The following is a 53,996-nucleotide window of genomic DNA, read 5'->3' on the forward strand; positions in this document are numbered from 1 at the left end:
CGTTGACGCATTTCAGCGGCCACTGTTCCAGAAAGGCACGGCCAAACTGGACTTCATCAATCTTCTTACCGTTGTACCAGTCCGGCCATAAAGGGTTGCGGGAAATGTTTTTCTTCATGTGGTGGTTCTCCTTTAGGAAAGTGAAGTGGTAGGTCTCACGGTGAGACCTACCACTTCAGGTGAATAAATTATTAGGCGCACTTTGCCAGAGCAAGGCGGTCGGTGCGCTCCTCCAGCATCAGCAGGTACGACCCGGACAGCAGCTGTGCGGCGGCAGCGGCCTTCTGCTGGGGCGTCCCAAATGCAACGCAGTCCGTCAGGTGCTCGATGGTCTCGGTCATGTGGAGGGCTTCTTCAAACCGTGGGTCATGCGGTTCCTCCGGGGTGGCAGGCTTGTAGCGCTCTCGCCAGTCGTGCAGCAGGTCGAGATAATCGGTCAGCACCCGCAGACAGTAGGCGATGTCTGCCCACTGCTCGTCCGTCAGGCCGCGCTTGGGCGGCGGCAGGGCGATGGCATTGGCGGGCGGCTTGTCCGGGTCAAGCCCGAAGTCATTTATCAGCTTCTCGGCGGCTTGCCGGGGGGTCAGGTCAAACAGCTTGGCGGTGAGGTCGATGGCATCGCCGTTGGCTCCGCAAGCGAAACAGTAATAGTAGGATTCGTTCAGCATCATACTGGGGTGGTTGTTGGAGTGGAACGGACAGCATACCATGCCATGGCGGTCGGGCTCCATGCCGTACATCTCTCCCACCTGCCGAACGGTGATGGCGGACTTGACAGTTTGATACAGGCTCAAGGGCATTTCTCCTTTGTTTCGTGCGTTGCACCAGAGTCCCTAGCGTGGGAACTCTGGTGTTTTTTGCTTCCTGCCTGAATATACGGAAAATTTTGCAGGAAAGGCGAAAAAGCGGCAGAACTGCAACGGAAAAAGAAAAAAGCCCTTACTGGTTGCAGATTTGCAACAGCAAGGGCAGAGGGGAAACCGTATATTGAACAAAACGGCAGAGCGTATTATAATGAGGAAAAAGCTCAAAAAGGAGGGCCGACCACATGGCACAGGAATATCTGCCCGCACCGTCCAACGTCCGTCTTGCGGACTTGATGAAAGAGCACAATATCAGCCAACCGGAGCTTGCCAAGGAAATCGGCTGCTCCAAGAGTACCATCAGCCGCTTTATCAGTGGCGCAAAAGGAACCCTGACCCATGAGCAGGTGCTGAGGATTGCAAGGCTGTTCAACGTGTCCACGGATTTTCTGCTGGGAGAAACCAACATTCCCGACCGCAAGAACTACGACATTGCCGAGTTAGGCTTGTCCGTAGAAGCTGCAAAGAACCTCTACACAGGACGTGTCAATACAGAGGTGGTCAACCTGCTGCTGGAAAACGCTCGCTTCGCAGAGCTTACTTACCGCATATCGCAGTATTTTGATGATACCTTTGCTTCCGGCATCGCAGCACAGAATGCCATGCTCACGACATTGAGCACCCTGCTGCGCACAAAGGTCAAGACCCCGGAAGCAGCCAAAGCCGCAAAGGACATCAGCCTTCGGAGAAAGCCGGTGTATCAAGGCGACCTTGATGACATTGAGATGTATTTCATGGCAGCGGTCAAAGAAATTAAAAAGGGCATCGGGAGCCATTACGCCGAACAGGAAGCCATGAGCAAGAAAGTGGCAGAGAAGATGTTCACTGAATTGACCAAAGGGCAGGATGTGCAGCACCCAACGATTACGGCAGAGCAGTTGACGGATGCAATGTTGGACAGCGTTTCGGGTATGGAAGGAGCCACGCCGGAAGCACTGGAACAGCTGCGAAGCGGTCTGTTGGGAATCTTGCAGTCTGCCGCAGAGCAGGAAAACGCCCATGAAGCAGACGAATGAACGGCTTTGTGCGCTGGCACATAAAGGGGACGCCACCGCACTGGACAGCCTGATCGAAAACAACAAGTCCTTTATTGGCAAGGTGGCAAATGACCTTTTTCGCAGCATGAATTTGGCACAGGCTGGCCTGAACCTTGATACGGACGATTTGAAACAGGCGGGCAATCTGGGCTTATGGAAAGCTGTGCCGAAGTTCGATGCAGCGCGCGGCATGAAGTTCCTGACCTATGCGGCTCCTGCCATCCGCAACGCCATGATGGACATGGTACGGGATGCCTTTGCCGCTTTTGAGCAGCGGATGGTAACGGAGGACAAGGACGGCGTCTGCTACCAGCGCGTTTCGCTGGACGATGTTCTGCCGGGAGAGGAACAACTGCGGCGCATTGAAGCCATAGCCGACCCCTACGCCATGCAGCCGCAGAGTATTATGGAAGAGCAGGAATCGCGCCGGGAACTGTACGATGGCCTGAAACGGCTGACCCAACGGGAGCAGACTTACCTGCTGTACCGCTATGGCTTCACCGATGGTGAGGAACATCCTTTGATTGGTACGGCGATATATTTCCACCTGACAAAAGGCCGCGCCCAAAAGACCGAGGAACAGGCTATGGATAACCTGTGGCTGGAATTGCCGTGGTGGTTTATCTGAGTGAAAAGAAAAATCGTGATTGTGCTACAAGTTTTCTGGAAATTTATGTGCAGCTATACGATTTTGAGGAATTTTGTAGACGGATGAAACAAAATAGGATTAAATCTAAGTATCTAAGGAACGTTGATTTCACGAAGCTGCTGATTACCGACTGTAGGATTTGAGGAGGATGCCGTTTTATGAAAATTACACGAGATAAAATGTTTTTTTCAAAAGATCTTATTCATACACTGGCATATGTCGGAATGTTCGTGGCGGCAATTATATCGGTTGGAGCGTGTAAGTCTGGTATTTGGGTGGCTGCGATATTAGCATGGATTGTAGCAGGTATAATTATCGGATTGGCGATTATTTCCGACTATAAAAAGGCAGAACTTTTGAAAAATGGAACAAGAATCATCGGAAAGGTTACAGCAACAAAACGGGTACATATAAAATTTCATATGAGTACCTACCACCTTGCCGATGAAGATGTAATCTATCCATATGTGGTACATTATCAGTATAAAGTTAAAGGTGAAACCTATAATGGAAAGTCGCAGTGGTTTTGGTTCAATCCATGTATTCCGAAAGGGGCACCAATAAAAATTTTAGTAGACCCAAAGAATCCGGCCCGAAGTACAGTTCTCAAACCAGAAAGCTAAAGATGGCTTTCAATCGAGGTAAAACAAAAAGTTTATCCTTATAGCGTGTTTATTTAAAAGAAGATTGCGATTGTGCTACAAATTTTCAGGAAGTTTATGTGCATCTATACGATTTTGGAAAATTTTGTAAACAAACGAAATAAATCAGGCTTAAATTTCGTTATATAAACAAAAAGCAAGGAGGGAGTTTTGATGACTTGTAAAAATTGCGGCTATGAAAACAAGCTGGGTGTTCGATATTGCCAGCGGTGTGGTCAGTATATTGAACCAAAACGGACGCTGGCACAAGAAGTTAAGTCGTGGGATTTTAGAAGCCTTGCTGGCGTTGGACGCAGAGATGTGAATATTGCGCCGTTGTTTACTGCACCATCCAATCAAACTCCGGCAAAGGCGCACCAAACGCCTTCGCCTGTTGAACCGATGCCAGATGGTAGGTGGTACTGCCCGGACTGTGGAACATTAAATGATTCTTCCGAACGATTTTGCAAAAACTGTGGAAAAGTCCGATAAAGGCGAAGAAAAACATGGAAGGAGGAAACAGTATGAAAAAGATGGCTACAATAGTTCTTGGCCTTATGCTAGTACTTACATTGGTTGGCTGTGGAAATAATGCTCAAAGTTCAGATGCGCACAATGCGGAATACGAAGAAGGCTATGCCACTGGCTACGAGGCAGGGTATAATGACGGGAAACAGCAAATAGCCGAAAGCAAAAAGCATTTTGCACAGTTTTCGGGTTCTTTTATGGCCACAGTTGAGCAACTCTTGCCCGATTACTATGCGCTTCCGGGAAAAACAATCGCCGTTGTTCACTTCTTTCAAGACAGGCCTTTTTTGCTTCATTTCCAGAAGGACTTGACAGGCGAACTTATTGAAGGAACGTCTTATGTGTTTGAGTTTGAGACTTTTGAAGTTGAACTTCCCGACGATGAAGAAAATCCAGATATTTCAGATTATATGTATTCAATAAATGTTACCAGTTATAGAGTTGCAGAAGATGATGAACTTGGATTGGAAGGCAAGATGCCAACTGTCGAAATAGTATCGAAGTAAACAGTCAAGCTATTTTATAATGAAACACAAAGATGGCGGTACACATTGGAATAGGATTCAAAAGCCGTATGAAGAACACAGCATCAAAAAAGGAAACTTGTCTCGGATTTTTGCTGATCGTATTTTTAGCATATGTGGTGTGCTATCTTCTCTCTCAAACAGTGTTTCATGAAATCTACTTGTTTGAATGGACAGCAGCCCATTATTATTTGTGTGTATGGGTTGCATCCGTTACTTTCTGTTTTCTGGAAATGTATAAAGCGGCTCTTATCACAACGGCTGGAAACTGGGCAGGAATTTTGATTGGACAAGTGTTGGGCGATTTCATTATTAAAATAAACGCCACAAAAATCACGCCGGATATGTATATAGGAAAAGTATGGCAACTCAAGGCACACTACGGAGTTTTGATTTGGCTACTCGTTTTCCTACTTTCGTTTATTATCGGAATGCTTGTTGAAAAGAAAAATCATTGTTAAAATGCGTAGTTAATAATAGACAGCCATCTATTTGCAAGTCGCAAGTAGATGGCTGTCGGTTTTATCTGTATATTCTAATTAAAGGTCAATCTTCTAAATCTGCTATGGTCACAGCTGAGTGAGAGATAATGCTCAATCTCACCACCCAGCACAAACTGGGCGTACTCCAAAGATTTATTCTAACGAATGAATATTCTGCGCTTTAAACAATTTAATGACGAATGTATTGTGCAATACAGAGAATTTCAATAGCGACTTCGCACTCGATTGACTTGCAACGCAAAATACGTTACAATAAACTTGAGGTGATAACCATGGAAAAAACGATGACACTCAATCTTCGTGTGAACCCTACCGTCAAGCAGCAAGCCGAAGATGTGCTGAAGCAGCTCGGTATCCCGATGGCGACCGCCATTGATATGTACCTGCGCCAGATCACCCTGACTGGCGGCATTCCGTTCTCGCTGTCCCTGCCGAAGGCTCCGGCTGCGCTGAACGCTGACACTATGACCGATGACCAGCTTCATGCAGCCTTGCAGGTAGGCATCAAGGAGATTCAGAACGGTGATACCGTGGATGCTGCAAGCGCATTCGCACAGTTCAGGGAACAGCACAGATGAAGCAGTATGACGTGAAAATTTCCCATGCAGCCCTCAGCGACATGGAGCAGATCTACGGCTACATTGCGGACCGTCTGCTGGAGCCTGACACGGCTATGGGGCAATACAACCGCATTGCAGAAGCCATCCAGTCGCTGAACATCCTGCCGGAACGCTGTGCGCTGGTAGAGAGCGAGCCGGAGCGCACCCAAGGGCTGCGGCAGATGCTGGTGGACAACTACTCGGTATTCTACATCGTGGGCGAGGATGCGGTGTCAGTGGCTCGTGTGCTGTACAGTGCATCCGACCTTGTGCGCCGCCTGCGGAGAATGAAGTGAAAGGGGTGTTTGCATGACCGCCGTAATTTACGCCCGCTATTCCAGCGACAACCAGCGCGAAGAATCCATCGAAGGCCAGATTCGTGAATGTACGGCTACGCCGAAAAGAACGGCATCACTGTGGTCAAACACTACATTGACCGTGCCCTTTCCGCCAAAACCGATAACCGCCCGGACTTCCAGCAGATGATCAAGGACAGCGAGAAACGGTTATTTGACATTGTGCTGGTCTGGAAACTTGACCGCTTTGCCCGAAACCGCTACGATTCTGCACATTATGAGTACCAGTTGGAGCGCAATCATGTCAAGCTGGTATCTGCCACGGAGCCCATTTCGGACAGCCCTGCGGGTATCATGGTCAAGAGTATGCTCACCGGCATGGCTGAATACTACTCGGCAGAACTTTCTGAAAAAGTTGTGCGCGGCATGACCGAGAATGTTCTGAAGGGAAAGTACAACGGCGGCACGATTCCCATTGGTTTTAAGGTGGATGAGGAGAAGTTCTTTCAAGTCGATCCGCTGAAAGCTCCCTTTGTGGTAGAAGCCTTTCAGCGGTACAACGATGGCGCAACTATGAAAGAACTGATGAACTGGCTGAACGACAGTGGCGTGACCACCAACCGTAATCAGAAGTTTACCTACAACAGTGTTCAGACGCTGCTGACGAATAAGCGGTACATCGGAGAAAACCACTTCAAGGACATTGTGATGCCCGACAGCATCCCGGCCATCGTGGACAAGGATTTGTTTGAGGAAGTGCAGCTGAAAATCAAAAAGAACAGCCGTGCTCCTGCCCGCCACAAGGCCGAGGATGATTATCTGCTCACCACCAAGCTGTTCTGTGGAATGTGCGGCGCGATGATGTTCGGCGAGTGCGGTACGGGTAGAAACAAGGTCGTTCATCATTATTATAAGTGCGCCACCGCGAAGCGTTTCAAGACCTGCAAGAAAAAGACCGTCCGTAAAGAGTGGCTGGAAGATTTGGTCGTGGCTGAAACCATGAAGCTGATTCAGGACGATGCCGTGATTGATGCCATCGTTGCAGAAGTCATGGAGTTGCAGGATCAGGAAAACACCACGCTCCCCTTACTGGAAAAGCAGATGCGCGAGGTGGAGAACGGCATTGAGAATATGCTTAACGCTATCCAGGCGGGTGTGCTGACCAACTCCACCAAATTGCGGCTGGAAAAGCTGGAAGCCCAGCAGAAAGAGCTTGAAGTTCGGATTGCCGAAGAAAAAATCGCTCGGCCACGGTTGAGCGAAAATCAAGTTCGGTTCTGGCTGACCCGGTTCCGCAAACTCGACCCGAACGTGAAAAGCCACCGGGAAACGCTCATCAACACCTTCGTGAACGCCGTTTATCTCTATGATGAAAAAGTTTTGATTACATTCAACTACAAAGACGGCACAAAAACCATCACTTTCGATGAGATTGCCGCCAAAGATGCCCCAGAGTGCAATGGTTCGGATTTGGGTTGCTTCGCTCCACCAAGAACTCCAGTGTTGTAATGACACTGGAGTTTCTGTTTTATCTGGAAGTTTGTAAAGCGCCGCAAGGGTGGATTCGAACAGCAGCGGAGCCGACCACCGCCTGCGGCGGAAACAGGGAGGCGAGGCTGGGGCAGCGCTCCGATTTTTCAAGGCCCCGCCAAGGGGTTGCAGAAAAATCGGCAAGCGCAACTCGTAAGGCCCGGCGCCTCGCGTCCCGCCGGGCAAAAACAGCCGCCGCACGGAAAGCTCCATGCGGCGGCTGTTCTCATTTTGTTGAATCTTTTGGAAAAATTACTTCACGTATTCGACGGTGTACTCGAAGCCGTACTCTTCCTGCAGCTTCTTGACGGCAGGCTCGCAGTCCTCGATGAAGGTGGGAGCGTAGATGGAAGCGCCGTTGTGGGCCTTCTTGTAGTCCTCAACGATCTGCTGCAGCTTTGCCCAGCCCTCGTTGGCCTTTGCCTGGTCAACGCTGTCGGGGAAGTTGATGATGAATTCGCGGTGAGAAGGGATACGAGCTTTCATAATAGAATCTCCTTATGAAAAAATATGATTTCGAATTTATACAGAAACAGGAAAATGCCCTGAATCTTACAGTTGGTATACAGCTTTGGCGTTCTGCGCCGTCTGGCGGAAAACTTCTTCCGGGCTGATGCCCTTGACGCTGGCGACATACTCGCCGACGTACCGGATGAGGGAGCTGTCGCAGCGGATGCCGCGCACTGGCTCCGGGGCCATGTAGGGACAGTCCGTCTCGAGGACGATCTGCTCCAAAGGCAGAGCCGCAATGGCCTTTGCCGCCCGTTTGGCACCCTTGAAGGTACAGGCGCCGCCAAAGCCGAAATACAGCCCCTGCCGGGCCAGCCACACGGCGTCGTCCGCACTGCCGGAATAGCAGTGGACGACGCCCTTGGGACGGTACTTTTTCAGCAGGGCGTAGACGTCGGCGTGGGCGTTTCGGTCGTGGACGATGATGGGCTTATCCAGCTCAAGCGCAAGGCGGATCTCCGCCTCAAACAGCGCCAGCTGTGCGTCCTTCGGCACAGGCCAGTGGTAGTCCAGCCCGCACTCGCCCACAGCGACCACTTTCGGGTCGTCGTAGCAGGGGGCAAGGGCTTTCATCTCAGCGGCCCAGTCGCCGCCAAAGACCGAGACAGTGGGGGCAGGGCCTTCCTCGCCGCAGTCCTCGGGGGCCAGCAGGCTCTCGGGATGGATGCCGATGGCGGCGTACACCCACGGATAGCGGTGAGCCAGCTCCAGCACCCGGGGCGCGTCCCCCGAATGGGTGGCCTGCTCGCAGACGCCGACCACGCCCTTTTCGGGCAGGCTGTCCAGCAGAGCGAAGCGGTCAGCATCGAAGGCGCGGGCGCTGTAGTGGGCGTGGGTGTCGAAAATCGGGCCGGTCATTGCCCCTCCTTCTTGGCGGGGGCTTTGTTCACCAGCCAGATGCCGACGCAGACGAACACCAGTGCGGCCAGATACTGCCAGCGGAATAGCGGTTCGCCGTTGAGCACAGCGCTCAGCAGCACGTTGACCACCGGGTTCACGAAGCCGAAGATGGCAATGCGGCTGACGGGGTTGTTCTTCATCAGCAAGGCCCAGAGCAGATAGCCGGCGCCGCAGATGAAGGCCAGATACAGCAGCACCAGAATGCCAAACGGCGTCACACTGCCCAGACGCCCGCCGAGAGCCGTACCCAGCACGAAGAGTGCTGCGCCGCCCACGAACAGGTTCAGGAAGCAGACCGCGAAGCTGTCTGCCTTTTTGGTGACGGACTTGTTCCACGGGCCGGACAGGGTGAAGACCACCGTTGCAAACAGCATACAGAAGACACCCCAGCCGCTGCCGCCGCCGTGGTTGCCCAGTGTGCCGATGAGGACGCCCGCAAAGCCGACGGCGCAGCCCAGGGTCTTTGCCGGGGTCATCCGATCGGCATTGCCGTAGATGAAGTGGGCAAAGATGACGCCCAGAAAGCTCTGGGTGCTGTTCAGGATGCCGCCGAACGCACCGGTGAGCATCGCCACGGCGATGTAGTAGAAGGCGTACTGGGTCGTGGTCTGCCACAGGCCCAGTACACAGCACTCGGCAAAGACTTTCCCTTTCGGGAAGGTGGGCATCCGGCTCTGGAGCAGGGTGCTGCCCAGCAGGACGAGCAGACTGCCCAGCATGAACCTTACACCGGCAAAGCAGAAGATGGACGCGGTGTTGGACGGATCGATTTCAAAGAGGCGGTAGCCCATCTTGATGAAGGGGAACGCACAGCCCCACAGCACATTGCAGAAGATGGCCAGCAGCACCGCAAACAGCGGTGTGCCAAAAATTTTGTCCAGCTTCTCGGCGCGGGAAAGAGTCATGTTGTTCTCCATCGCTCAGTGGATGCGCGCGCCCACGGGGGTGTCGTCGCTGTAGAAGGGGATGGAGCAGCCGCCGTCGGCAGTGTCAGCGGCGAAGATCATGCCCTCGCTGACATACTTGCCCTTCATCATCGGGCGGGGTGCCAGATTGCAGACGATGCCGAGCTTCTTGCCGATGAGGTCTTCCGGCTTGAACCACTTGGCGATGCCGGACAGGATGCAGCGCTCACGCTCGCCGTCAAAGACGGTCAGGTGGAGCAGCTTTTTGCTCTCCTTCAGGTTCTCGCAGGCGCGGACCTCGGCCACGCGCAGCTCCACCTTGCAGAAGTCGTCATAGGAGATCTCTGCCTCGTGGGTGAAGTCCACATTGCTCTCCTCGGCGGGAGCAGCGGCCTTCTTCTCAGCCTCTTCCTTGGCCTTCTTAGCGGCCTCGGCAGCGGCCTTGCGCTTCTCGTCCTCTTCCTTCAGGTGGGCAATCTCCTTTGCCACGTCGATGCGGGGGAACAGCGCCTCACCCTTGTGGACGGTGTAGCTCTCCTGTGCGCCGTAAGCGGCCTTCTCCACGTCGATAGCGGAAGCATCCAGACCCAGCTGCTCCATCATCTTGGGAGCGGTGGAGGGCAGGTAAGCGTTCAGCAGGATGCCGGCCACGCGCAGAGCCTCGCACAGGTGGTACAGCACGCTCTCAAGGCGCTCCTTGTTGGCCTCATCCTTGGCCAGAGCCCAGGGGGCGGTCTCGTCGATATACTTGTTGGCGCGCTGGATGACGGCGAAGATCTCCATCAGAGCCTGCGGGATGGTCAGGTTGTCCATGTCTGCCGTGACCTTGCCCAGCAGTTCATTAGTCATGGTCTCCAGCTCGGTGTCGATGGCCTCGGTGCCGGCCACTTTGTGGACAGTGCCGCCGAAGTACTTCTCACACATGGCGACGGTGCGGCTCAGCAGGTTGCCAAGGTCGTTTGCAAGGTCGCTGTTGATGCGGTTGATGAGGGCCTCGTTGGTGAACGTGCCGTCGTTGCCGAAGGGGATCTCACGCAGCAGGAAGTAGCGGATGGCGTCCACGCCGTAGCGGTCGCAGAGGATGACGGGGTCAACGACATTGCCCACGGACTTGGACATCTTGCCGCCGTTCATCAGCAGCCAGCCGTGGCCGAACACCCGCTTGGGCAGCGGCAGATCCAGAGCCATCAGCATGGCGGGCCACAGGATGGTGTGGAAGCGGAGGATCTCCTTGCCCACCATGTGCAGGTCAGCAGGCCAGAACTTGCTGTACTCGTCGTACTTCTCGTTGCCGTAGCCCAGAGCGGAGATATAGTTGCTCAGAGCATCGACCCAGACGTACATGGTGTGCTTGGGGTCGAAAGGCACGGGGATGCCCCACTTGACGGAGGTACGGGAGACACAGGTGTCCTGCAGGCCCTGCTTGATGAAGGCGATCATCTCGTTCTTGCGGCTCTCGGGCTGGATGAACTGGGGGTTCTCCTCGTAGAGCTTGAGCAGACGGTCGGCGTACTTGCCGGTCTTGAAGAAGTAGGCTTCCTCGTGGGCATCGTAGACCTCGCGGCCGCACTCGGGGCATTTGCCGTCCACCAGCTGACTGTCGGTCCAGAAGCTCTCGCAGGGCTTGCAGTAGTGGCCGGTGTACTCGCCCTTGTAGATGTCGCCCTGCTCATAGAGCTTGGTGAAGATCTTCTGGCAGGACTCCATGTGGTAGTCGTCGGTGGTGCGGATGAAGCGGTCGTAGCTGATGTCCATCAGCTTCCACAGATCTTTGACGGTGGCGACGATCTTATCCACGTACTCCTTGGGGGTCACGCCTGCGTCGGCGGCCTTGTCCTGGATCTTCTGGCCGTGCTCGTCGGTGCCGGTCAGGAACATGACGTCGTAGCCCTGCATCCGCTTGAAGCGTGCCAGTGCGTCGCAGGCCACGGTGGTGTAGCTGTGGCCGATGTGCAGCTTGTCGCTGGGATAATAAATAGGTGTGGTGATGTAGAATGTCTTGTGCTCGCTCATGAAAACGATTCTTCCTTTCTTTTGGCGCTAACAGCGAAAAACGCCCCCGCCCTGCCGGCTGTGCCGGACAAGGACGAGAGCGTATAACTTCCGTGGTACCACCTTGTTTCGCCGCACCCTTGCAGACGCGGCCTTGCGCCGGAACTTCCGGCGAGCGCAGTAACGGGCGCACCCGTCGCAGGCTGACATAACGCTTCGCCCGCGCAGCTCAGAGACCATGTTCCGCTCCGCGCGGCCTGCCCGGTTCCATCCTTCGGGCTTTCTGTCAGGCGCAGACGAGGCGTACTCTTCTCTTCACAGCCAATTTACATTATTACATCTAATATACGCAAAATCGGTGGGTTTGTCAATATTAAACCTCGTAATCCAGGCAGACGCGGCTCTTATAGTAGGGCCGCACCTTGCTGTCGGCGACGGCCACATGAGCCGGGTGCTTGGAGTAGCCCTTGAGTGCCTCGGCAGACTCAAAGGTGGTGTCCAGCATCAAATCGGCGTTGGAAGAGGGCAGGCCGTTGATGTTGACGTGGATTTCCACGAGGCCCGGAATCTGACCGGCCAGACCCTCGAGGCCCGCTTTGATGCCGGCCTTGATGTCTGCCTTTTCGGCGTCGGAATATTCGTCCTTGAGCTGCCAGAGAATGATGTGCTTTACCATAATAAAATCCTCCTGTTATTGACCGAAATACTTGCTGCCCTTATTGTAACATCTGCACAAAAACTGCGCAAGAGCTTTTATTTGCTCACGCAGCGGCGGAATGATATAATAAAAGGTAAGAACGGGAACGAGCTGCGGCGCTCTGTCCCGGAACGCAAGAGATTTTTGGTGGACTGCGGGCCGCGCCGATCAGCGCCCCGCAAGACTGTGAGGAACATCAGATGAAAAAGCATTTAGCCCATCTTGCTGCCGCTCTGGCAGTGACACTGCTCTTCGGCGCTGCGGCCGGCCCTCTGAGTGCGGCTGCGGCGGCACCCACGGCGATACTGGACGAAGAAAATACTGCGGCGGCAGAGAGCCGCCTGAACCAGAGCTGGCTGGACATGGAGATCGAGTACGATGACCGGAACCCGGTCTATCAGCTCTATCTGTCCAGCGCCGCCCCCGACGACTGGGTGTACCAGTGGTACAGCACCAATCCCGCTGTGGCGACGGTGGACCGCAACGGCCTCGTAACGGCCCAGAAGCCCGGCAAGACCACCATCGTGGCCAACACCTACACCACCACCCTGCGGTGTGACGTAACGGTGGTGTCCAACGTGGGCCGGGTAACCTTGAACAAGGAGCGGCTGTATCTGGAGAACATCGGCGGCACGGCGGCCCTGAGAGCTTCCGTAGCCGTGGAGAACGGTGACGCAGTACCCATCACCTGGACTACCAGCAACCCTGCCGCCGCCACCGTAGACCCCTTTGGTCTGGTAACGGCGGTGGGGGATGGGGAGGCCCTGATCACCGCCACCACCCCGGACGGCCACAGCGCCTGCTGCAATGTCTACTGCGGCACGCAGGTGGCGATTCAGGAACAGATCGAGGCCGATGAGGCAAAGATCGCCCTCGGCGTCCTTGGCGGTTTCGCCGTCCTCGTGGGTGCGCTGGCGCTGGCAGTCTCCGGCAGCTGAAAAACAATATCAAAATAAAAGCAGGCACGCACCCGGAAAAGCCGGAAATGCGTGCCTGCTTTGTTATGCTCTTACAGCTGCGCTACTGTGGTAAAACATCTTGCGATGTTCCAAATATTTGATGTAATATCGTCTTAAATTGGAACTCCGCAAGGTTTGCGATGTTCGGTTAATTTGCGATGTTCCAACTTCGCACGAAAGTCGAACTCCGCAAAGCGTGCGATGTTCGATTCTGAACGTAATATCGAGCAAAAAGTGGAACTCCGCAAGATAACCTGCGGGTCTCAGAGGATTACACGCCCGAAGCGCCGTAGTTTGCCAGCACACGGGCGGAGGGGTCGTTGACGTTGCAGCCCGGCCATGCCTTGTTGGGCATCCAGAAGTCCACGATGGTGCGGCTCTGGTCGTGGTAGTATTTCTCGAAAATTTCGCGGTAGAACAGGCTCTCCTTGGTAAACGGCATACAATGGGCGGAGTAGTTTGCCCGGCGGAGCTGGAATTCCTCGTCGGTGTAGAGGCTCTCGGCGTACTCCTTGATGTCGTCCACCATGCTGTGGCCTACAGCGTCGGAGAAAGCGGCCTTTTCGCGCCACAGGATCTCCGGCGGCAGCCAGTCGCCCTCGAACGCCTTGCGCAGCAGGTATTTGCCCTTGCCGTAGCTGTTCAGCTTCTTTTCGGGGTCGATGGCCATGACGTACCGCACAAAGTCCAGATCACCGAACGGCACACGGGCCTCGATGCTGTTGGCGGAGATGCAGCGGTCGGCGCGCAGGACGTCGTACATATACAGCTCGCGGATGCGCTTCTGGCTTTCCTGCTGGAATGCATCTGCGGTGGGGGCGTAGTCGGTGTACTTGTAGCCAAACAGCTCGTCGGAAATCTCACCGGTCAGCAGCACGCGTACATCGGTCTGCTCGTGGATAGCCTTGCACAGCAGGTACATCCCCATGCTGGCACGGATGGTGGTAATATCCCAGGTACCCAGCAGACGGATGACCTCTTCAAGGCTGCTGATGACCATATCCCGGTTGATGATGATCTCGTGATGCTCGCTGCCCAGATACTCAGCAGTCTGGCGGGCATATTTCAGGTCGATGGCGTCGGTATCCATGCCGATGGCAAAGGTGCGGATGGGCTTGCCCGGCTTCTTGGCGGCGATGGAGCAGACCAGCGAGGAGTCGAGGCCGCCCGACAGCAGGAAGCCCACGGGTGCGTCAGCGTCCAGACGCTTCTCCACGCCTGCAATGAGCTTTTCGCGGATGTTGGTCAGGATGGTGTCCATGTCGTCCTGCATGGGGGCGGGAACGTCGGCGATGTCCTCGTAGCGGACAAAGCGTCCGTCGCAGTAGTAGCTGCCGATGGGGAAGGGGCGGATGTCATCGCACCAGCCAATGAGGTTCTGCATCTCAGAGGCAAATGCGATCTTGTGGCTGGACTTGGAGTAGCCGTAGAACAGCGGACGGATGCCGATGGGGTCGCGGGCTGCGATGAGGCGGTCTTTGCGGGAATCGTACAGGATGAGTGCGAATTCGGCGTCCATGTGGCGGAACATATCGAGGCCGTACTCATAGTAGAGCGGCAGCAAAATCTCGCAGTCGCAGTCGGAGGTGAACTTGTAGCCCCGGCGCTTCAAAATCTCTTTCTCGAAGCGGAAGCCATAGAGTTCGCCGTTGCAGACCACGCAGTCGGCCCCGCGGTAGAAGGGCTGCATCCCCTCCGGCGTCAGGCCCATGATGGCGAGGCGCCCGAAGCCCATCAGGCCGAAAGGCCCTTCCACCACACGCTGGTCGTCCGGCCCGCGCGAAACGGTGCGCATCAGGTATTCTTTGAACTTGTCGGCACTCATATCATGCCCGGTATAGCCTATCACACAGCACATATTTCTTACCCCTCTTGTGTTGTTTTCCAACCTCTCCGTCACGCCTGCGGCGTGCCACCTCTCCTATCGAGGAGAGGCCTTGGCATTCTGGTAAAGCTTTCCCTCTTCGCCAGAGGCTCCCCTCGGTAGGGGCAACAGCGACCGACCGCCGCCAGTGGCGGAAACAGGGAGTCGCTGTTGGGGCAGCGGCCAGCGAGACGCAAGCAATGCGCAGCGGATGCTGGGAGCCGCAACTCGGCCTTGTCGAGCGAAGCGAGACTGAGAGGTTTACTTAAATATAAAAAAATACGGCAGCAAACGTCCTTTTGCTAGGACGAATGCTGCCGTATCCGTGGTGCCACCTAAATTACCGGCACAGCGTGCCAGTCACTTTGTGCGCTCTCCCCGTTGAAAGCACTGCCGCGATAACGAGCGGCGCACGTCTGCCCCTACTGCCCGCAATGCCACAGCATCCGGGGGTTCAGGGGGAAGCTCACGGGGGTTCGTTCAGGCCCGGCCATCTGCGCGGCTCACACCTGCCCGCACTCTCTGGAAGAGGGCGCTCAGGGCCTTACTTTTCCCGTTCATCGCTTTTTATGCAGAAATTGTATCACTGCTTTTTGTCCGTGTCAACATCTGCGCAGCAATTTTTACAGGTTTGTGCAGCCTGCCCGTCTTCGGCCTCATTTGCAGCGCAGCTGCGGCACAAACCGTACAAAACGCTGCCCTCGCACTGCAGCGTGAAGCCGTGCTCTGCCATCAGGTGGGCGCGCACCTCGTCCATGAAGTGGCAGTCCAGATGATAGATGCGCCCGCACCGCACACACTTGAGGTGCAGGTGCTCCCGGCAGTGACGGCCTTCGTCCACATACTGGAACACGGCCTTTTCGCCCTTGTCGGCGACGTATTTCATCACCCGCTGCTCTCCGGCCAGTTTGTCCAGATAGCGGTAGACGGTGGTGGGGTTGGGGCTGGCGCCCTCGGCCTCGAGATGCTCGAGGATATTGGATGCGCTGACCGCGTGCTGGCGGTTGCGGATGAGATAATCCAGGATGAGCTGGCGGGTCTTGGTGTTGTAGCCGTCGCTTCGTGCCATGATGCTGATACCTTCTTTCTGTCTGTAGTGTACCATATTTTATCCTTCGATGCAAAACAACAGCCAAACGCTGGCAACAAGCACAAAATCCGTTGTGAAAAATGTGCAAAAATGAGTTAAGATATTTGGCCAAAACGGAAATCAAGCCAAATTTCAGCAGAAACTCTTGTAAAAAATAACCTATTGTGTGATAATAAAATCGAGATGATAGTTGGATGGTTTCAGGGATACAAGCAGAAAACGAAACATCCGACCGGAGATAGACTGGAGAAGAGGAAGAAGAAGATGAAAGAGACGGAAGCACAGGCAAAGCTGAGCCTGAAATTACAGGCGTATCAGTACCTGAAAACCAAGATCCTGAACTGTGAGTACCGCCCCAACGAGTTCCTGAACGAGCAGAAGCTCTGCGCCGAGATGGGCAACATCAGCCGTACCCCCATGCGGGATGCGCTGGGCCGCCTGGAACAGGAAGGACTCATCACCATCCTGCCCAAGAAGGGCCTGATGGTGTCGGGTATCACCGAGGAGGACGTACACAGCATGTTCGAGATGCGCCTGCTGGTGGAGCCTTATGCGCTGCGCACCTACGGTGCAGACATTCCCCGGGAGGAGCTGGAACACTTTGTGCAGATGATGCACGAGCCGGACGTCATCGACGACTTCTGCAAGTCGGACGACGACTTCCACGAGCTGCTGATGAGCACTCTGCCCAACAAGTATCTCCGCTCGGCCTATGACCGCATCACCGGCCTGAACACCCGTTTCCGCATCATGACCGGCAAGGTGAGTATGATCAACCGGGAGCAGACCTGCGAAGAGCATCTGGAAATTCTCGAGCCTGCCCTGAAGGGCGACTGGAACACCGCCGCCGATGCCCTGCAGAAACATCTGGAAATCGCCCGTGACAAGGCTGAGGGCGTCATCAAGGTCATCCGGCTGTGGTGAGAAGATAACAACAAAAGACCTCTCTGTATCGAATGGTGCGGGGAGGTCTTTTTTCACGCAGGAAGGGAAAATGGTTGAAAACGATCCCCCAAAACCGATATAATTGGGACAGTTCAAATGTGAGGTCTGACAAAATGCAAAACAACACACTTTCCCGCCCGGACTTTTCCCTCAGCGGCACGGCTCTGAAACGCATTGCCTGTCTGTCGATGCTGCTGGACCACATCGGCGCGTCCCTGCTCGAGAACGGCCTGTTCAAGCAGGGAGCGTTCTGGCAGGGGGATGTTCAGTTGGATGGCGTTCTGCGGCTGGTGGGTCGGCTGGCGTTTCCCATCTACTGTTTCTTGCTGGTGGAGGGCTTTCTCCACACCCACGATTTCAAAAAATACGCCCTGCGGATGCTGGGCTTCGCACTCATCAGTGAGTGGCCCTTCGACTGGGCGTTCTTCTCCGGCGTCTACTGGGGACATCAGAATGTCTATTTCACCCTGCTGCTGGGCTTGCTGGCCATGAAGGCTCTGGATACATACCAGACGCCGGAGGGGATGCCGGCGCTGAAAGGCATCCTCGGGGCGGCAGCCTGCTTCCTCGCGGCGGCGCTGCTCCATTGTGACTACGATGTGCTGGGGCTGGCCCTCATCCTCGCCCTCTACATGACCCGGAAGGACAAAAGAGCGCAGTGCATCGCGGGCGCAGTGTTCTCCCTCTTCGAGCCGGTGGCACCGCTGGCGTTCGGGCTGGTCTGGTTCTACAGCGGCGAGCGGGGCGGCAGCTCCAAACTCGAGCAGTGGGCGTTCTACTGGTTCTACCCCGCCCATATTTTCGTCCTCGGCATCCTTACAAACCTCCTGCTTTTCCGATAAATAACCGAAAATTATAAAAATATGACACAAAATTGCAACATGAAATGAGGGAAACTGGCAAAAAGTGTGATATAATAAACAATAGGATAGCAAAAATGCATCAGGAGGTTCTACCAATGAAGATCATTCGTGCAAAAGACTACAAAGATATGTCCCGCAAGGCGGCAAACATCATCTCCGCGCAGGTCATCATGAAACCGAACTGTGTGCTGGGTCTGGCGACCGGCGGCACCCCTGTGGGCGCATACGCACAGCTGGTGGAGTGGTATAACAAGGGCGACCTCGACTTCTCCGAAGTGACCACCGTCAACCTCGACGAGTACCGCGGCCTGCCCAAAGAGCACCCCGAAAGCTATTGGAGCTTCATGCACAAGAACCTGTTCGACCATGTGAACATCCGCCCCGAGGCCATCCATCTGCCCGACGGCACCAACCCCGACGCGGCCGACGCCTGCGCTAAGTACAACGACATCATCCACAGCGTGGGCGGCATCGACCTGCAGCTGCTGGGCCTCGGCCCCAACGGCCACATCGGCTTCAACGAGCCGGGTGAGGCATTTGAGCTGGAGACCCACTGTGTGGACCTGACCCCCGCCACCATCGAGGCCAACAAGCGCTTCTTCGACGGCAACGAGGACCTTGTGCCGAAGCAGGCCTACACCATGGGCATCAAGACCATCATGCAGGCCCGCAAGGTGCTGGTGGTCGCCAACGGTCTGGCAAAGGCCAAGGCCGTCAAGGCTGTCGTTTCCGGCCCCGTCACCCCCGAATGCCCGGGTTCCATCCTGCAGATGCACCCCGACTGCATCCTCGTGGCCGATGAAGAGGCCCTGAGCCTGCTGTAAGGCCCGGAGGAACGCATGGACGAAAACGAAAAGAAAGAGCCGGAGACGGCACAGGAACCGCCCAAACCCGAGGACTACAGCCGCTACATGGGGACCCTGAACCGCATCTACCGCCGGAACAATAACCCGCAGCGCAAGAAGCTTGGCGACGGCATCACTTCGCTGAAAAAGGGGCAGCAGCCTGCCGCCCCTGCGCCGGAGCCGGGCAAAAAAGACCGCAGCTTCCTTGCTGTGGCGGGCGGTGCCATCGTCCTGATGGCGATTCTGTATTTTATCAAGCTCTTATAAATAAAAAGGGCCGCTGTGCAGCTGCACGGCGGTCCTTTTGTATTGCTATAAGGCTCAGACGTTCTCGGTCAGGAACTTCTCGACAGCCTCAATGGCAGCTGCCTCGTCTTCGCCCTCGGCAGTGACGGTGATGGTCTCGCCCTGACGGATGCCCATGCCCATCACGGCCATCAGCTTGCGCATATCGCAGGTCTTGCCGTTCTTCTCGATGGTAATGGCGCTGGTGTACTGCTTGGCCAGCTTGACCAGCAGGCCGGCGGGGCGTGCGTGGACGCCGAGTTCATCTTTGATGGTATACTGGAACTGTTTCATGGCTCATAGTCTCCTTGTTGGATAAAAGGGGGATTCGGGTCGTTCAAAAAATCAGACAGCGCTCTCGTAGTCCAGCATGAACTGCACGATGCCGTCCATGGCCAGCTCGCGCGGGTCGAGCTTCAGCTTGCCCTCGCGGATCTTTGCGTAGCTGATGGGCATGTACTGGTGGAGCATATTCATCGGGATGGGGTACTCGCGGAGATTGTCGAACAGCTTGTTCATGGCGGCGACCACCTCGGGCTGACCGATGTAGTAGCGGGCGCGGTCGGAGTAGCTGTACTTGCGGCACTGTGCCAGATGCTTCTCGTCGCCGTGATAGTGCTTCTCCCAGTTTGCAGGGGAGGCCAGCATGACGGCGTCCAGAGTCTCGATGAAGTTGGCGCGCTTTTCCTCAGGGACAAGCTCCTTCTCCATCATGCTCAGGGAGAACAGGGCCTCACGCAGGCCGTAGGTCAGGGCCGGGCCGACCTTGAGGATGGCGATGCCGTCGGTGACCATGTTGTACAGGTCGGTGGCGGTCTGGTAGTCGGTGGAGTGGCCCTCGAAGCAGATGTTCGGGAACTCCTTCAGGGCTGCGCAGAGGTCCACAGCGGCGGCAGGGTCATAGTCGAACACCTGCTCGTCGCCGAACTCGACGCCGGGCTGGACGACCACAGCGATGACATCCTTCATGCCGTCGCCCACGCCCTCTTCGGTCCAGACGCGCTGGTAGGTGGAAACGGTGTCGCGGAAAGCATCGGGGCTGGTGACAGCCAGCGTGTCCTCAGCCTCGGTAGCACCGCCGGGGATGGGTACTTCGCTGCCGATGACGAAGACGGGACGCATTGCATCGGGCTTCTCGGCCTTCAGTTCTTCGTAGCCCTTCATAGCTGCCTTGTACAGCTGCGCGCCGCGGCGTGCGATGACCTCGGTCTTGAGCAGGCCGGGAGCGTCGTCAGCCACCTTCATGCTGGTGTCGAGGTGGATCTTGGTAAAGCCTGCGCGGGCATACTGGTAGACCAGCTCGACCGAGTTCTTCATGGCCTCGGCCTCGGGCAGCTTCTGCCAGGTCAGGGGGCCGAGGTGGTCGCCTGCCAGGATCATCATGTTCTCGGGCAGGTCGATGTCCTTGGCCATTTTCAGGACCATCTGGTAGAAGTCGGCGGGCTTCATGCCGGTGTAGCCGCCAAACTGGTTGACCTGGTTGGCGGTGGCTTCGATCAGGACGGGGATGTTGCGCTCCTTGGCGCGGCGCAGCGCGATCTCAATGACCAGCTCGTTGGCGCTGCAATAAGAGGGAATGCCGCAGCGGATGCCCTGGCGGCGCTTGTCCATCATTTCCTGAAGCGGGTGTTTCATGTTTGCTATCTCCTTCGTGTTTGCTTGGGTGTATGCGTTGAATGGTTTTCATTAAAGTTTGGGCTGGCCCATGCAGTAGGTCTGCAGGACGTCGTAGTTATCCTCCAGCACCACGAGGTCGGCGTCCTTGCCCACCTGGATGGAGCCCTTGCGGTCGTCCAGATGCAGGCACTTGGCCGGGTTGATGGTGCAGGCGTTCAGAGCGTAGTTGAAGGGGACCAGAGCCTCTTCCACGAGGATGCGCAGGCCCTTGTTGATGTTCAGGGTGGAGCCTGCCAGACCGCCGGTGGCCGTCAGATGGGCGCTGCCGTCGGGGTAGATGATGATCTCGTTGCCGCCGAACAGGTACTTGCTGCCCACGGGCGTACCCTTGGCCATCAGGGCGTCGGAGACCATGATGGCGTAGTCGGGACCCTTGCTCATGAAGTAGTTGTTCAGAGCAGCGGGGGTGGAGTGGCAGCCGTCACAGATGATCTCGCCGTACATGGTGCGGATGCGGTAAGCTGCGCCCACCAGACCGTTTGCACGGTGGTTGAAGGGCGACATACCGTTATAAACGTGGGTCATGGAGCGCGCACCGTTGGCGTAGGCCATGACAGCCTGCTCGTAGGTCGCGCCGCTGTGGCCGATGCTGACCACCACGCCGTGGGCCGTCAGATAGCGGGTGAGGGCGAAGTCCTCGTCATGCTCCGTTGCCAGCGTGACATAGCGGATGTGGCCGCGGGCCGCTTTCTGGTAGTGCTCGAACTGCTCGATGGTGGGTTTGACGATGTACTGGTCAGGCTGTGCGCCCTTGTACTTCATGTCGAGATAGGGGCCTTCGAAGTGGATGCCCAGGATCTCTGCGCCGTCGTAGCCGCTCTCCATGACATTGGCCACGTTGGTGACAGCATTGGTCAGCACCTCTACGCTCTGGGTGATGGTGGTGGCGAGGAAGCTGGTGACGCCCTCCGAGACGATGTGCTCTGCCCAGTAGCGCAGGCCGTCCTCGTTGGCGTCGTTGGTGTCGAACTCGTAGGCGCCGTGGCAGTGGATGTCCATAAAGCCGGGGACGATGCGCTTGTCACCGTAATCGTCGTCCACATCCTTGGTGCCATAGGGCAGGATGGCGGTGATCCTGCCGTCATTCACCTCAATGGCAGCAGGGACGAACTGGTCTGCCAGCCAGACCTTTTTGCTTTGTATTACCATTTTAAATGCCCTCCTTCTGGGGTCGATAGCTTAATTTCATTATACCGCACGGCTTCGGAAAAATATTTATAATTTTCAATCGATTTGTTATTCGTTTCGGCAAAAAGAGATAAAAATGATGGAGAAAACGGCCTGACAGGCCGATGCGCGGCGGCTGGTTTGTCTTTTTCAACCAAAAAGTTATGGCTTTCAGTTACCCCCTTGTTTTCTGCGGTTTGGTTGTGATATAACAAACAAAAGAGAGCGGAACAGCTCTGCTATGGAATTATCAGAAAAAGTTTTACCGTGTCCATTAGGAGGTAGATTTAGGATGAGCATTTTTAATCTGACCGATGAGAAGATGAAGGAGACGTCTTCCACCTTTACGGCCCATGAGATCTATCAGCAGCCTGCCACCTGGCGCAAGACCTGCGCACAGCTCGCTGCCTGCAAGGATGAGCTTCAGGCTTTTATCGATCAGGTCGTCAAGCAGGATGATTTCGACATCGTCCTCACCGGTGCCGGCACCAGCGAGTTTGTCGGCAACTCCCTGTTCCAGGCCCTGAACCCCAAGTACGACTTCAAGGTCAAGTCCTACGCTTCTACCGACCTCGTGCCTTCCCCCGAGAACTTCCTCTCCCGCACCAAGCCCACCCTGCTGGTGAACTTTGGCCGTTCGGGCAACTCCCCCGAGTCTCTGGGCAATGTGGAGGCCGCTGAGGTCGTCTGCCAGAACCTGTATCACCTGTTTGTGACCTGCAACCACGAGGGTACTCTGTCCAAGCTGGCAAACACCCGTCACAACTGCTTCGCCATCAACCTGACCCCCGAGACCCACGACCAGTCCTTCGCCATGACTTCCAGCTACAGCAATATGTATCTGGCTACCTATCTGGCCTTCAACCTCGACAAGCTGGACGAGATCACCGCTGAGGTGGAGAAGCTGGCTGTCGCCGGTCAGCACTTCCTCGATGACCAGTTCGGTCTGGCACAGAAGATCGTGGACGAGTTCGATTACAACCGCATCGTCTATCTGGGCAACATCGGCCTGAAGGGCGTCGCTCAGGAGTCCGCTCTGAAGACCCTCGAGCTGACCGCCGGCAAGGTGGCCACCATGTACGACTCCGAGCTGGGCTTCCGCCACGGCCCCAAGTCCATCATCGACAACAACACCCTGACCGTCGCTTACCTGAGCGATGACGAGTACCGCCGCCGCTACGAGCTGGATCTGGTCAAGGAGATGGCACACCAGCGCAAGGGCAACAAGATCGCCGTCGTCTACAACCACGACTGCGAGGGCATCGAGGAGCTGGCCGACTATCCCGTCCAGATCAAGGTCGGCGCCGATATGGAGAACGTCCTGCTGGGTCTGGACTTCATCCTGTTCGCACAGACCATCGCTCTGATGAAGTCCCTGTCTCTGGGCATCACCCCGGATAACCCCTGCCCCACCGGCGAGGTGAACCGCGTGGTCAAGGGCGTCACTCTGTACCCCTACACGCTGAAATAATCAAAACAACGTCATAAAATCAGGAGGGCAACGAGTATGATCGGTTTGGTAGTTACCGGCCACGGCCATTTTGCAGACGGTATCCACACCTCTGCGCAGATGATCGCGGGCGAAAATGATTATGTCCGCTACATCAACTTTGAAGAGGGGATGACTCCCGAGCAGCTGGCCGAGAAGTTCAACGCCGCTTTTGACGAGTTCAAGAGCTGCGACGGCGTCGTGGTGCTGTCCGACCTGCCCGGCGGCTCTCCCTTCAAGACTGCTGTGGAGTGCAAGTATGCACGCCCGGAGCAGAAAATCGAAGTCATCGCAGGCACCAACCTGCCCATGATCGTCACCGCCGTGACCATGCTGGACATGGAGGACGATCCCCGTTCGCTGGCAGACGAGCTTATCGAAACCGGCAGGGACTGCATCGCTCTGTTTGAGCTGGAGGCTGCCACTGCCGAGACCGAATCTGAAGAAAGCGACGGGATCTGATTTATGACGATCAACTGGGAAGTTATCATCTGGACCTGCATCACGCTGGCCGTGCTCATGAGCATCATCGGCCTCATCCTCTACGCCATTTCGGCCAAGAACGTGCGCAGCAAGCGCAAGGAGCTGGGTGAGGTACACACGGAGCTGAAAGTCGGCTCCCGCATCATGTTCGCGGGCGGCGTCTACGGCAAGGTGGTCAGCATCGACGACGAGGACACCCTCCGCGTAGAGGTGGCCCCCAAGGTCGTCATCACCATCTCCCGCTACGCAGTCCAGAGCCTGCTGAAATAAGGCGGCATTCCCCCATATTTGCTACTTTTACCTTTCTTTCATAACGGCAAGGCCCCCACAGAATGTTCGGCATTCTGCGGGGGCCTTGTCATTTGTGCAGCAAAAAGCGGGAGCGGACATCCCGAAGGACATCCGCTCCCGCTGCGATTTTATGTGATTAAGCCTTGCCGTTGCTGCCGCAGACCAGGATCTTTCTCTTGACGTATTCCTTGACGTACTCGCGGCCGACGGCGCTGTACTTCTTGGGGTCGAAGACTTCGGGGTCCTTGGCGAGGTATTCCTTCAGGCCCTTGCTGAAGGCAATACGCAGGTCGGTGGCGTAGTTGACCTTGCACATACCGCGTGCGACGCACTCGCGGACAGCGTCATCCGGCACGCCGGAGGTGCCATGCAGCACCAGAGGCACAGACACGACCTTGCGGATCTCGCTCAGGCGCTCCATATCCAGCTTGGGAGTTCCCTTGTAGACGCCGTGGGCAGTGCCGATGGCGACAGCCAGAGAATCGACGCCGGTGCGCTCTGCAAACTCAGCAGCCTCGGAGGGGACGGTGTAGCCGTTGCCATTGCCGCCGTCAAGGTCGTCTTCCTTGCCGCCGACCTTGCCCAGCTCAGCCTCCACCGGGATACCGGCGGAGTGGCAGGCGCGGACAACGGACTTGGTGATCTCGATGTTCTCCTCAAACACATGGTGAGAACCGTCGATCATGACGGAGGTGTAGCCGGCACGGAATGCCTGCATGGCCAGCTCATAGCTGCTGCCGTGGTCGAGGTGCATCACGACGGGGACACTTGCCTCAGAAGCGGCTGCGGCCACCATGGCGTGGAACATGGCCGGAGAAGCGTACTTCAGGGTACCCGGGGTGGTCTGGACGATGACGGGAGCGCGCAGCTCCTCAGCAGCGGCGATGATGGCCTGCACCATCTCCATGTTCTCGGCATTGAACGCGCCGATGGCGTAATGGTTCTTCTGAGCGTCGAGCATCAAATCTTTGGTCGTAACTAAGGACATAGTAAAACCTCCCAAAACTTTACCTTCTTCAAAAAGCGTTAAGAGTTTAACGATTCATCTTTATTATAGATAGTCTTGGCTAATTTGGCAAGAGCAAAAAACGCCAAAGAGTTTGTCATTTGCGGTTGAAAGCTCAGAAGCCCAGCTGTGCATCCTCCCGGGCGGCTTCCAGAACGGTGACCACCTGCCGGGTCTTTTTCAGTGCGGCGTAGCAGGCATCATAGTCCTTGAGGGCCAGGATCATGGCGATCTCCGCCACCTCGTAGAACCACGGCGACTCGCTGTACTCGCTGCAAATATCTTCCTGTCCGGGACGGACGAGGCGGAGCTTCTGGCAGTTGCTGCTGCCCGGCTCGATGAGGATACGGCCCGCGTCGCCGATGAGCTGGACGCTGCCCGGCGCGGCGCAGTCCTTCGCGCCGGTACACTGGCAGATGAAGTCGGGGTATTCCAGCAGGAGGATGCCGCTGGTGTCGATGCCGTTCCGGTAGAGGTTCGGATGGTAGCTCACCAGCATGGGTTCGCCGAACAGCCCCACCACAAAATGTACATTATAGAGGTTCAGGTCCATCAGTGCGCCGCCGCAGCAGGCCGGGTCAAATACCGGCGGCACCTGCCCGGAGAGCAGGGCATCGTACCGGCTGGAATACTGGCAGAAGGTACAGGAGACGATGCGGAGAGAACCGATGTCGTCGAGGTACTGCTTTGCAAGTGCATAGTTGGGGTGGTGGGCCGTGGTGATGGCCTCGAAGAGGAAGAGGTGCTTCTCTTTCGCCAGCGCGATGAGCTCGTCAGCCTCCGCCACGGTAGGGACGAAGGGCTTCTCGCAGAGGACGTTCTTTCCGGCCAGAAGCGCTGCCTTGGTCTGTGCATAGTGCAGGCTGTTGGGAGTGGCGATATAGACCAGCTCAATGTCCGGGTCGGCCAGCATGGCGTCATAGTCGGTGTAGACCTTCGGGATGCCGAACTGCTGTGCCAGCGCCTCGCCGGTGGTCTGCTGCCGGGAGCAGACCGCCTCACAGCGGAACGCAGGGACCTTTGCAAACTCTGCTGCCATCGTGCGGGCGATGGAGCCAGTGCCGAGGATGCCGATATTCATAGGAACGCCCTTCCTTATATATAATGGGTATCAGACGCTGCTCTGACAGTTCTGCTTGACGAATTCGCTGGGGGACATGTGATACTTCATGTTGAAGGACTTGGAGAAATAATGGATGGAGCTGTAGCCCAGACGCAGCGAAATTTCGCTGATGGTATAGCGGTTCTCGAGGAGCATCTGACAGCTGCGCTCCAGCTTCTTGTCGTTGATATACTTTTTGGGCGACTGGTCCACCGAGTTCTTGAACAGCAACTGCAGAGCGGACCGGGACAGCGAGAAATGCTCGCAGATCTCCGGGATGGTGAGGGGGTCGTAGATGTTGTCGTCGATATAGGCGATGATGCGGTCGAACAGCTCGTCCATGGCGCTCTGGTGGGCCGTGCTGCTGGCGGGGGCCATGGGGGAGGCATAGGTGCCTTGGAGCAGCCGGATGATGGTCTCGGTCAGCAGGCAGAGCATCAGGCTGTTCATATAGGGGATGCCGGTGGTGCTCTCCCGGACGAAGGTTTTTAATAAGGTGTTTATCTTCTGGTCGTAGTGGAACACCCGGTTGATGAGGGCGTCATACCAGACCTCCCGCTCCACGGGAGTCAGGTTGCGCATATCGAAGAGGATGGTCATATAGGAGGCCCTGTGCTCTTCGTCGGTGTACTGGGTGTGGAACTGGCCCGGGCCGTATATCATCAGGTCTTTTTCTTTTAAGTGGTAGAGCGTGCCGTCCACTTCGGTCTCCAGCTCGCCGGTGTCCACGTAGGTCAGCTCGAAGAAATCGTGCCGCTCACCATGGAAACAGTAGTTCTCAGTGCGGATGCGGTAGTAGTAGCCCAGAATTTTCTGTATCTCGATGCGGGGCAGGACGGCCAGAAATTCGTACTGGGAAGGAAAGTCTGTGATATGCAGCAAGTAGCTGCTCTCGGCGTAAAGGTCGTACTCGAGCTTCTGGGTCGTGGAGACGACGGCGAAGTAGATATTTGGCTTGATGTGGATGAGCCTGTTCATCGCAAACTCCTGCACATCGGCAGCCTCCGCCGTGTGGGAGACCAGCAGAACGCCAATGCCGCTCTTTACCTGTAAATAGGTATCGCAGTTGAAGCAGTAGAACTGGGAGACATAGCGGCGGGTGATGGCAACCATCGTCTGGTGAATGAGCTCCGGGTGCTCGCGGTCGATGGGCTGGTGGTAGACCGAGCCGTAGTCCAGAAAACTGTCGTTGGAAGTTTCGCGTTGCATTCAAATCCCTCCTTACTGAAAAAGTATATCATTTTTTTGGCATTTTGACTAGTCTTATTTATACTTTTTTGGTAGATTGTAATGAGACTCACCGAATTTAACCGTTTTTTCGAAACAATTTGTTAAAAAATATAAAGACATTTGTTCAAATATAGCCTATAATGTAGTTACTCTGAATTGGAAACTCAGACAAAAAACTCAAGGAGGAATTTGAGAATGCCGAACATTGTTCTTACGCGGATCGACAACCGTCTTGTTCACGGTCAGGTCGCAACGCAGTGGTGTGGCGCCATTGGTGCAAACCTTATTCTGGTGGCCAACGACGAGGTGGCTGGCAACAGCCTGCGTCAGGGCCTGATGAATATGGCCGCTCCTGCCTACGCTGCAATGCGTTACTGGACCATCCAGAAGACGATCGATACCATCCACAAGGCCAGCGCCAAGCAGCTGATCTTCATCGTCTGCGAGAACCCGCAGGATGTCGTGAAGCTGGTGGAGGGTGGCGTTCCCATCAAGAAAGTCAACATCGGCAACATGCACATGGCAGAAGGCAAGCGCCAGGTGGCAGGTTCTGTCGCAGTTGACGACGCCGATGTGGCTGCGTTCAAGCGGCTGCAGGAGCTTGGTGTGGAACTGGAGATCCGCCGCGTTCCTACCGAACACGCTGAAAACATCGAAAAGCTGTTCAAGTAAGCTTTCCGGGTGCTTTCGAAAATACTTGAAAAGGAGTATTTATTATGGGCTTTAGTGCACTTCAGATCATTCTGGTCTTTGTGTGGGTGTTCATCGTCGCCATCGACCAGTTTGATTTCCTGGAATCCCTGTACCAGCCTATCGTTTCCGGTGCTGTCATCGGTGCGATCTTGGGCGATCTTCCCACCGGTCTGATCGTTGGCGGTACTTACCAGCTGATGACCATCGGTAACATGCCTGTCGGCGGCGCTCAGCCGCCAAACGCAGTCATCGGCGGCGTCATGGCTACCGTGTTTGCGATCTCTTCTCATCTGGATACCACCGCTGCTGTCGGTCTGGCAGTTCCCTTCGCTCTGATCGGCCAGTACATGGTTACCTTCCTGTTCACCCTCATGTCCCCCATGATGTCCAAGGCTGACCAGCTGGCAGCAAAGGGCGACACTAAGGGCATTGTCCGTCTGAACTATCTGGCAATGGCTCTTCTGGGCCTGCTGTTCGCCATCGTCTGCACCCTCGGTATGCTGGGCGGCTCTGCAATGGGTACTACCCTGAGCAACCTGGCCGCCAAGTATGCATGGATCATGGCTGGTCTGGGCGCTGCTGGCGGTATGATGCGCTTCGTCGGTTTCGCAACCCTGCTGCGCATCATGCTCTCCAACGAGTTCTGGGGCATCTACTTTGCTGGTTTCGCTCTGGCAACCATCATCGGCTACATCCCCGAGCTGTCCGGTTCTGCTCTGCTGCTGATCGCATTCGTTGGTGTTGCGATCGCTCTGTATGACTACCAGACTCGCGTTGCTATCAAGCAGGCTGCTGGTTCTGGTTTTGCTGCGAATGGAGGCGACGACGAAGATGGCATCTAATGCAACTCATTACAACAATCTGACTCCCGCGCAGCCTTTGGATAAGGCTACGCTGAACAAGATGGTGCTTCGTTCCCTGAACCTGCAGGCATCCTTCAACTACGAGCGTATGCAGGCCGCCGGCTGGCTGTACTGCATCCTGCCCGGTCTGGAGAAGATCCACGCAGACAACAAGGAAGACCTGGAGCTCTCCATGGAGCACAACCTGGAGTTCTTCAACACTCACCCGTTCCTGGTCACCTTCGTCATGGGCATCATCCTCTCTCTGGAGCAGCAGAAGGCTGACATCGAAACCATTCGTGCCGTGCGTGTTGCCGCTATGGGTCCTCTGGGCGGTATCGGCGACGCAATCTTCTGGTTCACTCTGGTTCCCATCACCGCAGGTATCACCTCGAACATGGCCATCAACGGTTCGCTGGCTGGCCCCATCCTGTTCCTGCTGATCTTTAACATCGTGCAGTTCGCATGCCGCTTCTTCCTGATGTACTGGTCTTACAACCTGGGCACCAAGGCTATCGACATCCTGACTGCCAACGCTAAGGAGTTCACCCGTGCAGCTTCCATGCTGGGCGTCTTCATCGTCGGTGCTCTGACTTCCAACTACGGCGGCACCACCGTTGCTACCGTCATCGAGAACGGCGACAGCCCCATCGTTATCCAGAGCATTCTGGATGGCGTCCTGCCCAAGCTGATCCCTCTGGCTCTGACCCTCGGCCTGTTCTTCCTGATGAAGAAGAAGAACTGGAAGCCCGTTACCTGCATCGCTCTGCTGCTGGTCATCGGTCTGGTCGGCGCATTCTTCGGCATCTTTGCTTAAGACATAAGCCGGAATCACAATGCACGCGGTACTTCTTGATTTTAATGGGACGATGTTCTTTGATACCCGCTTCCACATGGAGGCGTGGTCAAAGATCTATCATGAACTGCATCCCGAAGATAAAAGCCCTCTTGCATCGACGAAGATTTGCGGTCCCTGCAATGATGTCATCCTGAAGAACATGGCCCCGTGGCTCACCCCTGCGGAGCGCCAGCAGTATTCAGAAAAGAAAGAGGCGCTGTACCGGGAGGCATGCAGGAACGATCCTGCCAGTTTACACCTCGTAGCAGGTGCTGAAGAGCTGCTGCAAGGCTTACAGAAGCGCGGCATCCCGTTCGCGCTGGCGAGTGCTTCCATAAAAGCAAATGTTGATTTCTACTTTGACTCGTTTCCAATCGGTCACTGGCTGAAACAACAGGACGTCGTGTACGACGACGGAAGCTATGCCGACAAAGGCGAGATGCATCTGGAAGCTGCGCGGAGGCTGGGTGTTCCGTTCTCTGAGTGCTTGGTCATCGAGGACAGCGTCACCGCCATCGCTCTGGCAAAACGAAACGGCGCAGGCCGGATCGTGGGCGTCGGAGAGACGGCAGACGGGCCCGAGCTGCTGGCACTGGGAGCAGACCACTACATCCACGACTTTACAGAATTTGATTACGGTTGGCTGGAAAACTGAGTTCACCCAATGAGTTTCCACTTCCACAGTTGATAAGGCGGCTTCGAGAGATCGAAGCCGCCTTTGTCGTGTCCGGATGACTATGGTTTTGAACTGCACAGGGGTCAAAAGTGGAAAACTGCGCAGGGAGGATAAAATAAAACGCGGAGGACTTTCCCGTTAAAAGAAAAGTCCTTCGCGTTTTTGCAATATGTCCCAGACAGGAGTCGAACCTGCGGCCTTCCCCTTAGGAGTAGACCCGATACGACATCGGGAAGTGGCATCTAATGCTTAAAAATGCTTGGAAATACAAGGTTTTTCAGCATTTCAAATCCCATCTGATACTACGCTGTGATAGCTAATTCAGAGGGATTTTACACCGTCCGATTGGCTCGAAATTAGCAAGTCTTTCGATTTTTGGTGGACGTTGCAAGTGCAAGTAAATGTCACTATGTAACTTCTCGTGATGCGAAATGATAGGAAATCCTATTCATTCTCGTGTGAGGGTGCGGGTGTCCTTAGACACAGATTTCAGTCTGTTTTATATATCATTTCAAAATGAATTTTTCAACCAGAATTATTAAGAATTTCAAAGGTTTTTCAGACTCAATGATTCTATGTAATTTAGACCCGCCGAAGCAGGTCTTTTTTTATTTCAGCATAATCTCTCTATCCTCAGCGCCGAGCATATAAGCACCCTTGGCAAAAGCATCCCTTGCAAGAAGCTCTGCTACATCAACCCTATCGAACAGCATCCATATTTCTTTCTCTTTCGGAGTCAGTTCATGGCTATGGTCAAACAAATGCTCAAGTCCCAATCCTTCAAGCAATGCCGACTTTGCTGCTTTGTATTCCTCAGCTCTGCCAACATATTCGTCGTTCCTTTCCTTGGAAAATGCCTCGATATTGTCAGCTCTCAGATGCTCGTAATACTCGTCCATAAAGATTCTATCCATACTCGTTGACCTCCATAACAAAAAAATAAGGGCAGACCCTTTTACAGCTATTGTAGCTATGTAAAAGGATCTGCCCTTGCAGTTACTATAATGTTTTTGCCAGCGACTTCAGGAGTGCTGCCATTTCCGGATTTTGCAGAAGCTTCAGAAGAAGTTCTTTATCATCAGCGGAGCTTTCCGTTGCGGCTGGTTGAACCGGCTCAGGCGTTGCCTGTCTGCCTGAGTAGAACGCAGCTTCCATTCTTTCAGCGTTCAGTCTGCGGTCATCGTCGATGATATGGGAGTAAACATCCGCTACCATCTTGACCTGTGCATGACCGGAATCGCCTTGAACGGATTTCATATCGCCGCCGTTCAGCTTCAGCTTGTAAGTGATACTGGAATGTCGGAGACTATGGAAAACCACTTTCGGCAGTCCCTTCTCCTCAATCAGCTTATTGAAAGCACGGTTGATAACCTGCCCCTCAATCGGCTTGCCATTGGAAGAACAGAAAACCAGATTGAAGTCTACGAACTCGTCACCGAAAAGGTCTTTCAGTTCTTCGATGTCAGCCTTTCGCTGTACCAACATTTCCGCTACGGTTTTCGGTAAGAACACCTTGCGGACACTTGTTTTGGTCTTAGGAGTTTTGAGAACCAATGCGGTATGCGTACTGGCGAAGGTCGGTGGGAACTTGAACATGATGTCCTTACCGTCCAGATCTGCCATCGCTTCACGATTTACTCTCTGCAACTCCTTTTCAACGAAGATGCTTGCCTGACCAAGTTCAATACTGGTGGGGGAAATGTCAATACAGTCCCAGGTAAGCCCCAGAAGCTCGCCCATTCGCAGGGAACAGGAGAAGGCAAGGTTAATAGCCAGACGAAGAATATCATCGTCACAGGCTTCCAGAGCCTTCTGGAGCACTTCTGCTGTCCAGATATCCCTGGTCTTGTGTTCTTCTTTCGGCAGCGTAGCGTGCTCCACAGGGTTTCTGGTCATCAATTCCCACTTGACCGCTTGATTGAAAGCATTTCGCAATGTCTTGTGAACCTCTCGGACAGTATGCGGAGTCAGATATTCTGTACGGGCTTTTACATACTTAGAAGAAACCGCTTTGACAGAAAGCAAATCTCGGTAATACTTGTCCATGATTCTCGGCGTGACATCCTCCAGCTTCATATCACCGATGAGGGGACGAATATAGTTTGCAATCAGGCTCTTTCTGCTTTCATAGGTAGACATCGCCCAGGTGTTCACACCATAGATTGACATATACTCATCCAAAAGATCATTGACGGTTTTAGCAGAAGGGGGAATAAAGGTTCCGGACTCCTGCTCATATTCAACCTGCAACTTCCTTTTCTTTGCTTCGGCATTCGTTTCAAAGGTTTCCCACTTCTGACGCTTGTTGCCGTTCTCATCGGTGTATGTATAAACCACAGAATACTTCTTTTTTCTCTTAACGATAGATGCCATGTAATCAGCTCCTTTCCTGTCTATCTTCCGCTAACTGGTAGCGGGTCTGATTGTGATACCATTTTTCAAAGCTCTCTTTGGTAGCTCGCTTATACCTGCCAACCTTGATAAGCTCAAAATCTTCATTGGCAACGATATAGTAAATGGTCTGACGATGTACCCCAAGCATTCTTGCCATTTCCGGCAGACCGTAGGTGGATGCCATAATATCTGCATCCAGTTCCTGATCCTCTACCGTGCGGTAATCGGTTTGAGAAGCATACCATCTTTCAAAGCTCTCCTTTGTCACTCTGCGCTTGCCCAGGACATCGACCACATCAAAATGCCCTTTGGCAACCAGTTCGTAAGCAGTCGCTTCTTTCAGCCCAAGGCGCTGTCCAAGCTCCTCCATTGAATATGTAGTTTTCTTCAATTCCTCGCCGGGAGGGGTTCCATCGACCTTCTGGTATTTGAACTGATTGGCATACCATTCTTCAAAGCTGTCGATCATCACCCTCATGGTGTTGCCGACAAGAATGGTTTTGAAGTAATTCTTCTTAATGAGCCAGTATGACTCCGTTTTACCAAGACCGAGCATCCTGCCCATTTCCAGAACAGACATACTCGTGCGTTTTCTCATTTCCGCCATCGTACAACCTCCTATGTAAAAAATGTAGCCATGTGTTTCTTGTCATGGCTACATTTTATCGAACTCTCAATATGTTTTGAAGTTTGTCGCCGGGTTGTACGACGCCCTTGACAAATCTTACATTTGATGATCCAACCACTCATCAAAACTCTTTTTGGAGATTCTGATACTGCCACCGATGCGGACGCTATGGAAAACTTTCTTTTTCACAAGGTTGTATGCGCTGGTTCTGCTGATGCCCAGAATATCCTGAATCTCATCAACCGTATAGGTTCTCTTATCAAACTGAACTGCGTTAGCAGCCATCGCTTCTTCGGTGCGCTGATTCATGGCAGCGATTCTTTCTTCAAACATTTATGTTCACTCCTTCGCTCTCTTTGCTTTATGTTTTGGGGAACGCTTTTTCAGCTGTTCCATTGCCAGGCTGACAGATAAGGCTTTCTCAATCGCTACCATTTCACGGGGCGTTACCTTACCTAAGTAATTATCAATCCTGCTTTTATCAATGGTACGAATCTGTTCCAGCTGAACAACGGACGCTTCTTTGAATGCAGGATTGTCGTAAATAACAAAGTGCGTCGGCATATTCGCTTTCTTATGGATTCTGGTGGTGACCGTTGCCACAATCAATGTGGGAGCGTGTTTATTACCGGTATCGTTCTGAATGACGATAACCGGACGGATGCCGCCTTGTTCCGACCCAACTACCGGGTCCAGCTTGGCGCAATAAATATCACCACGGCAATATACCCAATTTTCTTTCATCATGTGCCATGACCTCCTTTCGTTGGCTATGTAATAACTGACTGCCAGAAAGGAATCAGGCAGTCAGTCCAAAAGTCTATGTGTCCCATATTTGCCACGCACCCCTGGGAAAGAGGGCTTACGCCCTCAGGGAATCACCGAACGACTGATTGCGAATCAGTTCCATAGGAATCTAACCTCTGCCGGGTTCTCCGCCAGCTCCGTAGAGAAGTATCTTTAATCCTGTTGCTTTCATGGCCGTATTGGGAGCAACCCAATATTTACAAGCCAGTATTGATCGCTGGCATCGGGAGAGAGACAAGCGCTTAATTTATAGAAGAAAGTCGTTCTGTTTCTCTATCCGATACGTCTCGGCGTACCGCTGATGTGGCTGATGCTCTCGCACCGGCAACAGGAACGTATTCGATGACTGTGTATTCAGTTTTCAAGGATCAAGCAGCCGATTTTCTTTGGCTGTATCTAAATTGTACCTGTTCCTCATGCAAGTTTTTATTGCCTCGTAGGTATAGTTTTGAGGTTATTCACGACCTAAAAATATGTAATCAAGGGTTGTCTCAAAGCGCACAACCAGTTCGATTGCCAAATCAATAGAGATACCTCTGTTGCCGGTTTCAATTCGTGCAATGGTGTTTGCGGCAACACCTAACTGCTCCGCAAGCTGTTCCTGTGTAAGCCCATGTTCCTTTCTCAAGGCTTTAATTCTTTTTCCGCTTTCAACCAAGTCGTAATACATTTTCGTTCCTCCGTGTTTTTGAATTTGTGAAGTTGCAAAATCAAAAACAGCGGGAGGAGATCGTGCCCGATTCTCAATACCCTTTGCCATCTGCCTGTCCTCCTTGCAGGCATAAAAAAAGAGCCGGAGTAAATTACTCCAAGCTCTCGTTCATGCCTTTGTGTTAATTATGGGGGAAAATAGGCAGGTATAAAAAAAGCCCCGTACCCATTACAGGCACGAGGCGTAACTCTCTCTATTCAATTTTATGCCGCTATCTCCCAGCATAGCCATTTTAACACTGGACAAGTCGGACTTTCAGTAGGGGAACCGTCGTATTTTCATCGGATTTTAGTCGGACTAAAATCCTGTCTTAGCATTCACAATAACACAATGCTTCTTCCTCCCGGGCACTTTCCAGGAAATCTTTCAATTTAGGAATGGCTGTTCCCCAAAGTGACAGACCAAATAACAGTATCGCTTCTTTCTTTCGGTCATAGTAGGTGCTGCGTTCCATATTCAAAACCTCCAGCATTTCTGATTCCCTGTACTTGAAGCGGTTGAGATATGCCTTTGAGATAATCTCACAGTACAGAGCGCCTTTATCTGGATATTCTCTGATTTTCAACATAGCCATATCTACCAGTTCAATGATCCACTTTGTCTCAAATAAGCTGCGAATGCGTTCTTCAAATCGTTCTCTCGCTTCATCCGGAGCAAAGTTCTCCAGATAAATCAATGCACCATCTAAGCTGTCACCGTAAGTACAAATAAGGGTATCACATACATCATTCGCACGATCAATGGTAGACCAGCACACCTCTCGATATATGGATAAAATCAGCTTTGCTCTTTCATACAGAACCTTCTCGTCAATGTTCTGCATCCGGCAAAGCATTCGAATACTGCTTAATACCTGTGTATTATATCTGCTCATTCAGAATCTCCTTTCAGCCTAATCCATAAAATAAGAATTCCTTTCTAACTCCTGTCACTTGGCTAAAGGGAAACAAATACCATGGGACAAGAATGACTATAACTTCCGATATTTGATTAAAATAACAGAAGTGAAATCGGAAGTTCTTGACTTTATAAAAGTTCCGATATATAATTAAGTGGAATTAAAACTTCTGTTATGATTCTTATTATAGCATTTTCCAGAAGTTTGTCAACAAATAATCGGAAGTTACGAATAAATATTTTTTGAAAGGAAGGATACTACCATGACATTTGGAGAAAAAATTAAAGAAGCTCGTTTGGCTATGAACCTATCTCAAACGGAGCTTGCCCAGATGACCGGCATTTCCGAAAGATCCCTTTACACCTATGAGCAGCTCGGAACACTCCCCAGAAAAAGCAACATCAGAAAACTTGCTGAAGCACTGCATATCTCTGTGTCCTATCTTTTGGACGAATCTGAAACGGATAGCCAGAGCCATATAGATCAGGATATGTTTATTTTAGAGGCAAAGGAAAACTTCGGTTCAAAAGGAGCAAAAGAAGCTCAGGAAGTGTTGGGTCGTGTAAATTCTCTGTTTGCCGGTGGAGAATTGGACGAGGACGCAAAAGATGTATTCTTCCAGGCGATTATGTCAGTTTATATGGACTCTAAGAAAACAGCACGGGAAAAGTACACTCCGAAGAAATACAGAAAGCATAAAGATAAAGAGTAAAATCCTCAAGCACAGAATATGTTTTCTGTGTGCGATTCGGAGGTGAAGCAAATGAAAACGGCAGAGCATATCATTGAAACTGTCGATAAGCTTGTGCGAAAATATCACACCAGAGACCCTTACGAGCTATGTCAGCTGTTAGGTATCAAAATCCACTATTACGATTTACAGAAGAAATTGAAGGGCTTCTTCTATTACCAGTCCAGACAAAAGAATATCGTGATAGATCACAATGTGAACGGTATCCTGGAGCGTATATTAGTCGCACATGAATTAGGACACGCTGTCCTGCATACAAAAATCGCTATGATGCACGGCTTTCAAGAAATGGAAGTTTTTGATGATAGATCAATCGAAGAAAATGAAGCAAACTTCTTTGCGGCGGAGCTTCTGTTAGAAGATGGGAAAGTCCTGGAATGCCTTTCGGAACACACATTTTTTGAAACGGCTAAAATGCTCTATGTACCGGCAGCATTATTAGACTACAAATTCAGCCTGCTCCACGAAAAAGGAGAGCTGGTAAATTCGATGTATATTCGTAAAGCAGATTTCCTGAAAGAAGATCTTCATGCCTACGATAACGACATTGGTTATGGCGATATATGAATATCTATTTTTATATCTTTACAGAAAAAGTCCACCAGTACGATGCGTAGTGCATCATGACTGGTGGACTTTTTGCTTCTTAAAGAATCAGTATATTGTGCTGCAAAAAAGAACCCCATAGCAGTTCACTCTGTACCGTCAATGGGCTTCTTTTTCATTATATCAATCAAGCTCCGCTTTTTTTATCATCTCTTGCTGGTCAATCAAGACATCAATCAACTTTCCTACGGTTATCAATGTTGTTACATTACACTTTTTCAGTTTTGCAGCAATCTCATTATCAATGATGCTGTCGCATTTTGCATATGGGGTATCCAGTAAAAAATAGTCAAAGTTCTTTTCCAAGACGAATGCCAGTTTTAGAAGCATTGCCAAAGAAACTTTCGTCTGTCCAACTTCAACATGGCTCATATGATTGTTCGAGCAACCAACCAACGCACCCAAATCAGCCTGACTATAACCCTTTTCCAGTCGGGCAGCTCTAATGCGCTGACCAATCTTAACGTAATCAATTTCCGGTTGCGTTTCAATCACCTCCATGCTGTGTATGATTCTGCTATACATTATAAAATGTACCAAAAATCTCAACAACCAACATCGGGTGCAAGTTGCATTTATAAATGCAATATGATAAAATTTTATAGGCAGATTGCATTAAATGATAGAATGAAAAGAACCCCAAGACGACAATATGAGCTATCTTGAGGTTCTTTAAAATAAAAAATTCGTAGAGTACATTACTCCACGAATCGCATTCTTCTCTGTTTTTTTTAGTTTATATCTTTATTTTACAAATTGTCGCACTGTTTGTCAATATGTTAGGGACATAAAACACGAGGTTTTGCACAAAAATCCATCTTAGAAAGTTCCAAAGTCACAATTTGCCGTCAGAATTATAGTCATATTGAAGGAGGTGTACCTTATGGCACGAAAAGGAGAAAATATTTACAAAAGGAAAGACGGCAGATGGGAAGGAAGATACATTAAGTCCCGATCTTCTACAGGCAAAGCCAATTACGGTTATGTTTATGCAAAGTCATATCGAGAAGTCAAGGCAAAACTTATCAGTCAAAGTTCGTGCACGAGTAATTCTGTCACTGTCGATCCAGAAATTAGCTCAGATCAATTTGAACAGGTTGCTATGGAATGGTTTCAAGCTATATGTCCTAAAGTGAAGGAATCTACAAGCAACAAATATAGGAATCTTCTCAGCTCGTATATACTTCCTGTGTTCGGAAGCAAACAATTGCGTGATATAACACACGAGTTTATTGAAACGCAGTGTAATTTTTTCCTTGTTTCTGGTGGATTAAAGGAGAATGGACTTTCCTCTAAAACTGTTTCAGATATTTTATCTCTAATTCGAAATGTCTTACAATTTGCCACCCGAAACGGGAAAGCCATTTCTTGTGACGCACGATCTATACAGATAAAACGTCAAACGAAGGAAATGAGAGTTTTGAGTCGTGCTGAACAGGAAAAATTATGCCAATACTTGTATTCTAATCTTGATTCCTGCAATATTGGTATATTAGTATGTTTATTCACTGGTCTCAGAGTAGGTGAAATTTGTGCGTTACGATGGGAAGATGTTTCATTCTCAGATTACACAATCCACGTGCATCAAACGCTCCAGAGAATCCAAGATAGAACCAACAGTGAATACAAGACAAGGATTGTTGTTACCACACCAAAAAGTGCTTGCTCCATCCGTACTATTCCAGTACCCCATGGCTTAATGACTATTCTTACAGCACACAAAGCTTCTTCTACTGGCTACATCCTAACCAATAGCGATCAGAATCCATTAGAACCAAGAACCATGCAAAATCATTTTAAGAAGGTATTGAAAAACAGCGGAATCACCTCCGCAAATTATCACTCGTTACGTCATACATTTGCTACAAGGTGCATAGAGCTTGGATTCGATGTAAAAAGTCTCAGCGAAATATTGGGTCATGCCAGCGTGAATATTACAATGAATCGCTATGTACACCCATCCATGGATTTAAAAAGAGAAAATATGCAACGGCTTTCTGATTTATTAGCCGTCAAATAAATTGTCAACACCGTCAAATAATGCTGAGTTTTCAGTGTTTGGCGGTGTTTTTTCGTGGAGTAATGTACTCTACGAAAGAGTATACCCAGGAGGAGATTTATTGATTCAATTTGTAGGGCGAGATGCTTATAAGCAGTTTTGGAATTTTAGTAAAGATGAGAAAGAGAACTTGGCCACTCAATTGGCGATTGAGTTACCCGCACTCAGAGGAAAAGTTGGTGCATCACAAGAAGAAATTGCTTCGGCTGTTGGTATTTCACGACAAGCTTATAGTGCCTACGAAAATCGGACACGCCCAATTCCATGGAGTTTATATCTAGCACTATTGTTTTATTTTGATTACATTCCAAGTACACATTATATGATTCGCCAGCTTGAATTATTCCCAAATGAAAGAAGTTATGGAAATAAGACTTAGAAGCAAACTTAAGAGTGTGTTGATAGTGCAGTATCTTAAAATTTTGTATAATAGGAATTGAAGTTAAATTAGATGCTAAAAATTTGTAATTAAGAAGGAGTGATTACATGAACAAAAATATAAAATATTCTCAAAACTTTTTAACGAGTGAAAAAGTACTCAACCAAATAATAAAACAATTGAATTTAAAAGAAACCGATACCGTTTACGAAATTGGAACAGGTAAAGGGCATTTAACGACGAAACTGGCTAAAATAAGTAAACAGGTAACGTCTATTGAATTAGACAGTCATCTATTCAACTTATCGTCAGAAAAATTAAAACTGAATACTCGTGTCACTTTAATTCACCAAGATATTCTACAGTTTCAATTCCCTAACAAACAGAGGTATAAAATTGTTGGGAATATTCCTTACCATTTAAGCACACAAATTATTAAAAAAGTGGTTTTTGAAAGCCATGCGTCTGACATCTATCTGATTGTTGAAGAAGGATTCTACAAGCGTACCTTGGATATTCACCGAACACTAGGGTTGCTCTTGCACACTCAAGTCTCGATTCAGCAATTGCTTAAGCTGCCAGCGGAATGCTTTGATCCTAAACCAAAAGTAAACAGTGTCTTAATAAAACTTACCCGCCATACCACAGATGTTCCAGATAAATATTGGAAGCTATATACGTACTTTGTTTCAAAATGGGTCAATCGAGAATATCGTCAACTGTTTACTAAAAATCAGTTTCATCAAGCAATGAAACACGCCAAAGTAAACAATTTAAGTACCGTTACTTATGAGCAAGTATTGTCTATTTTTAATAGTTATCTATTATTTAACGGGAGGAAATAATTCTATGAGTCGCTTTTGTAAATTTGGAAAGTTACACGTTACTAAAGGGAATGTAGATAAATTATTAGGTATACTACTGACAGCTTCCAAGGAGCTAAAGAGGTCCCTAGCGCCTACGGGGAATTTGTATCGATAAGGGGTACAAATTCCCACTAAGCGCTCGGGACCCCTTGTAGGAAAATGTCCTAAGTGTGGCAACAATATTGTATTAAAAAAATCGTTTTATGGTTGTTCAAATTATCCTGAATGTACCTTCACTTTAGCTGAACATTTTGAATGAAAAATATAATTGTCGCTTGATCGAGAAACTTTATCGCATTATGGACGAGGTGAACCAAGACAGGAAAGATTGCGATTAAATAAGAAGGAGAAAATATAATTATGTCCAAGTATAAAAAAATGAAACAGCTCATAGCGGATATGCGCTTACCTGAGTATCGTTATAAGCAACTGCTTGATGCTGTGTTCCTACAAGGAATTATGCGTTTTGAAGATATGAAGTTGCTTCCAAAAACGCTGCGCGAAAAGTTGGTGGAGCAGTTTGGTGAAACTGTTGTGGAGATCAAGGCGATCCATCATGAGAAATCAATGCAAACTGACAAGGTGCTGTTTGAACTGTCGGACGGAAACCGTGTGGAAACGGTGGGTCTGTTTTATAAAGAGGGCTGGAACTCCTTTTGCATTTCATCTCAAAGCGGTTGCGGCTTCGGTTGTAAGTTTTGCGCAACAGGGACTTTGGGATTACGCAGAAACTTGACTGTGGATGAAATTACCGACCAAATCCTATATTTTATGCAACAAGGATGCAGTATCAACAGTATCTCTTTTATGGGAATGGGAGAGCCGTTCGCTAATCCACAAGTTTTTGAAGCCCTGCATGATCTGACCGCCCCGGAACTGTTCGGGCTGTCCCAGCGACGCATCACCATTTCGACTATCGGTATCGTGCCGGGTATTCAAAAATTGACAAGAGAATATCCGCAAGTCAATCTGGCCTATTCCCTCCACGCACCTACTGACCGTCTGAGGGAAACGCTCATGCCAATAACTAAAACATACCCCCTTGGTCAGGTACTGGATACATTAGATCAGCACATTCGGCAAACAAATCGCAAGGTGTTTTTGGCATACATCATGCTAAAGGATGTCAATGACAGCGACAGACACGCAGAGCAACTTACCAAGTTGTTATTCAAACACAAAAAGTATTTGCCACTATACCATTTAGATTTAATCCCATACAATCAAACGACAGTTACGGAAACTATGGTGCCCTCAAGCCACACACGAATAAAGGCCTTTTGCCGTATCATTCATAATGCAGGAATTAGCGTCAATATCCGAACGCAATTTGGCTCCGATATTAACGCTGCTTGTGGCCAGTTGGCGGGGGCCTACCGTGACGATCAAAAACAAGGAGAGAGAACAATGTCCGCTATACAAGAACAGTCTTTTGAATGGCTCTTGTGTCCTGTGTGCAAGAGCAAAACACGACTTAAAATCCGAAAGGACACGATACTTGACAATTTCCCACTCTTTTGTCCCAAATGCAAAAGTGAAATGCTTATCTGTGTCAAACAATTTCATATATCTATTATCAAAGAGCCAGACGCACAGACGCAGAGCCGATAATCCGTAGCCCTTGGGTGCGAGTTATCGGCTCTTTTGTTTTTTGGGGCGGGTATCAATCAAAGTTACCGCCTTATACGATGACTTTAGGAGGAACACGGCGGTTTCCATGGAGGGATCGTCGTGTTCATTTTGCTTTTTCACACTACCCGTGATTTTCACCTGCTAAAAAAAGCGTAGTTCTCCCTCCGGGATCGTCCGATCATGAACATGAAATATTCCAGTACATATATGTAAATAAAAACTCGTGCGTCCGCATAGCGTCATGCTGTGCGGGCGTTTTTATATATTCTTACCTTGGGACAAGTTGTCCCAAAGCTGGCAGCCCCGGCTGTCGATCCCCGCCCCCTCTCCGTTCAGAACGCCATCCACCCAGCTATCTGAACGGAGGAAAATATAATGGCTATCATCAATTTGAAAGAGTTTTACCCGTGGTACACCCACGATGAATATATCGAAGTTTCCGATGAAGTGGCCGCCGAACTGCGGGCGGACAAGCTGTACGAGGCTGCCCACCAGCGGCGGATCGTCCGCAACAAAGCGCAGTATTCCCTCGATTGCAATGATGGGATCGAATACTCTGCCTGTCTGCACGAGCCGACCCCGCAGGAGCTGTTGGAACGCATGGATCAGTTCTGCACTCTCTGGAACGCTCTCAACACCCTGCCGGAGATCCAAGGCCGCCGAGTGGATGCCTGTGTTATCCTCGGCAAGAGCTATTGCGAGGTTGCCAAGGCCGAGGGCGTAAATGAAAGTGCTGTGCGGCGTTCCGTAGAGCGTGGTTTGAAGCAGATGAAAAAACATCTTAAAGACACTCTGTAAGCCAGTCCGAATTGATGTGTTTGCTGTCCTTGGTATATAGAGAGGATTGATCCTCTCGACAACTGAATAGCGGCGGCTCCCGGCTTTGCCGGGGAGCCGAGCGGTGGGTACGCTGTGACTTCTCCCACGGGAGGACGAGCGATCCATACCAACACCGCAAGTGGGGCATCGCCACCCCACGGCCACGATCCGGCGTGGACAGGCTGGCCGCCTGTCCCGACCGGCCGCCGCACCCCAGCGGGAGCGTCATGTCGAGTATCGCTGTCTTATGACGGGCCAAGGAAATGAGCGTGGCGCTCCCAAAATCTTTATCAAGGAGGAAAACCTATTATGAGTTGCGATCCTGTATTGGCGGCTATGCTGGCCCGGCCGTGGAACAACAATGCCTGCCGGGGCTATGTCATCTACGCTATGGAAAACTGTGGCTTTTCTCCCACGGACATCCGGCGTGTGGTGGCAGAACTCCACGAGGTTTTTGACTTCTGCGGGCTGGAGGAGGCCCAGCAGCACTTTGAGAACGGCCCCTATTGACCTTGGGACAACCTGTCCCAAGGTGGAGCAAGGCAAGAGGGCGGCACCGCCGAGGTGCCGCCTTTCTGCGTTTCCCCACGGGACAAGGGGAACTGTCGGTCATTGTTTCTCGCTGCGCCGAAAGGAGGCCCACATGGAAGTTCCCGTACCAACCAAGGAGGAATACACTTATCAAGTCGGAAAAATCCAATTTATTGTCACGCCCGTCTACAAGGACAAAGGCGAGTCTATGCGTGACATTCTCTTGAAACTGATGTTGGCTGATTTGGAGCCAGCTTAACTTTTCATCCACATCCTTAACACGGGCGGTCAACGGAGGTATAATATAAATAGGATAAAACCTCTTGTTTGACTGCTGGAAGGAGGATATTTTGAAACAGTCAAGCAAGAAAACCGCCCTCGGCACAGCCGCCCTTTACTGCCGACTGAGCCGTGATGATAATATGGACAACGAGTCCAACAGCATCAGCAATCAGAAAAAGATACTGCAAAAAGCCGCCAAGGACAAGGGCTATACGGACACCATCTTTTTCGTGGATGACGGTATCACCGGCACCACCATGAAGCGCCCCGGCTTTCAGAAAATGATCGCCGCAATCGAGGCCGGGTATATCTCGGCGGTGTTCGTCAAAGACCTGTCCCGGCTGGGCCGCAACTACATTGAGGTGGGTAAGCTCACCGAGGAGTTTTTCCCGCTTCATGATGTGCGGCTGGTGGCCGTGTCCGATGGCGTGGACAGCGACGAGGGCGAGGATGACTTCACCCCGTTCAAAAACATAATGAATGAGTACTACGCCAAGGACATCTCCAAGAAGCGCCGGATCGTCAATAAGATGAAAGGCAACGCCGGGATTCCGCTGTCCCCACCGCCCTATGGCTATATCAAAAACCCGGACGATCCCCGGTTTTGGGTGGTCGATCCCGTGGCCGCCGATGTGGTGCGCCGTATCTACCGCATGGCGCTGGAGGGGTACGGGCTGGCCGAAACTGCCGCCGCTCTCGGCGCTGATGGTATCGTCAACCCCACCTACTACTGGCGCAGCAAGGGTACAAGCCGGGGCGGTTCCAAAAGTACCTTGGAGCCTACCAAGTGGGGCCATACCACGATCAAGAAAATCCTTACCACGCAGGAGTATTGCGGCGATGTCATCAACTTCAAAAGCTACTCCAAATCCTACAAGATGAAGCGCCGGATCGAAAACCCGGAGGAAAACCGGGCGATCTTCCTCAATGTTCACGAGGCTATTATTGATCGGCCCACTTGGGAAAAGGTACAGGCGCTGAAGGCCGGAACCCGGCGCAAGCGCCCCACCGTCACCCAAGAGCCAAGCGCCTTTTCCGGCGTGATGAAGTGTCCCGAGTGCGGCGGCAATCTGAACTTCCACTTTAATCAGAACAACCACGACATCAAGTTTTTCAGTTGCCAAAACCATAATTCGGGGCTGCGTAAATGCTCGTCCACCCACTATATTCGGCTGGACTTCTTGGAGCAGGTCGTTCTCTACGAGGTGCATCGGCTGGCCTGTTTCGCCAACGAGTACGAAAACGACTTTATCAAAGCGATGGTGGGCCGCTCGGCAAAGGTAGCCGAAAATGAGCGGGTACGCAAAAAGCGGGAGCTGGATGGGCTGCTGGCCCGTGACCGGGAGTTGGACACACTCTTTGAGCGGCTGTATGAGGACAATGTTTCCGGCAAGATCGACGATGCCCGGTTTGCGAAAATGGCAAAGCGCTATGAGCAGGAGCAGGGCGAGAACGCCGGACGCATCAAGGCCCTGCGGCTGGAAGTGAAAAAGCTGGAAGAAAAGCGGATGGATGTAGATGACTTCTTGGAAACGGTACGCCACTACACCAACGCCGCCAAGATCACCAAACGAATGGTAGCCGAGCTGATTGACCACATCGAGGTCTATCCTGCGGTCAAGGAGGACGGTGTAACCAACCAGCGGGTGACGATCCACTACAACTGTATCGGGGCCTTTGAGGTGCCGGATCGCCGCAAAATCCCCGAGCGGGACATCCTGCTGGAAACGAGAAAAGGCGTAGCATTAAGCTACGCCCCGGCGGTGTAAAGGTGGTGTGGGATATGAGAGTTTTCATTTACTGCCGTGTGGCCCGTGACGATACCTTTGCATTGGAACACCAGCGGTTCTTGCTCCAGCTTTACGCAAAGCGGGCGGGATATACCATTATCGGCGCTGCGGACGAATACGGCAGCGGGTTGACCCTTGACCGTCCGGGCATGGGAAAGGTCACACAGGCCGTTCTCGCTGGCGAGGTGGATGTGGTGTTAGTCCATAGTCTGACCCGGATAGGCCGGGAATGGGGGATGACCCAAAGCTATATCGACCAGCTCACCCGGCACAAGGTCAAGCTCCTTTGTATCAAAGAACGCTGCTTGTTCAGCGAAAAAGGCGTGATCCATTTTTGAGCATAAAAATGGACGTTATGCTGAAATGTGGAAACATTATACAGAGGCGATTGATTTGAAAGTTCAAACAAAGGTGGTGCAGTAAAATGAAAAAATTAAAAGAAATATTATTTTTATCAGATAAAGGCTATACTGATTTGAAAAAAGCAATAGGTGCTGGATGGCAAGATAAAAAATACAACGAGTTGGGCGTGGTTGTAAGAGACTGCAACAAGGCTCTCAATGACATATTGGTAATTATGCTTCAAGCAGAAAAATATGTGGCTTTACTCGCCAAGAGCCTTAGTGAATACGAAAGTGTTCAACTAGGATCTACAAATGGAATATCTGCAAGCACACCTCAGACCAGTAGTTTTGCTGTTACACCATCAAGTGCAGATACAACCACCTTTGAGTCAAATACCTTTGGTTCTAATCTTGCATTTGTTCAAGACAGACTATCAGCTGAACGATATTTTTCCCGTGGAAATCACTATGAAGAATATCGAGATTATTGGGAGAACGGGAACTATACCTTTTCTCGAAATGAAAATCCAGAACTCGTATACGTTAGAGCAAGGGATATTGAAGGAGTTTATCTCAGTGACCGAGAACTTGGGAACCCGGAAGGATTTTGGACACGGAATGGTCGAGAGGGATGGTCGAGAGAAAACATTCTAAGGCGAGCTTCGCACATCCAAGATGTTCGTCAAAATACTGAGTCAGGAATGTCTTTGGATGAGCTTTCACAAAACCCAGTGTTAGATGATACCATTCGTAGCTATTACAATAATCCTGTCCAGGTTGCGCAGGTAGGTTCTTATTATGTATTTCAGAGTGATGGGCGACATCGAACACTTGCAGCTCAATCGCTTGATACATATATCCCGGTTTTAGTAACAGGTAGCTACACTCGAAATGATTAACAAATGAGGAGGTGAGTGTTTGAGCAACGTAAATGCTGATGCAACTCAATTACTGACAATACTGAAAAATATGCGGACCTCCATTTCTTCTATCGAAACTACAAGAAGTTCTGTGAAGATGAAATATCAGCAATTGGGAATTGGATGGAATGACAAGAAGTACGATGAGCTGGGAACTATCGTAAAAGATTGCAACAAAGCCCTGAATGATATTTTACAGATTATGCTTCAGGCCGAAAAATACGTTGCTTCACTTGCCAAAAGTGTACAAGAATATGATAATGTTAATTTGGACACTCCTTCTGCACGAAATTCTTTCCTCCAGGGTCTGCAAACACCTAATGTTGGTAATTCGTCTTATCAGTATTGCCTTGGCGTGCTAACCCAAGGTAGCACACCAGACGGATATATCGCTGTTATATCACAACGCCATGAAAATGCAGAGCAGAATGTCAGAGAAGTGTTTGACCATTTCGCTGGTAAACTGATGATACAAGATTCTGAATATCCACCGGATCAGACAGCACATTACTCACCGGGAAATTATATAGGGCATTCACGAGGAGTCTACTACAATGCAGCTTCTGATATGACAAATCCAAGAGGTGCAGGAACAACTTATTTCCACGAGCTTGCTCACATGATCGACCATGCTTCGTGCAACTATCGGAGCAATCTATCCAATACTCCAGAATTTGCTGAGGCACTGGTTGAGGACGGACAAAGAATCCTGAGCTTATATAACAATCTTCCAGTGGAAAAGCAAACTGCTTTTCTGACCCGTATTAGGCAGGATTCAGCTCACTCCTTCTCGGACTTAATTGATGCGACAACAAATGGTCAATTGCACGGAAATTATGGTCACTCAAGGAACTATTGGACGAGACCGGGCAATCTACAAGCAGAAGCCTTTGCCCACTTTTTTGAAGCGTCTATGGGAGACCAAGGCAAATTAGAGCTATTAGCAAATTTCTTTCCTACAGCGTTTGGTATTTTTTCTTCAATGATTGATTCTATTAGACCAGATAATCATGTTAGGGTCTTGAGCAGAGAAAGGTAGGTGCATACAATGGACAAAAACAAGAGCGTTGCAGATTTTATGAATAGCTTCCTTAATACACCTGAACCGAAAATTGATAATGAGTATTATGAAATCGAAGAACAGTATTTTCGGCAATTCGGTCATGGTGTCCCAAGGGAAATGTTGCCTGATAGCATTTCAACGGAACAAATTAAACAAGCCATGAAAAAATGCATTCTTTCCAAAAAGGATAATCTCTTTGAACTATTAGGCATCATTATCAACGATAATTATTTATATTAAGAAAAGGAACGACGACATGGATGAAGACAACATTATAACTTTGAATGATGAGAATGGGAACGAAGTTGAATTTGAATTTCTTGACTTAATACCGTATCGCCAGAACGAATATGTTGTCCTGCTTCCTATTGGAGATTCGGATGGGCAAGTTGTTATTTTGCAGCTGAAAGAAATTGACGATGAAACAGAAGAATATGTTGGTGTTGAAAACGAATTTGTGTTAGAGACTGTCTTTGCTCTGTTCAAAGAGCGAAACAAAGATTTCTTTACATTTGAGTAATTAAACAATGCAAGCTCAAACCAACAACACGATAAAAGGGGGGTGCATTATGGATATTTGGCATCGTGTAGGCAGAATTGTTCGCTTCTCAAACTTAGGAACTCTTCTGTTCTTTACTCTTAATATTCTGCTGATTGTTGCTGTGTTCGGTTCGTCAGGAAGCATTGTTGAACTGATTTGTATTTACTTTTTCACAGTAGCTATCAGCTTATCCCCATTAGGCGAAATGTGCCTGGCTGCCTTCGCAGGAGCAAGCGATATAAAAAGAGTAGATATAAAACTTCGAGTTGTCCCGCTGGTTCAATATGTTTTAGATAAAGCAAAAGAGAACACATCATACTGTCCTAAAAAAGTGAAAGTGAAGATTATCCATGATCCTGCTCCAAATGCATTTGCTCTAGGTAGGCAAACACTATGCATAACTGACGGATTGCTTTTACTCTCCGATGATATGATACTTGGAATTCTCGCCCATGAGATCGGACATCTCTCATACGGACATACTGTTATCCAATTATTGATTGGCGGGGGCAATATATTTATATCCGGGTGCCTCCTGTTAATCAAAATATCCTACTGGATTTTTTCTGCAATCATGGGGCTGTTCGCAATATGCTCTCGTAGTGGTGTAATGGGTATAATTACCGCAGTTTTCGCAGGAATATCAACAGCACTTTCTTGGTTATGGGTAAAGTTCTGTATGCTTTTTCTGATGTGGTCTATGAGACAAAATGAGTATCTGGCTGATGAATTTGCTTATAAAATTGGTTTTGGTCTTGAATTAGCGACGGTATTAGACCAACATATCTCAGATGTTCCGCATGATGGTTTTCTCAGTGCAATATACTCAACTCATCCATGCAACGATGATAGGGTTGCAGCATTGCAAAATTTAGGTGTACCCTATTCTCGATACTAAATTCATAATCTCACAAATTGGCAAGCAGTGTAAACCTGTACAGGTTCACTCATTTTCTCGATTTTCCCTTCGGTGCAATCTTCGCAAATTTGCTTGTTGGGGAAGCATCCCCAATCCCCTTTGAACATCATCTGCCGATGATGGCTACACGATTTTCAATCGTTTCTCAAAGAACAGTAGAATAAAAATTTGCCCATGGTTGAAAGCACCGAAATCGAAAAGCAAAAAAGCAGCCACGATCCGCACCCTTTGGGGAGTGCAGACCGTGGCTTTTTGCTTTAACGGAAGTTCTTCTTTTCCTCTTTCTCTTTCTCTTTTTCCTGCTCTTTCTGCCTGTCGATATTCAAAATCGTTTCAACCGTCCGTTTGGCAATCAGCAGTTCTTCTTTCTCTTTTCTGATCTGACGGTACTCAGCGTAGTCCTGCTTTTTCTGGACTGCCAGCTGATGAAACTCCTCATACAATGATTGCATGGACGGGAGCTTTGTAATCTGCAATTCATCAAAGGCTTGCTTCGCCGCTTTATGAATTGTGATTTCCTGACGGTGTTCTTCAAAGAATTTTTTGCTATATCCAGACTTGCGGTACTCGATATAAATTTGCCTTGTGTTGCGATAATTTTTGATGTGCTGCTGCAACGCCTGAACCTCAACCATACGTTTCTCTGCGACCTTGATAGAATCAGAAAGCGCATCGAACCGGGCAGACAGATTTTCAATATGAGCAGTCAGATCGTCGTAGTTGCCCAAGCCTTTTTCTTTCAGTAGGATTACCGTTCGGGCAGCTTCTTTTCGGTTGAACTTCTTCGCCCACTTTTCATAACCGACCGTCTTGCCCTCGGCCATCTTTGCCTGAATATCAATCAGCATCTGGAACTGCTTCGGGGCAGGAGCCTTGGCAGAGCCGCCTTTTGATTTGTGCAGGTTCTTGCCGGAGATAACCGCTTGAATTTCCTCTTTGCTATATCCTTCGCCCAGGGAACGCAGCCGAATGAAACGCTTCTGATTCTCGCCCTTGAACGCAGGCTGCTTTCCATCCTTGAACTCAAATCCCATGTCAGCCAGAGCCTGAACAAAGCCATCAAAGCTCTTTGGTTTCTGCTTCAGCACCGCATCAATCGCATCACATAATTCGTCACGCTGGGTACGCTTCTTGGGATAAACAGTTCTTTTCTGGCGCTCCCGATACGGCTTCGGTGTAATAATGGACAGCCCGTGTTCCAGGCAAACCATATCACTGAGTCTTTGCACCGCCAGACCGGAAAGAAAGAAGTTTTTGAATTTCCGTGTGGCATCCAGCGAGGTCGAATTATAAATGATATGATTGTGAATGTGGGATTTGTCGATGTGGGTCGCAACGATGAAAGCGTGTTTTCCCTTTGTCCATCGCATCGCTGTTTCATAGCCGACTTGGTTCGCTTCTTCCGGGGTGATTTCTCCCGGCTTAAAGGACTGGCGTATCTGGTATGCGATGATATTGTTCTTCTGCTGTCTGCCGGTAATATGCTGATACTGCCGTTTGGAAAGCAGAAATTCCTCATCTGCTGTCTTTGGATCACACTCATAGGAACTGATAAATTCGCCATCATTGGTTTTTGCGGCATTTTGTGAGTAGTCGGTTCTGTCTGCCAAACATTGAGCGACCGTCTTTCCCTTATTCACATGGAGTGCAATCAATCTTGTCGCTGCCATTCCCATCACTTCCTTCCCAAAAAGAAAAAGCCACCGGTCGGTGACTTTTCTCTGATATTATCTTATGACCTGATAAATGCTCCCAGACTTTCTCCAATATTCTCGACTTTCATAACAGCCCAGACGAGCAAGAACACCGCTGCTATTGTCGCAATTCCAAGAACCACAAGAATAAGCAGGGACTGCCACAAAGCCTTTACAATGCAGTAAATCGCAGATCCGCCAATGACCAAGAGCAATAAACCAATTACATAGGACACAACATTTGTAAGCAGATTTCCAAGAATGCAAATCACTTTTACAACGAACAGCACCGGCAGTGCCAATATCTTCAATACCAGCTTCATAGGCTCAACCCCTTTCTTTTAATTATATTGTACAAGGGTATCTGCCATAACGCAATGATGTCAACCCTTATGTAAAAGCCGCAGCCGAAACTGCGACTTCCCAACAAGTTGTCGGATTACTGGATTGAGGACAGGCGAACAAGAACTTCTCTCATGTCCGTCCAGATCTCCTCCAGCCGTTTTTGCAAATCCTCAATGTCAGCACGATAGATGCTGCCTGTTTCGTTCGCTCGCTTTGCGTACTGGTTCAGGTTGTTGGAGCAGATTCGCAGGAGCGAAACCAGGGCTTTCACATCCTGCAAATCCAGTCTGATACAGTAACCATCCAGAGCCATTTTCCGCAGATAGGCTCCCATGCTGCGGATGCCAAGCTCGTCCATCTTCTCATGGATTCGCTCGACCTCCTCCTTGGATGCAAGGAAATGAACATCCTGATCTCGCTTTGCCATTACAACACCTCCTCACGGGTTTCAGAGTATTTTGCAGGCGGGATATGCTCCGCTTTGGATTTCAGATCAGCCAACACAGAAGGACGCTCTGACTCGCTTCTTTCGTCACGATTTTCCACAGAGTCCTCCATATTCAGGGCTGCATCCAGTTCTGCCAGTCGCTGACTTTTGGCTGTCAGCTCTGCTTCCTGCGGGAACGGTTTTCCAACCTCCGCCTTGGCTGCTTCCTGCTGATTGTAGAGATTATTCAACTGCTCATTGGCTCGTTCTAAGCGCTCAAGGATGCCTGCAAGGGCATTGTCCAGTCGGGTGATATTTCCTCGTGCGTCCGTTCCAAGGGCTACTCTGTGGCTCACAGCGCCCTTCAGGGTCACATCGAACTCGTTCCGGAAACTGTCAAACGAAAGCTCCATCTGAAAGCCACGGTAACTGCCAAGAGGAACCGGATCGGCACTTTTCGTGTCCTTACAAGCCGCAAGGAGGATTTCACCGGCATCTGCCTTTTCGGTGTAGGCTTTGCCCATGATTTCCATGCCGCAAAAGCCATCGGCAATCTGCGGGTGTGCTTCCACGGTTTTAATATCAGCTTCAAAGCCATGAATATAGCCTGTCTGCTTTTCAATCTCAGCCGGGAAGTATTTCAGAAGCTTATCTTCCATACGGTACTGCTGGCTCTGGTGGTCAGCTTTCAGCACCTTCAGCCTTGCCACATCAATGTCCAAGTCCATCTTTTCCTTGATAAGCGGATTGCCGGCACACAGCGCCTTGATCTCCGCATAGGACAGCGCCTGCTCATCCACATCGTCACAGGAGCGAACCGGTGATTTGGAGGTCATAATCTGAGAAATAAACTTCTGCTTGTTTTCCAAGGTCTGATACAGGTAGGCATCGAAGGTTCCCTCGGTCACATACTGATACACCTGAACCTCTTTGTTCCGGTTGCCCTGACGGATGATACGACCGTTTCTCTGGGTCATATCAGACGGACGCCAACCCACATCCAAGTGGTGAACTGCCACCAATTTGTCCTGGACGTTGGTTCCTGCACCCATCTTTTGCGTACTGCCAAGAAGCACTCGCACCTGCCCGGTACGAACCTTGGCAAAGAGGTCTTTTTTCTTTGCCTCGGTATCTGCATCATGGATAAAGGCAACTTCTTCCGCAGGCACACCGTTTGCAATCAGCTTGGTTTTGACATCATCATAGACATTGAAGGTTCCATCATTTTTCGGTGTGCTAAGGTCGCAGAACACCAACTGGGTCAATTTGTCAGCCTGACCGTCCTGCCAGATACGCAGGATATTTCCCACGCAGGCATTGAGCTTGCTGTCAGGGTCATCGGGTAACAGGGTGTTCATTAGCCGCTGATCCAGTCCCAATTTTCGTCCGTCGCTGGTAATCTTGAGCATATTATCGACGGACGGGTCTACAATACCGGCATGAACATCTGCTGCTCTCTCTGAAAGGGAAGCCACCATATCCTTCTGGTACTCAGAGGGCTGAACCACAACCGTTTCAAACTTTGCTTCGGGAACAGGGAGATGCAACTGGTCAGAGGTCTTGATGTCGGCAACCTCCTTGAACATATTCATCAGTTCAGGCAGGTTGAAGAACTTCGCAAATCGGGTTCTGGCACGATAGCCGGTTCCCTCCGGTGCAAGCTCAATCGCAGTTGTTGTTTCTCCGAAGGTCGATGCCCAGGAATCAAAATGGGTCAGGTTCTTTTGCTGGAGCGTACTGTACTGGAGATAGCGCATGACCGTATAAAGCTCGGTCATCGAGTTACTTACTGGAGTACCGGTTGCAAAGATCACACCACGCCCGCCGGTCAGCTCATCCATATAGCGGCACTTCATAAACATATCCGAAGATTTCTGGGCTTCGGAGGTGGACAGACCTGCCACATTTCGCATTTTTGTGTAGAGGAACAAATTCTTGAACGCATGGCTTTCGTCCACAAACAGCCGGTCTACACCCAACTGCTCAAAGGTAATGACATCATCTTTCTTGTCAGCGGCAAGGAGCTTGTCCAGTCTGGCTTCCAATGATTTTCGTGTTTTCTCCATCTGC

General features: G+C 50.9%; 63 protein-coding genes, 4 pseudogenes and 2 other annotated features (1 of these 69 running past the window's edge). Of the genes and pseudogenes, 39 read left to right on the forward strand and 28 right to left on the reverse strand.

Annotation, left to right across the window (positions count from 1 at the left end; genetic code table 11):
- Positions 1 to 191: 191 nt before the first annotated feature.
- Positions 192 to 800, reverse strand: coding sequence for a CHC2 zinc finger domain-containing protein (locus J3349_RS02630; RefSeq protein WP_207676381.1), 609 nt, complete (start codon positions 798 to 800; stop codon positions 192 to 194).
- 248 nt (positions 801 to 1,048) lie between these two features.
- On the opposite strand from J3349_RS02630, the gene J3349_RS02635 reads away from it, so the two are divergent.
- From J3349_RS02635 to J3349_RS02660, 6 genes are all read left to right on the forward strand, one after another.
- Positions 1,049 to 1,879 carry a helix-turn-helix transcriptional regulator gene (locus tag J3349_RS02635; RefSeq protein ID WP_207676382.1) on the forward strand — a complete coding sequence of 277 codons (831 nt, stop codon included), beginning with the start codon at positions 1,049 to 1,051 and terminating at the stop codon, positions 1,877 to 1,879.
- Positions 1,863 to 2,528 carry a sigma-70 family RNA polymerase sigma factor gene (locus tag J3349_RS02640; protein WP_207676383.1) on the forward strand — a complete coding sequence of 222 codons (666 nt, stop codon included), beginning with the start codon at positions 1,863 to 1,865 and terminating at the stop codon, positions 2,526 to 2,528. The genes J3349_RS02635 and J3349_RS02640 overlap by 17 nt, the downstream gene beginning before the upstream one ends.
- A 179-nt stretch (positions 2,529 to 2,707) precedes the next feature.
- Entirely contained in the window at positions 2,708 to 3,172 is a 465-nt protein-coding gene (locus J3349_RS02645) for a DUF3592 domain-containing protein (RefSeq protein WP_005929423.1), read from the forward strand.
- A 214-nt stretch (positions 3,173 to 3,386) separates the two neighbouring features.
- A complete protein-coding gene (locus J3349_RS14155) occupies positions 3,387 to 3,515 on the forward strand; it encodes a hypothetical protein (RefSeq protein ID WP_278251787.1) in 129 nt (42 codons plus the stop codon).
- Positions 3,516 to 3,714: 199 nt separating this feature from the next.
- Positions 3,715 to 4,224, forward strand: coding sequence for a hypothetical protein (locus J3349_RS02655; RefSeq protein WP_097783550.1), 510 nt, complete (start codon positions 3,715 to 3,717; stop codon positions 4,222 to 4,224).
- A 110-nt stretch (positions 4,225 to 4,334) separates the two neighbouring features.
- Complete coding sequence (locus J3349_RS02660; RefSeq protein ID WP_242699484.1) at positions 4,335 to 4,703, forward strand: hypothetical protein; 369 nt, start codon at positions 4,335 to 4,337, stop codon at positions 4,701 to 4,703.
- 74 nt (positions 4,704 to 4,777) lie between these two features.
- Here J3349_RS02660 and J3349_RS14015 read toward each other — a convergent pair.
- Positions 4,778 to 4,897: pseudogene (locus J3349_RS14015) on the reverse strand (DUF6061 family protein); the annotation flags it as partial.
- A 120-nt stretch (positions 4,898 to 5,017) separates the two neighbouring features.
- Between J3349_RS14015 and J3349_RS02665 the strand changes: the two are divergent.
- The 3 genes and pseudogenes from J3349_RS02665 (at position 5,018) to J3349_RS02675 (ending at position 7,327) form a co-directional block, all read left to right on the forward strand.
- A complete protein-coding gene (locus J3349_RS02665) occupies positions 5,018 to 5,323 on the forward strand; it encodes a type II toxin-antitoxin system RelB/DinJ family antitoxin (RefSeq protein WP_035393314.1) in 306 nt (101 codons plus the stop codon).
- Positions 5,320 to 5,640 carry a type II toxin-antitoxin system RelE/ParE family toxin gene (locus J3349_RS02670; protein WP_117553375.1) on the forward strand — a complete coding sequence of 107 codons (321 nt, stop codon included), beginning with the start codon at positions 5,320 to 5,322 and terminating at the stop codon, positions 5,638 to 5,640. The genes J3349_RS02665 and J3349_RS02670 overlap by 4 nt, the downstream gene beginning before the upstream one ends.
- Positions 5,641 to 5,653: 13 nt before the next feature.
- Positions 5,654 to 7,327: pseudogene (locus tag J3349_RS02675) on the forward strand (recombinase family protein).
- A 95-nt stretch (positions 7,328 to 7,422) separates the two neighbouring features.
- Here J3349_RS02675 and J3349_RS02680 read toward each other — a convergent pair.
- The 5 genes from J3349_RS02680 to J3349_RS02700 all read right to left on the reverse strand — a co-directional run bounded on the left by J3349_RS02680 (position 7,423) and on the right by J3349_RS02700 (position 12,153).
- Positions 7,423 to 7,656: a methylenetetrahydrofolate dehydrogenase gene (locus J3349_RS02680; RefSeq protein ID WP_158396456.1), complete on the reverse strand. Its 234-nt coding sequence runs from the start codon at positions 7,654 to 7,656 to the stop codon at positions 7,423 to 7,425.
- 66 nt (positions 7,657 to 7,722) lie between these two features.
- Positions 7,723 to 8,538 carry a TatD family hydrolase gene (locus J3349_RS02685; protein WP_207676385.1) on the reverse strand — a complete coding sequence of 272 codons (816 nt, stop codon included), beginning with the start codon at positions 8,536 to 8,538 and terminating at the stop codon, positions 7,723 to 7,725.
- Positions 8,535 to 9,497, reverse strand: a complete 963-nt coding sequence (locus J3349_RS02690; RefSeq protein WP_207676386.1) for a DMT family transporter — start codon at positions 9,495 to 9,497, stop codon at positions 8,535 to 8,537. The genes J3349_RS02685 and J3349_RS02690 overlap by 4 nt, the downstream gene beginning before the upstream one ends.
- Before the next feature lie 3 nt (positions 9,498 to 9,500).
- Positions 9,501 to 11,498 (reverse strand): methionine--tRNA ligase, encoded by a 1,998-nt coding sequence (metG, locus tag J3349_RS02695; RefSeq protein ID WP_158396461.1) that lies wholly within the window; start codon positions 11,496 to 11,498, stop codon positions 9,501 to 9,503.
- Between the two features lie 66 nt (positions 11,499 to 11,564).
- Positions 11,565 to 11,805 (reverse strand) — a binding site (T-box leader).
- A 45-nt stretch (positions 11,806 to 11,850) separates the two neighbouring features.
- Positions 11,851 to 12,153 (reverse strand): Dabb family protein, encoded by a 303-nt coding sequence (locus tag J3349_RS02700; protein ID WP_207676387.1) that lies wholly within the window; start codon positions 12,151 to 12,153, stop codon positions 11,851 to 11,853.
- Between the two features lie 221 nt (positions 12,154 to 12,374).
- On the opposite strand from J3349_RS02700, the gene J3349_RS02705 reads away from it, so the two are divergent.
- On the forward strand, positions 12,375 to 13,112 hold the full coding sequence (locus J3349_RS02705; protein ID WP_207676388.1) for an Ig-like domain-containing protein: 738 nt from the start codon (positions 12,375 to 12,377) through the stop codon (positions 13,110 to 13,112).
- 292 nt (positions 13,113 to 13,404) lie between these two features.
- Here J3349_RS02705 and asnB read toward each other — a convergent pair whose 3' ends face one another.
- Both asnB and J3349_RS02715 read right to left on the reverse strand, forming a co-directional pair.
- The gene (gene asnB, locus J3349_RS02710) at positions 13,405 to 14,991 is read right to left on the reverse strand and encodes an asparagine synthase B (protein ID WP_207676389.1); all 1,587 of its coding nucleotides are present in this window, start codon (positions 14,989 to 14,991) and stop codon (positions 13,405 to 13,407) included.
- Positions 14,992 to 15,297: 306 nt separating this feature from the next.
- Positions 15,298 to 15,567, reverse strand: a binding site (T-box leader).
- Positions 15,568 to 15,580: 13 nt separating this feature from the next.
- Entirely contained in the window at positions 15,581 to 16,066 is a 486-nt protein-coding gene (locus tag J3349_RS02715) for a transcriptional repressor (protein WP_015565933.1), read from the reverse strand.
- A gap of 285 nt (positions 16,067 to 16,351) precedes the next feature.
- Here J3349_RS02715 and J3349_RS02720 point away from each other — a divergent pair, with 285 nt between their 5' ends.
- The 4 genes from J3349_RS02720 (at position 16,352) to J3349_RS02735 (ending at position 19,007) form a co-directional block, all read left to right on the forward strand.
- Complete coding sequence (locus tag J3349_RS02720; protein WP_158403001.1) at positions 16,352 to 17,011, forward strand: GntR family transcriptional regulator; 660 nt, start codon at positions 16,352 to 16,354, stop codon at positions 17,009 to 17,011.
- Between the two features lie 134 nt (positions 17,012 to 17,145).
- The gene (locus J3349_RS02725; protein WP_207676390.1) at positions 17,146 to 17,874 is read left to right on the forward strand and encodes a TraX family protein; all 729 of its coding nucleotides are present in this window, start codon (positions 17,146 to 17,148) and stop codon (positions 17,872 to 17,874) included.
- Positions 17,875 to 17,990: 116 nt separating this feature from the next.
- Positions 17,991 to 18,719, forward strand: a complete 729-nt coding sequence (nagB, locus tag J3349_RS02730; RefSeq protein ID WP_015565936.1) for a glucosamine-6-phosphate deaminase — start codon at positions 17,991 to 17,993, stop codon at positions 18,717 to 18,719.
- A 15-nt stretch (positions 18,720 to 18,734) separates the two neighbouring features.
- Entirely contained in the window at positions 18,735 to 19,007 is a 273-nt protein-coding gene (locus J3349_RS02735) for a hypothetical protein (protein ID WP_207676391.1), read from the forward strand.
- A gap of 54 nt (positions 19,008 to 19,061) precedes the next feature.
- Here J3349_RS02735 and J3349_RS02740 read toward each other — a convergent pair whose 3' ends face one another.
- From J3349_RS02740 to J3349_RS02755, 4 genes are read right to left on the reverse strand one after another with little or no spacing between them, the layout of a single operon-like run.
- Positions 19,062 to 19,319: an HPr family phosphocarrier protein gene (locus J3349_RS02740; RefSeq protein WP_149794799.1), complete on the reverse strand. Its 258-nt coding sequence runs from the start codon at positions 19,317 to 19,319 to the stop codon at positions 19,062 to 19,064.
- A 51-nt stretch (positions 19,320 to 19,370) separates the two neighbouring features.
- Positions 19,371 to 20,660, reverse strand: coding sequence for a class II D-tagatose-bisphosphate aldolase, non-catalytic subunit (locus tag J3349_RS02745; protein WP_207676392.1), 1,290 nt, complete (start codon positions 20,658 to 20,660; stop codon positions 19,371 to 19,373).
- A gap of 51 nt (positions 20,661 to 20,711) precedes the next feature.
- Positions 20,712 to 21,851, reverse strand: coding sequence for an N-acetylglucosamine-6-phosphate deacetylase (gene nagA / locus J3349_RS02750; protein WP_158396468.1), 1,140 nt, complete (start codon positions 21,849 to 21,851; stop codon positions 20,712 to 20,714).
- On the reverse strand, positions 21,845 to 22,084 hold the full coding sequence (locus J3349_RS02755) for a hypothetical protein (protein WP_207676393.1): 240 nt from the start codon (positions 22,082 to 22,084) through the stop codon (positions 21,845 to 21,847). Before J3349_RS02755 ends, nagA begins: the two co-directional genes overlap by 7 nt.
- Before the next feature lie 77 nt (positions 22,085 to 22,161).
- On the opposite strand from J3349_RS02755, the gene J3349_RS02760 reads away from it, so the two are divergent.
- Genes J3349_RS02760 through yajC form a run of 3 tightly spaced genes read left to right on the forward strand, consistent with a single transcriptional unit; the run spans position 22,162 to position 24,111 of the window.
- Positions 22,162 to 23,340: an SIS domain-containing protein gene (locus J3349_RS02760; protein WP_158396470.1), complete on the forward strand. Its 1,179-nt coding sequence runs from the start codon at positions 22,162 to 22,164 to the stop codon at positions 23,338 to 23,340.
- A 36-nt stretch (positions 23,341 to 23,376) separates the two neighbouring features.
- A complete protein-coding gene (gene agaF / locus J3349_RS02765) occupies positions 23,377 to 23,820 on the forward strand; it encodes a PTS galactosamine/N-acetylgalactosamine transporter subunit IIA (RefSeq protein WP_149794804.1) in 444 nt (147 codons plus the stop codon).
- Positions 23,821 to 23,823: 3 nt separating this feature from the next.
- Complete coding sequence (yajC, locus tag J3349_RS02770) at positions 23,824 to 24,111, forward strand: preprotein translocase subunit YajC (RefSeq protein ID WP_207676394.1); 288 nt, start codon at positions 23,824 to 23,826, stop codon at positions 24,109 to 24,111.
- Between the two features lie 157 nt (positions 24,112 to 24,268).
- On the opposite strand, the gene fba is transcribed toward yajC, so the two are convergent.
- From fba to J3349_RS02785, 3 genes are all read right to left on the reverse strand, one after another.
- Positions 24,269 to 25,120 (reverse strand): class II fructose-1,6-bisphosphate aldolase, encoded by an 852-nt coding sequence (gene fba / locus J3349_RS02775; RefSeq protein WP_207676395.1) that lies wholly within the window; start codon positions 25,118 to 25,120, stop codon positions 24,269 to 24,271.
- Positions 25,121 to 25,253: 133 nt separating this feature from the next.
- Positions 25,254 to 26,219 (reverse strand): Gfo/Idh/MocA family oxidoreductase, encoded by a 966-nt coding sequence (locus J3349_RS02780; RefSeq protein ID WP_207676396.1) that lies wholly within the window; start codon positions 26,217 to 26,219, stop codon positions 25,254 to 25,256.
- A 30-nt stretch (positions 26,220 to 26,249) separates the two neighbouring features.
- Positions 26,250 to 27,449: an AraC family transcriptional regulator gene (locus J3349_RS02785; protein WP_158396474.1), complete on the reverse strand. Its 1,200-nt coding sequence runs from the start codon at positions 27,447 to 27,449 to the stop codon at positions 26,250 to 26,252.
- 216 nt (positions 27,450 to 27,665) lie between these two features.
- On the opposite strand from J3349_RS02785, the gene agaV reads away from it, so the two are divergent.
- The 4 genes from agaV to J3349_RS02805 are packed head-to-tail and all read left to right on the forward strand — an operon-like array spanning position 27,666 to position 30,498.
- Positions 27,666 to 28,142 (forward strand): PTS N-acetylgalactosamine transporter subunit IIB, encoded by a 477-nt coding sequence (gene agaV / locus J3349_RS02790; RefSeq protein WP_015565947.1) that lies wholly within the window; start codon positions 27,666 to 27,668, stop codon positions 28,140 to 28,142.
- Between the two features lie 44 nt (positions 28,143 to 28,186).
- Entirely contained in the window at positions 28,187 to 29,005 is an 819-nt protein-coding gene (locus J3349_RS02795) for a PTS sugar transporter subunit IIC (RefSeq protein ID WP_158396476.1), read from the forward strand.
- Positions 28,995 to 29,822, forward strand: a complete 828-nt coding sequence (locus J3349_RS02800) for a PTS system mannose/fructose/sorbose family transporter subunit IID (RefSeq protein ID WP_158396477.1) — start codon at positions 28,995 to 28,997, stop codon at positions 29,820 to 29,822. Before J3349_RS02795 ends, J3349_RS02800 begins: the two co-directional genes overlap by 11 nt.
- A gap of 19 nt (positions 29,823 to 29,841) precedes the next feature.
- On the forward strand, positions 29,842 to 30,498 hold the full coding sequence (locus tag J3349_RS02805) for an HAD family phosphatase (RefSeq protein ID WP_158396479.1): 657 nt from the start codon (positions 29,842 to 29,844) through the stop codon (positions 30,496 to 30,498).
- 629 nt (positions 30,499 to 31,127) lie between these two features.
- Here the strand turns inward: J3349_RS02805 and J3349_RS02810 are convergent.
- The 7 genes from J3349_RS02810 to J3349_RS02840 all read right to left on the reverse strand — a co-directional run bounded on the left by J3349_RS02810 (position 31,128) and on the right by J3349_RS02840 (position 35,934).
- On the reverse strand, positions 31,128 to 31,433 hold the full coding sequence (locus J3349_RS02810) for a hypothetical protein (RefSeq protein WP_002304425.1): 306 nt from the start codon (positions 31,431 to 31,433) through the stop codon (positions 31,128 to 31,130).
- Positions 31,434 to 31,518: 85 nt separating this feature from the next.
- Complete coding sequence (locus tag J3349_RS02815; protein ID WP_002304423.1) at positions 31,519 to 32,892, reverse strand: site-specific integrase; 1,374 nt, start codon at positions 32,890 to 32,892, stop codon at positions 31,519 to 31,521.
- A 4-nt stretch (positions 32,893 to 32,896) separates the two neighbouring features.
- Positions 32,897 to 33,520, reverse strand: coding sequence for a helix-turn-helix domain-containing protein (locus J3349_RS02820; protein ID WP_002304420.1), 624 nt, complete (start codon positions 33,518 to 33,520; stop codon positions 32,897 to 32,899).
- A gap of 117 nt (positions 33,521 to 33,637) precedes the next feature.
- Entirely contained in the window at positions 33,638 to 33,874 is a 237-nt protein-coding gene (locus tag J3349_RS02825) for a helix-turn-helix domain-containing protein (RefSeq protein WP_002304418.1), read from the reverse strand.
- 6 nt (positions 33,875 to 33,880) lie between these two features.
- On the reverse strand, positions 33,881 to 34,288 hold the full coding sequence (locus J3349_RS02830; protein ID WP_002578938.1) for a type II toxin-antitoxin system PemK/MazF family toxin: 408 nt from the start codon (positions 34,286 to 34,288) through the stop codon (positions 33,881 to 33,883).
- A gap of 514 nt (positions 34,289 to 34,802) precedes the next feature.
- A complete protein-coding gene (locus J3349_RS02835; protein ID WP_002304413.1) occupies positions 34,803 to 35,108 on the reverse strand; it encodes a helix-turn-helix transcriptional regulator in 306 nt (101 codons plus the stop codon).
- 262 nt (positions 35,109 to 35,370) lie between these two features.
- Positions 35,371 to 35,934, reverse strand: coding sequence for a hypothetical protein (locus tag J3349_RS02840; RefSeq protein WP_002304412.1), 564 nt, complete (start codon positions 35,932 to 35,934; stop codon positions 35,371 to 35,373).
- Between the two features lie 286 nt (positions 35,935 to 36,220).
- Between J3349_RS02840 and J3349_RS02845 the strand changes: the two genes are divergently transcribed.
- Both J3349_RS02845 and J3349_RS02850 read left to right on the forward strand, forming a co-directional pair.
- A complete protein-coding gene (locus tag J3349_RS02845; protein ID WP_002304411.1) occupies positions 36,221 to 36,670 on the forward strand; it encodes a helix-turn-helix transcriptional regulator in 450 nt (149 codons plus the stop codon).
- 51 nt (positions 36,671 to 36,721) lie between these two features.
- Positions 36,722 to 37,276, forward strand: coding sequence for an ImmA/IrrE family metallo-endopeptidase (locus tag J3349_RS02850; protein WP_002304410.1), 555 nt, complete (start codon positions 36,722 to 36,724; stop codon positions 37,274 to 37,276).
- Positions 37,277 to 37,438: 162 nt separating this feature from the next.
- Here the strand turns inward: J3349_RS02850 and J3349_RS02855 are convergent, their stop codons facing one another.
- Positions 37,439 to 37,816 carry a helix-turn-helix transcriptional regulator gene (locus J3349_RS02855; RefSeq protein WP_002578940.1) on the reverse strand — a complete coding sequence of 126 codons (378 nt, stop codon included), beginning with the start codon at positions 37,814 to 37,816 and terminating at the stop codon, positions 37,439 to 37,441.
- A gap of 382 nt (positions 37,817 to 38,198) precedes the next feature.
- Between J3349_RS02855 and J3349_RS02860 the strand changes: the two genes are divergently transcribed.
- From J3349_RS02860 to J3349_RS02935, 16 genes and pseudogenes are all read left to right on the forward strand, one after another.
- Positions 38,199 to 39,335: a site-specific integrase gene (locus J3349_RS02860; RefSeq protein ID WP_002304408.1), complete on the forward strand. Its 1,137-nt coding sequence runs from the start codon at positions 38,199 to 38,201 to the stop codon at positions 39,333 to 39,335.
- 34 nt (positions 39,336 to 39,369) lie between these two features.
- On the forward strand, positions 39,370 to 39,753 hold the full coding sequence (locus tag J3349_RS14250; RefSeq protein WP_347564967.1) for a helix-turn-helix transcriptional regulator: 384 nt from the start codon (positions 39,370 to 39,372) through the stop codon (positions 39,751 to 39,753).
- Positions 39,725 to 39,814: pseudogene (locus J3349_RS14160) on the forward strand (peptide-binding protein); the annotation flags it as partial. The gene J3349_RS14250 and the pseudogene J3349_RS14160, both read left to right, overlap by 29 nt.
- Before the next feature lie 46 nt (positions 39,815 to 39,860).
- Positions 39,861 to 40,598 carry a 23S rRNA (adenine(2058)-N(6))-methyltransferase Erm(B) gene (erm(B), locus tag J3349_RS02875; protein ID WP_207676398.1) on the forward strand — a complete coding sequence of 246 codons (738 nt, stop codon included), beginning with the start codon at positions 39,861 to 39,863 and terminating at the stop codon, positions 40,596 to 40,598.
- A gap of 169 nt (positions 40,599 to 40,767) precedes the next feature.
- Positions 40,768 to 40,872: pseudogene (locus tag J3349_RS02880) on the forward strand (topoisomerase DNA-binding C4 zinc finger domain-containing protein); the annotation flags it as partial.
- Positions 40,873 to 40,979: 107 nt separating this feature from the next.
- A complete protein-coding gene (locus J3349_RS02885) occupies positions 40,980 to 42,230 on the forward strand; it encodes a Cfr family 23S rRNA (adenine(2503)-C(8))-methyltransferase (RefSeq protein WP_002578771.1) in 1,251 nt (416 codons plus the stop codon).
- A 396-nt stretch (positions 42,231 to 42,626) separates the two neighbouring features.
- On the forward strand, positions 42,627 to 43,049 hold the full coding sequence (locus J3349_RS02890) for a sigma factor-like helix-turn-helix DNA-binding protein (protein WP_009896537.1): 423 nt from the start codon (positions 42,627 to 42,629) through the stop codon (positions 43,047 to 43,049).
- Positions 43,050 to 43,379: 330 nt separating this feature from the next.
- Entirely contained in the window at positions 43,380 to 43,580 is a 201-nt protein-coding gene (locus J3349_RS02895) for a hypothetical protein (RefSeq protein ID WP_009896535.1), read from the forward strand.
- Positions 43,581 to 43,713: 133 nt separating this feature from the next.
- Positions 43,714 to 43,860, forward strand: coding sequence for a hypothetical protein (locus tag J3349_RS02900; protein ID WP_009896533.1), 147 nt, complete (start codon positions 43,714 to 43,716; stop codon positions 43,858 to 43,860).
- A 91-nt stretch (positions 43,861 to 43,951) separates the two neighbouring features.
- On the forward strand, positions 43,952 to 45,652 hold the full coding sequence (locus tag J3349_RS02905) for a recombinase family protein (RefSeq protein WP_009896532.1): 1,701 nt from the start codon (positions 43,952 to 43,954) through the stop codon (positions 45,650 to 45,652).
- A 14-nt stretch (positions 45,653 to 45,666) separates the two neighbouring features.
- On the forward strand, positions 45,667 to 46,011 hold the full coding sequence (locus tag J3349_RS02910) for a recombinase family protein (protein ID WP_009896530.1): 345 nt from the start codon (positions 45,667 to 45,669) through the stop codon (positions 46,009 to 46,011).
- Positions 46,012 to 46,097: 86 nt separating this feature from the next.
- Positions 46,098 to 46,916 carry a hypothetical protein gene (locus J3349_RS02915; RefSeq protein ID WP_021386793.1) on the forward strand — a complete coding sequence of 273 codons (819 nt, stop codon included), beginning with the start codon at positions 46,098 to 46,100 and terminating at the stop codon, positions 46,914 to 46,916.
- 19 nt (positions 46,917 to 46,935) lie between these two features.
- Positions 46,936 to 47,976 (forward strand): hypothetical protein, encoded by a 1,041-nt coding sequence (locus J3349_RS02920; RefSeq protein ID WP_002304399.1) that lies wholly within the window; start codon positions 46,936 to 46,938, stop codon positions 47,974 to 47,976.
- Positions 47,977 to 47,985: 9 nt separating this feature from the next.
- On the forward strand, positions 47,986 to 48,240 hold the full coding sequence (locus J3349_RS02925; RefSeq protein ID WP_002588965.1) for a hypothetical protein: 255 nt from the start codon (positions 47,986 to 47,988) through the stop codon (positions 48,238 to 48,240).
- 16 nt (positions 48,241 to 48,256) lie between these two features.
- Positions 48,257 to 48,520: a DUF1292 domain-containing protein gene (locus J3349_RS02930; RefSeq protein WP_002304397.1), complete on the forward strand. Its 264-nt coding sequence runs from the start codon at positions 48,257 to 48,259 to the stop codon at positions 48,518 to 48,520.
- Between the two features lie 49 nt (positions 48,521 to 48,569).
- Positions 48,570 to 49,439: a zinc metalloprotease HtpX gene (locus J3349_RS02935; protein ID WP_002588966.1), complete on the forward strand. Its 870-nt coding sequence runs from the start codon at positions 48,570 to 48,572 to the stop codon at positions 49,437 to 49,439.
- Between the two features lie 278 nt (positions 49,440 to 49,717).
- Here J3349_RS02935 and J3349_RS02940 read toward each other — a convergent pair whose 3' ends face one another.
- From J3349_RS02940 to J3349_RS02955, 4 genes are all read right to left on the reverse strand, one after another.
- On the reverse strand, positions 49,718 to 51,130 hold the full coding sequence (locus tag J3349_RS02940; RefSeq protein ID WP_002578945.1) for a relaxase/mobilization nuclease domain-containing protein: 1,413 nt from the start codon (positions 51,128 to 51,130) through the stop codon (positions 49,718 to 49,720).
- 62 nt (positions 51,131 to 51,192) lie between these two features.
- A complete protein-coding gene (locus J3349_RS02945; protein ID WP_002578946.1) occupies positions 51,193 to 51,477 on the reverse strand; it encodes a hypothetical protein in 285 nt (94 codons plus the stop codon).
- A gap of 116 nt (positions 51,478 to 51,593) precedes the next feature.
- A complete protein-coding gene (mobC, locus tag J3349_RS02950) occupies positions 51,594 to 51,926 on the reverse strand; it encodes a plasmid mobilization relaxosome protein MobC (protein WP_002578947.1) in 333 nt (110 codons plus the stop codon).
- On the reverse strand, positions 51,926 to 53,996 hold the 3' end of the coding sequence (locus tag J3349_RS02955; RefSeq protein WP_227612560.1) for an LPD11 domain-containing protein. 4,973 nt of this gene lie beyond the right edge of the window; only the last 2,071 of its 7,044 coding nucleotides appear in the window; its start codon lies off the right edge, out of view; it ends in the stop codon at positions 51,926 to 51,928. Before J3349_RS02955 ends, mobC begins: the two co-directional genes overlap by 1 nt.

The organism is Faecalibacterium sp. Marseille-P9590, from assembly GCF_017377665.1.
GTDB lineage: Bacteria > Bacillota > Clostridia > Oscillospirales > Ruminococcaceae > Faecalibacterium.

What these genes read in the sequence shown, in the direction of transcription:
- J3349_RS02630 (WP_207676381.1), bottom strand. Translation starts at nt 800, where the DNA reads ATGCCCTTGAGCCTGTATCAAACTGTCAAGTCCGCCATCACCGTTCGG.
- J3349_RS02635 (WP_207676382.1), top strand. Translation starts at nt 1,049, where the DNA reads ATGGCACAGGAATATCTGCCCGCACCGTCCAACGTCCGTCTTGCGGAC.
- J3349_RS02640 (WP_207676383.1), top strand. Translation starts at nt 1,863, where the DNA reads ATGAAGCAGACGAATGAACGGCTTTGTGCGCTGGCACATAAAGGGGAC.
- J3349_RS02645 (WP_005929423.1), top strand. Translation starts at nt 2,708, where the DNA reads ATGAAAATTACACGAGATAAAATGTTTTTTTCAAAAGATCTTATTCAT.
- J3349_RS14155 (WP_278251787.1), top strand. Translation starts at nt 3,387, where the DNA reads ATGAAAACAAGCTGGGTGTTCGATATTGCCAGCGGTGTGGTCAGTATA.
- J3349_RS02655 (WP_097783550.1), top strand. Translation starts at nt 3,715, where the DNA reads ATGAAAAAGATGGCTACAATAGTTCTTGGCCTTATGCTAGTACTTACA.
- J3349_RS02665 (WP_035393314.1), top strand. Translation starts at nt 5,018, where the DNA reads ATGGAAAAAACGATGACACTCAATCTTCGTGTGAACCCTACCGTCAAG.
- J3349_RS02670 (WP_117553375.1), top strand. Translation starts at nt 5,320, where the DNA reads ATGAAGCAGTATGACGTGAAAATTTCCCATGCAGCCCTCAGCGACATG.
- J3349_RS02680 (WP_158396456.1), bottom strand. Translation starts at nt 7,656, where the DNA reads ATGAAAGCTCGTATCCCTTCTCACCGCGAATTCATCATCAACTTCCCC.
- J3349_RS02685 (WP_207676385.1), bottom strand. Translation starts at nt 8,538, where the DNA reads ATGACCGGCCCGATTTTCGACACCCACGCCCACTACAGCGCCCGCGCC.
- J3349_RS02690 (WP_207676386.1), bottom strand. Translation starts at nt 9,497, where the DNA reads ATGGAGAACAACATGACTCTTTCCCGCGCCGAGAAGCTGGACAAAATT.
- metG (WP_158396461.1), bottom strand. Translation starts at nt 11,498, where the DNA reads ATGAGCGAGCACAAGACATTCTACATCACCACACCTATTTATTATCCC.
- J3349_RS02700 (WP_207676387.1), bottom strand. Translation starts at nt 12,153, where the DNA reads ATGGTAAAGCACATCATTCTCTGGCAGCTCAAGGACGAATATTCCGAC.
- J3349_RS02705 (WP_207676388.1), top strand. Translation starts at nt 12,375, where the DNA reads ATGAAAAAGCATTTAGCCCATCTTGCTGCCGCTCTGGCAGTGACACTG.
- asnB (WP_207676389.1), bottom strand. Translation starts at nt 14,991, where the DNA reads ATGTGCTGTGTGATAGGCTATACCGGGCATGATATGAGTGCCGACAAG.
- J3349_RS02715 (WP_015565933.1), bottom strand. Translation starts at nt 16,066, where the DNA reads ATGGCACGAAGCGACGGCTACAACACCAAGACCCGCCAGCTCATCCTG.
- J3349_RS02720 (WP_158403001.1), top strand. Translation starts at nt 16,352, where the DNA reads ATGAAAGAGACGGAAGCACAGGCAAAGCTGAGCCTGAAATTACAGGCG.
- J3349_RS02725 (WP_207676390.1), top strand. Translation starts at nt 17,146, where the DNA reads ATGCAAAACAACACACTTTCCCGCCCGGACTTTTCCCTCAGCGGCACG.
- nagB (WP_015565936.1), top strand. Translation starts at nt 17,991, where the DNA reads ATGAAGATCATTCGTGCAAAAGACTACAAAGATATGTCCCGCAAGGCG.
- J3349_RS02735 (WP_207676391.1), top strand. Translation starts at nt 18,735, where the DNA reads ATGGACGAAAACGAAAAGAAAGAGCCGGAGACGGCACAGGAACCGCCC.
- J3349_RS02740 (WP_149794799.1), bottom strand. Translation starts at nt 19,319, where the DNA reads ATGAAACAGTTCCAGTATACCATCAAAGATGAACTCGGCGTCCACGCA.
- J3349_RS02745 (WP_207676392.1), bottom strand. Translation starts at nt 20,660, where the DNA reads ATGAAACACCCGCTTCAGGAAATGATGGACAAGCGCCGCCAGGGCATC.
- nagA (WP_158396468.1), bottom strand. Translation starts at nt 21,851, where the DNA reads ATGGTAATACAAAGCAAAAAGGTCTGGCTGGCAGACCAGTTCGTCCCT.
- J3349_RS02760 (WP_158396470.1), top strand. Translation starts at nt 22,162, where the DNA reads ATGAGCATTTTTAATCTGACCGATGAGAAGATGAAGGAGACGTCTTCC.
- agaF (WP_149794804.1), top strand. Translation starts at nt 23,377, where the DNA reads ATGATCGGTTTGGTAGTTACCGGCCACGGCCATTTTGCAGACGGTATC.
- yajC (WP_207676394.1), top strand. Translation starts at nt 23,824, where the DNA reads ATGACGATCAACTGGGAAGTTATCATCTGGACCTGCATCACGCTGGCC.
- fba (WP_207676395.1), bottom strand. Translation starts at nt 25,120, where the DNA reads ATGTCCTTAGTTACGACCAAAGATTTGATGCTCGACGCTCAGAAGAAC.
- J3349_RS02780 (WP_207676396.1), bottom strand. Translation starts at nt 26,219, where the DNA reads ATGAATATCGGCATCCTCGGCACTGGCTCCATCGCCCGCACGATGGCA.
- J3349_RS02785 (WP_158396474.1), bottom strand. Translation starts at nt 27,449, where the DNA reads ATGCAACGCGAAACTTCCAACGACAGTTTTCTGGACTACGGCTCGGTC.
- agaV (WP_015565947.1), top strand. Translation starts at nt 27,666, where the DNA reads ATGCCGAACATTGTTCTTACGCGGATCGACAACCGTCTTGTTCACGGT.
- J3349_RS02795 (WP_158396476.1), top strand. Translation starts at nt 28,187, where the DNA reads ATGGGCTTTAGTGCACTTCAGATCATTCTGGTCTTTGTGTGGGTGTTC.
- J3349_RS02800 (WP_158396477.1), top strand. Translation starts at nt 28,995, where the DNA reads ATGGCATCTAATGCAACTCATTACAACAATCTGACTCCCGCGCAGCCT.
- J3349_RS02805 (WP_158396479.1), top strand. Translation starts at nt 29,842, where the DNA reads ATGCACGCGGTACTTCTTGATTTTAATGGGACGATGTTCTTTGATACC.
- J3349_RS02810 (WP_002304425.1), bottom strand. Translation starts at nt 31,433, where the DNA reads ATGGATAGAATCTTTATGGACGAGTATTACGAGCATCTGAGAGCTGAC.
- J3349_RS02815 (WP_002304423.1), bottom strand. Translation starts at nt 32,892, where the DNA reads ATGGCATCTATCGTTAAGAGAAAAAAGAAGTATTCTGTGGTTTATACA.
- J3349_RS02820 (WP_002304420.1), bottom strand. Translation starts at nt 33,520, where the DNA reads ATGGCGGAAATGAGAAAACGCACGAGTATGTCTGTTCTGGAAATGGGC.
- J3349_RS02825 (WP_002304418.1), bottom strand. Translation starts at nt 33,874, where the DNA reads ATGTTTGAAGAAAGAATCGCTGCCATGAATCAGCGCACCGAAGAAGCG.
- J3349_RS02830 (WP_002578938.1), bottom strand. Translation starts at nt 34,288, where the DNA reads ATGATGAAAGAAAATTGGGTATATTGCCGTGGTGATATTTATTGCGCC.
- J3349_RS02835 (WP_002304413.1), bottom strand. Translation starts at nt 35,108, where the DNA reads ATGGCAAAGGGTATTGAGAATCGGGCACGATCTCCTCCCGCTGTTTTT.
- J3349_RS02840 (WP_002304412.1), bottom strand. Translation starts at nt 35,934, where the DNA reads ATGAGCAGATATAATACACAGGTATTAAGCAGTATTCGAATGCTTTGC.
- J3349_RS02845 (WP_002304411.1), top strand. Translation starts at nt 36,221, where the DNA reads ATGACATTTGGAGAAAAAATTAAAGAAGCTCGTTTGGCTATGAACCTA.
- J3349_RS02850 (WP_002304410.1), top strand. Translation starts at nt 36,722, where the DNA reads ATGAAAACGGCAGAGCATATCATTGAAACTGTCGATAAGCTTGTGCGA.
- J3349_RS02855 (WP_002578940.1), bottom strand. Translation starts at nt 37,816, where the DNA reads ATGGAGGTGATTGAAACGCAACCGGAAATTGATTACGTTAAGATTGGT.
- J3349_RS02860 (WP_002304408.1), top strand. Translation starts at nt 38,199, where the DNA reads ATGGCACGAAAAGGAGAAAATATTTACAAAAGGAAAGACGGCAGATGG.
- J3349_RS02885 (WP_002578771.1), top strand. Translation starts at nt 40,980, where the DNA reads ATGTCCAAGTATAAAAAAATGAAACAGCTCATAGCGGATATGCGCTTA.
- J3349_RS02890 (WP_009896537.1), top strand. Translation starts at nt 42,627, where the DNA reads ATGGCTATCATCAATTTGAAAGAGTTTTACCCGTGGTACACCCACGAT.
- J3349_RS02895 (WP_009896535.1), top strand. Translation starts at nt 43,380, where the DNA reads ATGAGTTGCGATCCTGTATTGGCGGCTATGCTGGCCCGGCCGTGGAAC.
- J3349_RS02900 (WP_009896533.1), top strand. Translation starts at nt 43,714, where the DNA reads ATGGAAGTTCCCGTACCAACCAAGGAGGAATACACTTATCAAGTCGGA.
- J3349_RS02910 (WP_009896530.1), top strand. Translation starts at nt 45,667, where the DNA reads ATGAGAGTTTTCATTTACTGCCGTGTGGCCCGTGACGATACCTTTGCA.
- J3349_RS02915 (WP_021386793.1), top strand. Translation starts at nt 46,098, where the DNA reads ATGAAAAAATTAAAAGAAATATTATTTTTATCAGATAAAGGCTATACT.
- J3349_RS02925 (WP_002588965.1), top strand. Translation starts at nt 47,986, where the DNA reads ATGGACAAAAACAAGAGCGTTGCAGATTTTATGAATAGCTTCCTTAAT.
- J3349_RS02930 (WP_002304397.1), top strand. Translation starts at nt 48,257, where the DNA reads ATGGATGAAGACAACATTATAACTTTGAATGATGAGAATGGGAACGAA.
- J3349_RS02935 (WP_002588966.1), top strand. Translation starts at nt 48,570, where the DNA reads ATGGATATTTGGCATCGTGTAGGCAGAATTGTTCGCTTCTCAAACTTA.
- J3349_RS02940 (WP_002578945.1), bottom strand. Translation starts at nt 51,130, where the DNA reads ATGGCAGCGACAAGATTGATTGCACTCCATGTGAATAAGGGAAAGACG.
- J3349_RS02945 (WP_002578946.1), bottom strand. Translation starts at nt 51,477, where the DNA reads ATGAAGCTGGTATTGAAGATATTGGCACTGCCGGTGCTGTTCGTTGTA.
- mobC (WP_002578947.1), bottom strand. Translation starts at nt 51,926, where the DNA reads ATGGCAAAGCGAGATCAGGATGTTCATTTCCTTGCATCCAAGGAGGAG.